General features: G+C 38.8%; 56 protein-coding genes, 1 pseudogene and 1 riboswitch (2 of these 58 cut by a window edge). Of the genes and pseudogenes, 15 read left to right on the top strand and 42 right to left on the bottom strand.

Annotation, left to right across the window (positions count from 1 at the left end; genetic code table 11):
• The 4 genes from NQ185_RS13230 to NQ185_RS13215 all read right to left on the bottom strand — a co-directional run.
• On the bottom strand, window positions 1-385 hold the 5' portion of the coding sequence (locus NQ185_RS13230; RefSeq protein WP_257582373.1) for an ABC transporter permease. Its footprint begins 371 nt before the window's first position; only the first 385 of its 756 coding nucleotides appear in the window; the start codon lies at window positions 383-385; its stop codon lies beyond the left edge, outside the window.
• A complete protein-coding gene (locus NQ185_RS13225; protein ID WP_257582372.1) occupies window positions 385-675 on the bottom strand; it encodes an MTH1187 family thiamine-binding protein in 291 nt (96 codons plus the stop codon). The genes NQ185_RS13230 and NQ185_RS13225 overlap by 1 nt, the downstream gene beginning before the upstream one ends.
• Window positions 676-687: 12 nt before the next feature.
• The gene (locus tag NQ185_RS13220) at window positions 688-1668 is read right to left on the bottom strand and encodes an ABC transporter substrate-binding protein (protein WP_257582370.1); all 981 of its coding nucleotides are present in this window, start codon (window positions 1666-1668) and stop codon (window positions 688-690) included.
• A 92-nt stretch (window positions 1669-1760) separates the two neighbouring features.
• Window positions 1761-1870, bottom strand: a riboswitch (TPP riboswitch).
• Window positions 1871-1903: 33 nt separating this feature from the next.
• Window positions 1904-2806 carry a TIGR01777 family oxidoreductase gene (locus tag NQ185_RS13215; RefSeq protein ID WP_257582369.1) on the bottom strand — a complete coding sequence of 301 codons (903 nt, stop codon included), beginning with the start codon at window positions 2804-2806 and terminating at the stop codon, window positions 1904-1906.
• Between the two features lie 185 nt (window positions 2807-2991).
• Here NQ185_RS13215 and NQ185_RS13210 point away from each other — a divergent pair, with 185 nt between their 5' ends.
• Genes NQ185_RS13210 through NQ185_RS13195 form a run of 4 tightly spaced genes read left to right on the top strand, consistent with a single transcriptional unit; the run spans window position 2992 to window position 7483 of the window.
• Complete coding sequence (locus NQ185_RS13210) at window positions 2992-3579, top strand: TetR/AcrR family transcriptional regulator (protein WP_257582367.1); 588 nt, start codon at window positions 2992-2994, stop codon at window positions 3577-3579.
• The gene (locus NQ185_RS13205) at window positions 3569-4846 is read left to right on the top strand and encodes a cytosine permease (protein ID WP_257582366.1); all 1278 of its coding nucleotides are present in this window, start codon (window positions 3569-3571) and stop codon (window positions 4844-4846) included. The genes NQ185_RS13210 and NQ185_RS13205 overlap by 11 nt, the downstream gene beginning before the upstream one ends.
• A gap of 1 nt (window position 4847) precedes the next feature.
• On the top strand, window positions 4848-5942 hold the full coding sequence (locus NQ185_RS13200) for an S-methyl thiohydantoin desulfurase family protein (RefSeq protein ID WP_257582365.1): 1095 nt from the start codon (window positions 4848-4850) through the stop codon (window positions 5940-5942).
• On the top strand, window positions 5939-7483 hold the full coding sequence (locus tag NQ185_RS13195) for a hydantoinase/oxoprolinase N-terminal domain-containing protein (RefSeq protein WP_257582364.1): 1545 nt from the start codon (window positions 5939-5941) through the stop codon (window positions 7481-7483). The genes NQ185_RS13200 and NQ185_RS13195 overlap by 4 nt, the downstream gene beginning before the upstream one ends.
• Window positions 7484-7524: 41 nt before the next feature.
• Here NQ185_RS13195 and NQ185_RS13190 read toward each other — a convergent pair whose 3' ends face one another.
• Complete coding sequence (locus NQ185_RS13190; RefSeq protein ID WP_257582363.1) at window positions 7525-7728, bottom strand: zinc ribbon domain-containing protein; 204 nt, start codon at window positions 7726-7728, stop codon at window positions 7525-7527.
• A 345-nt stretch (window positions 7729-8073) separates the two neighbouring features.
• On the opposite strand from NQ185_RS13190, the gene NQ185_RS13185 reads away from it, so the two are divergent.
• Window positions 8074-8283: a hypothetical protein gene (locus NQ185_RS13185; protein ID WP_257582362.1), complete on the top strand. Its 210-nt coding sequence runs from the start codon at window positions 8074-8076 to the stop codon at window positions 8281-8283.
• Window positions 8284-8693: 410 nt separating this feature from the next.
• Here NQ185_RS13185 and larC read toward each other — a convergent pair whose 3' ends face one another.
• The 7 genes from larC to NQ185_RS13150 all read right to left on the bottom strand — a co-directional run bounded on the left by larC (window position 8694) and on the right by NQ185_RS13150 (window position 16397).
• Window positions 8694-10088 (bottom strand): nickel pincer cofactor biosynthesis protein LarC, encoded by a 1395-nt coding sequence (larC, locus tag NQ185_RS13180; protein WP_257582361.1) that lies wholly within the window; start codon window positions 10086-10088, stop codon window positions 8694-8696.
• Entirely contained in the window at window positions 10085-10894 is an 810-nt protein-coding gene (larB, locus tag NQ185_RS13175) for a nickel pincer cofactor biosynthesis protein LarB (protein WP_257582360.1), read from the bottom strand. The genes larC and larB overlap by 4 nt, the downstream gene beginning before the upstream one ends.
• Entirely contained in the window at window positions 10891-11715 is an 825-nt protein-coding gene (gene larE, locus NQ185_RS13170) for an ATP-dependent sacrificial sulfur transferase LarE (RefSeq protein WP_257582358.1), read from the bottom strand. The genes larB and larE overlap by 4 nt, the downstream gene beginning before the upstream one ends.
• Window positions 11716-11827: 112 nt before the next feature.
• The gene (locus tag NQ185_RS13165) at window positions 11828-13048 is read right to left on the bottom strand and encodes a translocation protein TolB (protein ID WP_257582357.1); all 1221 of its coding nucleotides are present in this window, start codon (window positions 13046-13048) and stop codon (window positions 11828-11830) included.
• 91 nt (window positions 13049-13139) lie between these two features.
• Complete coding sequence (locus tag NQ185_RS13160; protein ID WP_257582356.1) at window positions 13140-14255, bottom strand: DUF4362 domain-containing protein; 1116 nt, start codon at window positions 14253-14255, stop codon at window positions 13140-13142.
• A gap of 81 nt (window positions 14256-14336) precedes the next feature.
• Window positions 14337-14945 (bottom strand): transglutaminase-like domain-containing protein, encoded by a 609-nt coding sequence (locus NQ185_RS13155; protein WP_257582355.1) that lies wholly within the window; start codon window positions 14943-14945, stop codon window positions 14337-14339.
• Between the two features lie 309 nt (window positions 14946-15254).
• Entirely contained in the window at window positions 15255-16397 is a 1143-nt protein-coding gene (locus tag NQ185_RS13150) for a glycerate kinase (protein WP_257582440.1), read from the bottom strand.
• A 211-nt stretch (window positions 16398-16608) separates the two neighbouring features.
• Between NQ185_RS13150 and NQ185_RS13145 the strand changes: the two genes are divergently transcribed.
• Window positions 16609-17694 carry a CdaR family transcriptional regulator gene (locus NQ185_RS13145; protein WP_257582354.1) on the top strand — a complete coding sequence of 362 codons (1086 nt, stop codon included), beginning with the start codon at window positions 16609-16611 and terminating at the stop codon, window positions 17692-17694.
• 16 nt (window positions 17695-17710) lie between these two features.
• A complete protein-coding gene (locus tag NQ185_RS13140) occupies window positions 17711-18586 on the top strand; it encodes an NAD-dependent epimerase/dehydratase family protein (RefSeq protein WP_257582352.1) in 876 nt (291 codons plus the stop codon).
• A gap of 37 nt (window positions 18587-18623) precedes the next feature.
• Here the strand turns inward: NQ185_RS13140 and NQ185_RS13135 are convergent, their stop codons facing one another.
• The gene (locus NQ185_RS13135; protein WP_257582351.1) at window positions 18624-19535 is read right to left on the bottom strand and encodes an aminoglycoside phosphotransferase family protein; all 912 of its coding nucleotides are present in this window, start codon (window positions 19533-19535) and stop codon (window positions 18624-18626) included.
• A gap of 146 nt (window positions 19536-19681) precedes the next feature.
• Between NQ185_RS13135 and NQ185_RS13130 the strand changes: the two genes are divergently transcribed.
• A complete protein-coding gene (locus tag NQ185_RS13130; RefSeq protein WP_257582350.1) occupies window positions 19682-20083 on the top strand; it encodes a GNAT family N-acetyltransferase in 402 nt (133 codons plus the stop codon).
• A 46-nt stretch (window positions 20084-20129) separates the two neighbouring features.
• Here NQ185_RS13130 and NQ185_RS13125 read toward each other — a convergent pair whose 3' ends face one another.
• Window positions 20130-21353 (bottom strand): hypothetical protein, encoded by a 1224-nt coding sequence (locus NQ185_RS13125; RefSeq protein ID WP_257582349.1) that lies wholly within the window; start codon window positions 21351-21353, stop codon window positions 20130-20132.
• Between the two features lie 236 nt (window positions 21354-21589).
• Between NQ185_RS13125 and yiaA the strand changes: the two genes are divergently transcribed.
• Window positions 21590-22060, top strand: coding sequence for an inner membrane protein YiaA (gene yiaA, locus NQ185_RS13120; RefSeq protein WP_257582348.1), 471 nt, complete (start codon window positions 21590-21592; stop codon window positions 22058-22060).
• A gap of 89 nt (window positions 22061-22149) precedes the next feature.
• Here yiaA and NQ185_RS13115 read toward each other — a convergent pair whose 3' ends face one another.
• The 18 genes from NQ185_RS13115 to NQ185_RS20260 all read right to left on the bottom strand — a co-directional run bounded on the left by NQ185_RS13115 (window position 22150) and on the right by NQ185_RS20260 (window position 42066).
• Entirely contained in the window at window positions 22150-24132 is a 1983-nt protein-coding gene (locus NQ185_RS13115) for a YjhG/YagF family D-xylonate dehydratase (protein WP_257582347.1), read from the bottom strand.
• 6 nt (window positions 24133-24138) lie between these two features.
• Window positions 24139-25011 carry a fumarylacetoacetate hydrolase family protein gene (locus NQ185_RS13110; RefSeq protein WP_257582345.1) on the bottom strand — a complete coding sequence of 291 codons (873 nt, stop codon included), beginning with the start codon at window positions 25009-25011 and terminating at the stop codon, window positions 24139-24141.
• A gap of 200 nt (window positions 25012-25211) precedes the next feature.
• Window positions 25212-26657: an alpha-ketoglutaric semialdehyde dehydrogenase GucD gene (gucD, locus tag NQ185_RS13105; protein WP_257582344.1), complete on the bottom strand. Its 1446-nt coding sequence runs from the start codon at window positions 26655-26657 to the stop codon at window positions 25212-25214.
• A 49-nt stretch (window positions 26658-26706) separates the two neighbouring features.
• Window positions 26707-27876, bottom strand: coding sequence for a UxaA family hydrolase (locus NQ185_RS13100; RefSeq protein WP_257582343.1), 1170 nt, complete (start codon window positions 27874-27876; stop codon window positions 26707-26709).
• A complete protein-coding gene (locus NQ185_RS13095; RefSeq protein ID WP_257582342.1) occupies window positions 27869-28165 on the bottom strand; it encodes a UxaA family hydrolase in 297 nt (98 codons plus the stop codon). Before NQ185_RS13095 ends, NQ185_RS13100 begins: the two co-directional genes overlap by 8 nt.
• A gap of 189 nt (window positions 28166-28354) precedes the next feature.
• Window positions 28355-28828 carry a ribose 5-phosphate isomerase B gene (gene rpiB / locus NQ185_RS13090; RefSeq protein ID WP_257582340.1) on the bottom strand — a complete coding sequence of 158 codons (474 nt, stop codon included), beginning with the start codon at window positions 28826-28828 and terminating at the stop codon, window positions 28355-28357.
• A 48-nt stretch (window positions 28829-28876) separates the two neighbouring features.
• Window positions 28877-29692 (bottom strand): carbohydrate ABC transporter permease, encoded by an 816-nt coding sequence (locus NQ185_RS13085; RefSeq protein WP_257582438.1) that lies wholly within the window; start codon window positions 29690-29692, stop codon window positions 28877-28879.
• A gap of 102 nt (window positions 29693-29794) precedes the next feature.
• A complete protein-coding gene (locus NQ185_RS13080) occupies window positions 29795-30685 on the bottom strand; it encodes a carbohydrate ABC transporter permease (protein ID WP_257582339.1) in 891 nt (296 codons plus the stop codon).
• Between the two features lie 109 nt (window positions 30686-30794).
• A complete protein-coding gene (locus NQ185_RS13075; protein WP_257582337.1) occupies window positions 30795-32132 on the bottom strand; it encodes an ABC transporter substrate-binding protein in 1338 nt (445 codons plus the stop codon).
• A gap of 90 nt (window positions 32133-32222) precedes the next feature.
• Window positions 32223-33707, bottom strand: a complete 1485-nt coding sequence (locus NQ185_RS13070; RefSeq protein ID WP_257582335.1) for an aldehyde dehydrogenase family protein — start codon at window positions 33705-33707, stop codon at window positions 32223-32225.
• Window positions 33708-33715: 8 nt separating this feature from the next.
• Window positions 33716-34882: an iron-containing alcohol dehydrogenase gene (locus NQ185_RS13065; RefSeq protein WP_257582333.1), complete on the bottom strand. Its 1167-nt coding sequence runs from the start codon at window positions 34880-34882 to the stop codon at window positions 33716-33718.
• A gap of 13 nt (window positions 34883-34895) precedes the next feature.
• Window positions 34896-35969 (bottom strand): Ldh family oxidoreductase, encoded by a 1074-nt coding sequence (locus NQ185_RS13060; RefSeq protein WP_257582332.1) that lies wholly within the window; start codon window positions 35967-35969, stop codon window positions 34896-34898.
• Window positions 35966-36643, bottom strand: coding sequence for an RraA family protein (locus NQ185_RS13055; protein ID WP_257582330.1), 678 nt, complete (start codon window positions 36641-36643; stop codon window positions 35966-35968). The genes NQ185_RS13060 and NQ185_RS13055 overlap by 4 nt, the downstream gene beginning before the upstream one ends.
• 16 nt (window positions 36644-36659) lie before the next feature.
• Window positions 36660-37517, bottom strand: coding sequence for an NAD(P)-dependent oxidoreductase (locus NQ185_RS13050; RefSeq protein ID WP_257582329.1), 858 nt, complete (start codon window positions 37515-37517; stop codon window positions 36660-36662).
• A gap of 78 nt (window positions 37518-37595) precedes the next feature.
• Window positions 37596-38303 carry an RraA family protein gene (locus NQ185_RS13045; protein WP_257582328.1) on the bottom strand — a complete coding sequence of 236 codons (708 nt, stop codon included), beginning with the start codon at window positions 38301-38303 and terminating at the stop codon, window positions 37596-37598.
• 85 nt (window positions 38304-38388) lie between these two features.
• Window positions 38389-39420, bottom strand: coding sequence for a LacI family DNA-binding transcriptional regulator (locus NQ185_RS13040; protein WP_257582327.1), 1032 nt, complete (start codon window positions 39418-39420; stop codon window positions 38389-38391).
• Between the two features lie 401 nt (window positions 39421-39821).
• Entirely contained in the window at window positions 39822-40820 is a 999-nt protein-coding gene (pdxA, locus tag NQ185_RS13035) for a 4-hydroxythreonine-4-phosphate dehydrogenase PdxA (protein ID WP_257582326.1), read from the bottom strand.
• A complete protein-coding gene (locus NQ185_RS20260; protein WP_257582325.1) occupies window positions 40813-42066 on the bottom strand; it encodes a four-carbon acid sugar kinase family protein in 1254 nt (417 codons plus the stop codon). The genes pdxA and NQ185_RS20260 overlap by 8 nt, the downstream gene beginning before the upstream one ends.
• 186 nt (window positions 42067-42252) lie before the next feature.
• Between NQ185_RS20260 and NQ185_RS13025 the strand changes: the two genes are divergently transcribed.
• Complete coding sequence (locus tag NQ185_RS13025) at window positions 42253-43872, top strand: SulP family inorganic anion transporter (RefSeq protein WP_257582323.1); 1620 nt, start codon at window positions 42253-42255, stop codon at window positions 43870-43872.
• A 296-nt stretch (window positions 43873-44168) separates the two neighbouring features.
• On the opposite strand, the gene NQ185_RS13020 is transcribed toward NQ185_RS13025, so the two are convergent.
• Window positions 44169-44453 carry a DUF2087 domain-containing protein gene (locus tag NQ185_RS13020; protein WP_257582322.1) on the bottom strand — a complete coding sequence of 95 codons (285 nt, stop codon included), beginning with the start codon at window positions 44451-44453 and terminating at the stop codon, window positions 44169-44171.
• Window positions 44454-44545: 92 nt separating this feature from the next.
• Between NQ185_RS13020 and NQ185_RS20360 the strand changes: the two are divergent.
• Window positions 44546-45570 (top strand): annotated as a pseudogene (locus NQ185_RS20360) (MMPL family transporter); the annotation flags it as partial.
• A complete protein-coding gene (locus NQ185_RS13010; RefSeq protein WP_307000980.1) occupies window positions 45556-46716 on the top strand; it encodes an MMPL family transporter in 1161 nt (386 codons plus the stop codon). The pseudogene NQ185_RS20360 and the gene NQ185_RS13010, both read left to right, overlap by 15 nt.
• 41 nt (window positions 46717-46757) lie before the next feature.
• Here NQ185_RS13010 and NQ185_RS13005 read toward each other — a convergent pair whose 3' ends face one another.
• The 9 genes from NQ185_RS13005 to NQ185_RS12965 form a co-directional block, all read right to left on the bottom strand.
• Window positions 46758-47552 carry a phosphotransferase family protein gene (locus tag NQ185_RS13005; protein ID WP_257582319.1) on the bottom strand — a complete coding sequence of 265 codons (795 nt, stop codon included), beginning with the start codon at window positions 47550-47552 and terminating at the stop codon, window positions 46758-46760.
• A 60-nt stretch (window positions 47553-47612) separates the two neighbouring features.
• On the bottom strand, window positions 47613-47912 hold the full coding sequence (locus tag NQ185_RS13000; RefSeq protein WP_257582318.1) for a metal-sulfur cluster assembly factor: 300 nt from the start codon (window positions 47910-47912) through the stop codon (window positions 47613-47615).
• A gap of 15 nt (window positions 47913-47927) precedes the next feature.
• Window positions 47928-49160, bottom strand: a complete 1233-nt coding sequence (locus NQ185_RS12995; RefSeq protein ID WP_257582317.1) for a hypothetical protein — start codon at window positions 49158-49160, stop codon at window positions 47928-47930.
• A gap of 17 nt (window positions 49161-49177) precedes the next feature.
• Entirely contained in the window at window positions 49178-49717 is a 540-nt protein-coding gene (locus NQ185_RS12990) for a DUF2249 domain-containing protein (RefSeq protein WP_257582316.1), read from the bottom strand.
• A 32-nt stretch (window positions 49718-49749) separates the two neighbouring features.
• Window positions 49750-50079: a hypothetical protein gene (locus NQ185_RS12985; protein ID WP_257582315.1), complete on the bottom strand. Its 330-nt coding sequence runs from the start codon at window positions 50077-50079 to the stop codon at window positions 49750-49752.
• A 21-nt stretch (window positions 50080-50100) separates the two neighbouring features.
• Window positions 50101-50334: a DUF2249 domain-containing protein gene (locus NQ185_RS12980; RefSeq protein ID WP_257582314.1), complete on the bottom strand. Its 234-nt coding sequence runs from the start codon at window positions 50332-50334 to the stop codon at window positions 50101-50103.
• Window positions 50335-50934: 600 nt separating this feature from the next.
• Window positions 50935-52353, bottom strand: a complete 1419-nt coding sequence (gene hemG / locus NQ185_RS12975) for a protoporphyrinogen oxidase (protein ID WP_257582311.1) — start codon at window positions 52351-52353, stop codon at window positions 50935-50937.
• A gap of 1 nt (window position 52354) precedes the next feature.
• Window positions 52355-53464 (bottom strand): TIGR04053 family radical SAM/SPASM domain-containing protein, encoded by a 1110-nt coding sequence (locus NQ185_RS12970; protein ID WP_257582309.1) that lies wholly within the window; start codon window positions 53462-53464, stop codon window positions 52355-52357.
• Between the two features lie 108 nt (window positions 53465-53572).
• A complete protein-coding gene (locus NQ185_RS12965; RefSeq protein ID WP_257582307.1) occupies window positions 53573-54811 on the bottom strand; it encodes a cbb3-type cytochrome c oxidase subunit I in 1239 nt (412 codons plus the stop codon).
• Between the two features lie 146 nt (window positions 54812-54957).
• Here NQ185_RS12965 and NQ185_RS12960 point away from each other — a divergent pair, with 146 nt between their 5' ends.
• The 3 genes from NQ185_RS12960 to ilvB form a co-directional block, all read left to right on the top strand.
• Window positions 54958-55377: a YlbF/YmcA family competence regulator gene (locus NQ185_RS12960; RefSeq protein WP_257582306.1), complete on the top strand. Its 420-nt coding sequence runs from the start codon at window positions 54958-54960 to the stop codon at window positions 55375-55377.
• Window positions 55378-55509: 132 nt separating this feature from the next.
• On the top strand, window positions 55510-56208 hold the full coding sequence (locus NQ185_RS12955) for a Crp/Fnr family transcriptional regulator (protein ID WP_257582305.1): 699 nt from the start codon (window positions 55510-55512) through the stop codon (window positions 56206-56208).
• Window positions 56209-56398: 190 nt separating this feature from the next.
• Window positions 56399-57671, top strand: the 5' portion of a protein-coding gene (gene ilvB / locus NQ185_RS12950; RefSeq protein WP_257582304.1) for a biosynthetic-type acetolactate synthase large subunit. It continues 398 nt past the right edge of the window; the window shows 1273 of its 1671 coding nt (coding positions 1-1273); the start codon lies at window positions 56399-56401; the stop codon falls past the right edge of the window.

Below are 57671 nucleotides of genomic sequence, written 5' to 3'. Positions count from 1 at the left end.
CGAGTGTGATAACGATAATTTTCGGTAAAATTCCAAAGCCAAACCAGATGACAAGTAAGGGAGCTAATACAATAATCGGGACATTTTGCGAAAGTATGAGCAGTGGATAAATAGCTTCTTGAACCTTCGGGATTAAATGCAATACCACAGCAACAAGCAATCCGACTGAACATCCAATAATAAACCCTGTTATTGATAAGCTAATCGTTGATGTTAAGTGTGCAGAAATGCGACCAAAACCAACGAACATTTCTTTAAAAATGGCCGTTGGCGCAGGTAACAGCCAGCCCGGTATTTTCGCAAGTTTCACAACGATTTCCCAAATACAAAGTAAAGATAAGATGACTAACGCTGGCCTCCATCCTCTTATAATCGCTGCTCGCATCAGCTATACTTCTCAGTCAACTGATCCATCGTAATTCCGGATGGCTGGTATAATATTTTCACTTGGTTTAGAACATTGCTGCTGCCGATTTCAATCATTCGTTCATTCATTTTCTCTATAATGCTCATCAACTCAGTCAATTCGCCTTCCATCGTGGTCTCCAGTGGATGAACCTCGTATTTTACACCTGATTCGTCAATGATCTTAATTGCTTCATCCACATACGGAATGACACTTTCACCATTTTTTGTTTTGGGAATGATTTGTATGCTAATCAGCGAGTTTGCCATTTATACTACCTCCTATTTAGGTAAAAATTCATTCGTAAATGCTTTTTCTACATCAATTTCTTTTTCGAGCAGATCCTTTTCTAGCATCCAGTCCATATAATTTTTCCATACTTCTGATCTCTGCTCACCCCAACGCGGTGCATCGTCTTGATACTTATTAGCCAACCAGTCCTGACTTTTCTTCACAAGTTCGGGATCAAGATCGGGTACAGCTTTTATTAAAATATCAGCAGCTTCGTCCGGACTATCTATTGCAAACTCATAACCTTCCGATACAGCAGCCATAAAAGCTTTCACTGTCTCAGGATCATTTTCTATCATATTTTCATTCGTAGAAATAACCGGTGTATAATAATCCAGTTTGTCCGAGTAATCTGTCAAATAAATCATATTGATTTTTTCACCACGGAGTTCGGCCTCAACACCAGTCCATGCATAATAAATCCACGCAAAATCAATATCACGTTTTACAGCTGTAAAAAAGTCCGTTTCCCCCATATTCACAATTTCCATCTTATTAATATCGGCATTTTCTACGTCCATAAGCGATGCGAGCACGGCCTGTTCAAGTGGAGCTCCCCAACCACCGTATGTTTTCCCTTCAAAATCTTTTGGGGAAGTAATATTCTTCTCGATTGGAGAAGCAAATCCAGATGTATTGTGCTGGATTATCGCTCCGATTGATACGATTGGAACATCTTGTACACGTGCTTCTGTAATGCTTTCTTGATAGCTTATTCCAAATTCAGATTTTCCGGAGGCGACAAGATTGTCAGCACCTGCTTCTCCGGGCATGATAATATCGACATCCAAGCCTTCATCTTTAAAATAGCCTTTTTCCTTTGCCACATATAAGCCCGTATGGTTTGTGTTCGGAGTCCAGTCCAACACGACCGATACCTTTTTCAAGCCAGCACTGTCTTCCTTTTTCGCGCCCCCACCACAACCGGTGAGCAAAATTAACACAAGTAAACTAGTCAACCATTTTTTCATTCTACTTTTCCCTCCCATTCGGAAAGTGAACCTTATAAACGAAAAAGATGCCCGAGTTCAGAACCCCGACATCTAAAAGAACATTCATTATGTATGAATGAATTTATGTTCCCTTCGCTGGTATGAGCCAGAGCAGGTTCTAAGGGTCAGCATCTATTGGATGCACTCTCAACCGGCCACACCGGTCCCCCCACATTCCATATGATTTTCGTTACTAGTATATCAAAGTTAAGGATTATCGTAAAATATTTTCCAATGCTTGTTCCAAATTAGGATATTGAAAGTGATAACCATTCTGCTCGGCCTTTTGCGGTATGGCACACTGCCCACGCAACAGCATCTCACTCATTTCACCGAGCATCGCCTTCATTGCAAAACTAGGAACAGGCATCCAATGCGGCCGATGGAGAACCTTGCCAATCGTTTTACCGAATTCATTATTTTTTTCTAGATTAGGTGCCGTAACATTTAAGGGACCTGTAATAGATTCATTTTCAACAGCTAAAAGTAGTAATCCCGCTGCATCTGCTTGATGGATCCAAGGCACCCATTGATTACCCGATCCAACACGACCACCAAATCCCATTTTATAAGGGAGTGCCATGAGTGGAAGTGCTCCTTCCTTGCCAAGGACGACGCCTAACCGAGCAAAAACAGTACGAACCCCATGCTTTTCTGCCTGTACAGCTTCTGCTTCCCACTTTCTTACGACACTTGCTAAAAAGTCGCTAGCGTGAGGCTTCGATTCCTCTGTAAAAGTTTCCACATCTGATATCCCATAATAGCCAACCGCAGATCCGTTTACGAGCACCTTTGGTTTCGGATCCAATTTTTCTATGAGTCTAACGATTTCTCGGGTCGCACGGATACGACTTTCAATTATTTGCTTCTTTTTTGCCACCGTCCATCTAAAGCCATTAATCGATTCACCCGCTAGGTTTATGATCGCATCGACACTACTAAGGTATTTTTCAGGCTCGCTATTTGAATTTAACCATTCTACCGCTCGTAAGCGATTTGAATCAGCAACCTTTCCTCTGTTTCTCGTAAGTATCGTAATCTCATGCCCGTTCTGTAAAAGTCTTTCTTGCAGTGCTTTACCAACAAAGCCACTTCCTCCTGCAATGACAACATGCACGTACTACCATCTCCCACCTAATCTCTTTACCAAAATCATACATCATGTATGCGCTTTATCGCAATCGCATAAAGGAAAAGGCAACTTCGGAATTATAAATATACTTTTTTGTGAATAAAAATGTACTTGATTTAGATAAAAACATGTTTTATTATTTACCTAATGATCATTAGGTGGTGAATATTTTGACTAAAGACAAAATTTTGGAAGCGGCGATTCATCAGTATTCTCTTCATAATTATCATGGTGCAACGATGCAAAAAATCGCGAAAGAGGTTGGAATTAAACCTGCCTCCATTTATTTTTTTTATAAAAATAAAGAAGCTTTATTCGTCGCTGCGTTTCAAAAATTATTGGAAAATCACTTCGAACGCATGCAAACCATACTAGAGGAAGTCCGCGAAAAACCAATCTTAGATATTTTCGCAGCTTTAATGAAAGGGACAGTCAAGTACCATATAAACAATATGGGTGAAACGAATGCCTATATATCCCTTATCACGTCTCCACCAGCAGAAATTAAGAAGTTCCTTCATGATCATATGAGTAAGTTTGACAAGTGGATGATTGATTCCTTACATCACCTAATCAAACGCGACTATCCTGAAAAATCTGATGAAGAGACAGTTAACCTAACTCGACAATTCATCTTATTGTTAGACGGAATCTTTTGGGAAATTAATTTATATGATGACGATGATTTATCAGAACAAATCGAACAAGCTTTACACATCTTAGACATTTTATTAGGGGGAAATAATCATGCAAAATGATTACGCTAGAGAAGCAGTGCCAGAGAGTGAAAGAAAAAAATGGTTATCCATTAGTCTCGTCTGGATTGCAGTTGGTATTGACTTATCTGCCATGCTTTTTGGAGCAGAGCTTGGCAAAGGAATGAACTTTAATGACGCATTGCTTTCTGTCATTATCGGTTCGGCTATTTTAGGGGTGCTTGCTGCATTTTGTGCTTATATAGGGGCAGTAACTGGACTTTCCACGTCAATGATATCAAGGTTTACTTTTGGTATATCTGGAGCCAAATTCGTCTCCTTATTTATTGCCATTTCCCTGCTTGGCTGGTTCGGCGTACAAACTGGGTTTTTCGCTGAGAATGCATTTGCAGCCATTAAAGGAGCAATGGGTCTAGAGCTTCCAATGCCACTACTTGCTGGGATTGGCGGAATCTTAATGATGACGACTGCAATTTTTGGTTACCGTGCTATTGAGAAACTTAGTTCTTGGTCTGTACCTTTATTATTAATTCTTGTCATTTTAGCTGTTATTTTAGCTATAAAGCAATTTGGTCTTAGTGAGCTTAAAGCTCCTGTTGAAAATGTATTTTCATTCGGTATGGCGATTTCTCTCGTTATAAGTATTTTTGTAACAGGAGCCGTCATTTCACCCGACGTATCAAGATGGGCAAAAACGAGAAAAGATGCCGTTTTAGCATCCTTCTTTGGCTTCTTCTTCGGGAATAGCTTCATGATTGTTGTAGCGATGATTTTATCAAGAATAATGGATGAAAGCAGTTTAACAACGATCATGATTACAGTTGGTTTAGGAATTCCAGGAATATTGGTGCTTATACTTGCCCAATGGACCACGAATACAAGCAATGCCTATTCATCCGGATTAAGTCTTTCTGTTATTTTTACTCGTACGAACAAAGCGGTTCTTACCTTAATTGCTGGAATCATTGGAACCTTGCTCGCAGTACTTGGAATTTATGATTATTTTATTAATTTCTTAAGCATCATGACATTGTTCATTGCTCCAATAGGCGGAGTATATACAGCGTATTACTATATCGGCGGAGCAAAGCTTTTTGACACATTAAACGATAAAGCATTTAAATTCCTGCCTTTAACAGCATGGGCTCTTGGAACATTAATCAGCTGGTTTACTACAGAGCGTCCAATTGGATTGGAGCTTTTCACAATTACAACGATCCCATCTTTGGACAGCTTTGTGATCGCATTTATTTTCCAAGCGGCTTTCCTACTTATCTTTAAACAACGAGGTCAAAAAGGAGCGATCTAACATGAAATGGCTAAATGAAGAAGATATCGAGAATATTGCTATTGGCGCCGCGGTTCTTGGAACTGGCGGCGGCGGAGATCCTTATATAGGAAAAATGATGGCTCTTTCAGCTATAAAAAAATATGGCCCTGTTCAAGTTATTTCCATAGATGAATTAAAGGATGACCAATGGGTGCTTCCGGCATCAGGCATGGGTTCACCAAGCGTTTTAGTTGAAAAAATCCCTTCATTTGAACAATTGGCAGCTCCTTTAAAAGCTTTTGAAAAAGTAACAGGAAAGAAAACGGATGTTGTGATGCCGATTGAAATAGGAGGAGTGAATTCCCTTATCCCTGTTGCCGTTGCAGCAATGAATAAAATTCCGATTTTAGACGGGGATGCTATGGGACGAGCTTTTCCAGAAGCACAAATGGTCACATTTCATTTAGATGGATTGAAGCCCGAATTCGTGACAATTGCGGACGAACAAGGAAATACCGTAACAATCGAACCGGCAGATGGCCACTGGAGTGAAAAATTATCACGGAATGTAACAATATCAATGGGTGGATCCTCCATCGTCTGTGACTACGGGATTACCGGAAAACAAGCGAAAAAGAGCGTCATTCCGGGAACATTATCTTTAGCTAGACAAATTGGAACTCTATTGAAAGAGCAACGAAACGCAGCTGTTCACCCTATCGTGCAGATGTTGGATATTCTTGGTGGTTACAAGATTTTCAAGGGAAAGGCCATGCATATACAGCGCGGAATCCAAGGTGGTTTTACTCGTGGTGAAGCTCATTTTGACGGTATTGATGAAAATGCGAATCAATCATGCACTCTCTTCTTCCAAAACGAACATCTGCTTGCAGAAGTGGACGGAAAACCAATTGCGATGGCACCAGATTTAATTGCTGTATTGGATGAAGAGACAGGTATGCCGATTACGACAGAAGGATTAAAATATGGAGCTAGAGCGGTCATTGTTGCTTTCCCTGCTCATAAAAAATGGCGTACTCCTATTGGGATTGAAACTGCAGGGCCGCGTTATTTCAAATACCCATACGATTATATTCCTCTAGAAACGTTAGTAAAGGAGCATTCGTCCAAATGATTAGACTCGGAATCGATGTAGGTGGAACAAATACAGATGGTGTAATTTTAAATAGCGAAAATAAAGTACTTGGAAGTTCCAAAACAGCGACAACAAAAGATATTTTTACTGGAATCCAGAAAACGATCAAAACACTTATGGAATCAACAAAAATCAATGCTGCTGAAATAAAAGTAGCCACTCTTGGAACAACTCACTGTACGAATGCAATTGTGGAAAGAAAAGCCTTAAATAAAGTTGGAATTGTTCGGATTTGTTTACCTTCCGGATCAACAGTGCCCCCGTTATTAGGCTGGCCGGACGATTTAGTTGTGAAGCTTGAAGCCATAACAGCGCTTGTCCATGGAGGTTATGAATTTAACGGTTCACCAATCTCTCAGCTGGACTTTGATGAATTGAAGCAAGTTGCAGAACAATTTCGTGGAAAAGTTGATTCCATTGCAGTTTCCGGTGTATTTTCTCCCGTTTTAGGAGATCAAGAGAAAGAAGTTGCCGCCTTTTTGGGAAAAGAATTACCTGGTACACCCATTTCATTATCAAGTGAAATTGGTACGATTGGCTTAATTGAAAGAGAAAATGCAACGATTTTAAATGCCGCTTTAATGTCTACCATTAGCCATGTAACAAAAGGTTTTGAGCGTGCATTAAACGACGAAGGAGTTAATGCGAGCATCTATCTCGGACAAAACGACGGTACATTAATGACAAATAATTTTGCCCAGAAATACCCTATTTTCACAATTGCCTGTGGACCTACGAATTCGATAAGAGGTGCAGCACACTTATCTCAAGAGCCGAATGCGATTGTTGTGGATATCGGTGGGACAACGACGGATATCGGTGTTTTATCCAATAGCTTTCCACGTCAAACATCATTAGCTGTGGAAGTGGGCGGCGTTAGAACGAACTATCGCATGCCGGATATTTATTCCATCGGTTTCGGTGGTGGAACTCGTGTATATCTTGAAGGAGATTCGTGGAAAATTGGACCTGAGAGCGTTGGATATCAGTTAACTGAAAAAGCGCTTGTGTTTGGCGGAGATGAATTGACGACAACCGATGTCGCGATTGGGGCAGGTTACATGGAAATTGAAAACACAGATGTTTCACACGTTGCTGACATTCCATGTGATAAGATCTATCCTGATTTCGTAACAATGGTTGAACATGCAATTGACCGTATGAAAACGAGTGCCGAAGATCTTCCTGTTGTGTTAGTTGGCGGCGGAGCAGCACTCATGCCTGAGTCCTTAAAAGGGGCTAGTCGAGTCATTCGTCCTAGCCATGCAAGTGTCGCAAATGCGATTGGCGCTGCGCTCGGTGATATTAGTGGAACAGTTGAAAGGATTTATACACTTGAAAACCGCAGCCATCATGAAATTTTAGAAGAAGCAAAAACTGAAGCCATTCAAACTGCGATTGAAGCAGGGGCTAACCCAGCCAAAATTGACATTATCCAATTAGAGGACTTTCCGCTCGCTTACTTACCAGGAAATGCAATCCTTGTAAGAGTGAAAGCTGCGGGACCACTACTTGTATAGAATTACGGGGCGTAGTTGTTACGCCCCGTAATTTTTGTTAATTAACCGAAGAATAAATCCAGGATGTTTGATCCGGTAGATGATTGCTTATTATAGAACTCGGAATAGCCACATTTTTTACAGAATACAACTGTGAACTGGTTGTGTTGAATATCAAACATTTTAGATAATCCCGTTCCAGTCATTGCAACATCCTTTGTTCCTGCATCCTTGCTTCCACATTTTATACAACCTTTTCCAGACATACCTGTTCTCCTCTCCATCAAACCGTTTTTTTGTATATTAATACGATGAAATTTTAAAAAGGTTTCAGTGGATAGGTATTTAAACATTTCACGATAAAACAAAGGGGATAAAGTGTAATTGCCGAATATAGAATTAAACTGGTAATTTAATTGGGGGCACTTATATGAAAAAAAATATATTCATTTTGTCAGTATTTATCGTTTTCTTAATAACTCTTACGGGATGTTCAAATTTTCTCTGGTGAAAATAGTGACAACGAAATAATAATTGCAGAGAAAGATAAGATTAAAACGTTAAGAGAAGTATTTAAAAAAATAGATTGGGAGCAGAACGTAAAGGTGGAAATGACTCGAAAAGAAGATGTAAAAGCGACGTTATTCTTCGCGTTTGATAAAAATATGCCTGAAAGATTATTTGAATATTTCATATGGTTTAACGTGGGCGATGCATCAGCAACGATTATTGATAGAGAAAAAAATGCTTTAGGAACATTAGACAAAGAAGGTTCCCAAACATTAAAGGAATTACTGCTGGTAACTAAAGATCAGGTATGACCTACTCTTCAGCGTGTGATTTGATACATATTTAAATCAACTATTCCCATTCTTTAGACAAAGAAAAGGCGATTACCTTTCTAAATCAAGCACATACTTCATAGGATATTAATTTTCTTCTGCTAATCCTTTAATAATCGCCCAACTGCGATGGTCGTGAAAAAGAGTTTGTTGAAATTGTCAATATCAATCCAATCTAAAAAGGTGTCGTCTTCGTGAATGTTTGACAGTTAAAACCTCATCACTCGTAGAATTGATTGATAATCAAGTCCATTAATTTTCGCTCCAACAACTTGAACCATTCTCACCTTCTTAGGAGCCTATTATATCTGTATAGCACTTGCTATACCAACTTAAATAGCCCCACATCGTGTGGGGCTTAACCGCAATAGCTTGACTCATACACTTTTCTAATTATATGTTGTTTTTAATGCAGCATTATACACTTCTTGAAAAGTTACACCATGTTCTAAAGCAGCTTTCTTCACATCTTCATATTCTGGAACTTCTCTAATAACGTTTCCTTTTTTTATGGCCTGTTTTATTTTGATTGGACCGAATGGCGTTTCCGCATTAATGATTTTTCGATCTAAAATACTGCGTGACCATGTGTTTTTTCGAACACCTAGAGTTGTTGTTTCTTTGAATAAAATCTCGGTTAATTTAGCATCCAGATGTTCTGGTGAAAGGACAGTGACCAACGTACCTGGGCGACTTTTTTTCATAAAAATAGGTGTGTAATAAACATCTAGTGCACCTTCATTTAGTAACTTTTCCATTACATAACCGAAGGCTTCTCCCGTCATATCATCCATATGGCACTCGAGCACGGTGATTGTTTCTTGCTTTCCAACGATACGTTCACTACCTTCCAATAATTCACCAACCATGACCCTTAATACATTCGGACGCCCTGGAATATTTCGTGTACCAGCTCCATAGCCGATGGAGGATATTTTCATTGCGGGCATTGTCCCATAGGAATCCGATTGGCTGACGACAATTGCCGCTCCCGTTGGTGTTGTTAGTTCATATGGTAAATCACTTGGTGCTATCGGTACATTTTTCATCATGTCGAGTGTAGCTGGTGCTGGCACGGGATAAATACCGTGTGATATACGAATTTTTCCAGAACCTAATGGGACATGTGACGTAATGACTTTTTCAATTTCCAATTCTTCTAAGGCAATGGCAGTTGCAACGATATCGACGATGGAGTCAACTGCCCCTACTTCATGAAAATGAACATCATCTATTGACATATTATGTATTTTTGACTCTGATTTCGCAATCGGTGCGAAAATTTGTTTACTCCGTTCTTTCACCTTTGGGCTTAACTCGGAATCATTAATAAGCTTAACAATATCCGCATATCGGCTATGATGGTGATGATGGTGCCCATCCTGTGAATGGTCGTGATCATCGTGGTGGTGCTCGTGAACATGATTATGTTCGTGGTTATGCCCATGATTCGTATGGTCGTGTCCATGATCGTGATGATGATGTGTATGCTCGTCATGAGTATGATGATGAGCATCATGTGAGTGGTGATCATGTTCTCCATGTGAATGTCCATGGCGATGAATGTCATGCTCATGAATATGTTCTTCATCAAGGATTACATCAAATTTTATTGAACTAATTCCCTCTTTTACGACTCTTGTACATTTTATTTCATAACCGGATACATGTAATTTCTTTAATTCGTGTTCAATTTTTTCAGGAGAGGCGCCGGCATCAATTAAAGCACCCACCATCATATCGCCGCTGATTCCTGAAAAACAATCTATATATAAAGCCTTCATGTATGTTCTCCCTTTCCTGTAAGCACCTTTTCTATAGCCTGATCTATCGTATTTGTTAATGTCGCAGCAAAATAACCTGCCCCAAATCCATTATCAATATTAACGACTGACACTCCGCTCGCACAGCTGCTAAGCATCGCTAGAAGTGCCGCAATCCCATTCATACTTGCTCCATATCCAACACTTGTTGGAACGGCGATGACTGGCTTGGAAACAAGTCCGCCGACCACACTCGCCAATGCCCCTTCCATTCCGGCAACAACAATAACAACGTTGGCATCTTCTATTAAGCTAGCCTTATTTAACAAACGATGAATGCCTGCTACCCCAATATCATAAATTCGCTCCACTTTATTGCCCATTAATTCAGCAGTTATAGCTGCCTCTTCAGCAATAGGAAGATCGGAAGTACCCGCGCACACTACAGCAATATAGCCTTTTTTCCATTTTTCTTGAAAGGAGGAATGAATCCAATGGAAGGTACGGGCTGATTCGTGATAAAAGAAGGTTTGATCTGGATATTTCAAGAGAAGTTGTTCCAATATAAAACTAGCTTTTTCTGAACTTACTCTTGTCGCCAACACTTTATCATGGTGTTCCATTAACTTTGAAAAAATCCCGAGAATTTGTTCACTCGTCTTGCCTTCGCCATAAATTACTTCCGGGAACCCCGTTCGTGCTTCTCTTTGCAAGTCTATTGTGGCATAGCCCAATTCCTCTTGCGGCTTTAGTTTTTCCATCGCATCATGAACGGAAAGCTCCCCTTTTTGTACCGATTCTAAAATATGTTCCATTGAATGTTTCATATAGACGCCTTCTCTTTTAAAACTTCATTCATGCTTCCCGAGCGGTATCCTTGTAAATCAAGGGTCACGTATGAAAAGCCAAATGATTTTAAGGCGCGAACTATTTTATCGTGTTGGTCGACAACCTTTTTCATATCTTGTTGATCGACTTCAATTCTAGCAATCTTGTCGTGATGGCGAACACGAACTTGATACAATCCAAGGCCAAGTAAAAAATCCTCTGCTAAATCTAACTGATTGATTTTTTCTTTCGTGATGGCCGTTCCATATGGAATTCTCGAAGAAAGACACGCAAAGGATGGTTTATTCCATGTTCTTAACCCCATTTCCTTTGAAAGCGTTCTTATTTCTTCTTTATAAAAATTCGCCTCTTGAAGTGGACTGCGGACACCTAATGCTCTTGCTGCTTGCATGCCCGGACGATGTTCACCAAGATCATCCATGATGGATCCATCAACAATCGTGTAACGATCTCTGAACTCCGTTACTAATTCAAGGAGATGATTATATAACCCATTTTTACAATGGAAACAACGGTTTGAATCATTATTAACAAATTCAGCATCCGCAAGTTCATTGACACGTGTTTCAATATGTTGAACTTGAAGCTCAGCAGCAAGACTTTTCGCCAATTGAAACTCCCGATCTGGAAATGTTTCCGAAGCAGCTGTCACAGATAACACTTTATCTCCAAGAGCTTCCTTGGCCACCGCTAAAAGAAAAGTACTGTCTACACCTCCTGAAAAAGCAACTAACACATCATCCATATCTCTTAAAATCTTGATTAGATTTTGTTTTTTTTTGTATAAAATAGGATTCACAAACATCCTCCTTTCCATGTATCTTTGAATATGATTTTATATTAAATTATCAAAAGAAACCATGCTTAAATACAAAACCAAAAAAACCGTTCCGTAAATAGAACGGGGAAATTTATTTCTGTTTAAAGAACGAAGGAGCATTATCAACATTTTTAATCCATAAATACTCACGACCGTTTAAACCATTTTTCACCCAACTATCTGCTGTATTGTTGTTTGGATTTTTGCGAAACCAAGTAAGATGAGATCCAACAACTTGGGGATCTGCATCGAATTCATTCTTCTTTGGAAACGAGATTTGTTGTTGTTCCTCTGACTTTATATTAATAGCATAAAGTGACGTAAACATCGTTGGAACGGGGCCTTCCTTCCATTTCTTATTCTCTTTTGCACGGGCGACAATTACCTCGTCTGGAGTAAACCACTCCAAATCAAGATCTACATAACCTTCAGGTGTGTACTCCTTTTGATGCTTATAAATGGGTATATCGGCGATTGTGGTTTTCTTATTGTCAACGAAAAATCTTCCTTCTCCCGATATGTAAGCAATTTGATTAGATGAAGGAGCCCATTTAAACCAGTCTTTATACCAAAGCATTTTTCCTAATCCCTTGAATTTTTCTCCTTGTGAAGACAGGACACATAATGTATTACTATCGTTTGCCCAAGATGCAGTGGGAATCGCTAAAAAACTAATCCATTTCCCATCGGAACTCCACTTAAAATAATTGACATCAATGGCAAACAAATCTGATGTATTTGTTTGAATCGTGTAAAACAGCTTCATTTTATCGGCATTAAGATTGGCATTGACTGGGACCTTAAAAAGTGGGATCGGCCCCCATCCCGTAGGCCGTAATGCGGATTGTGAGGAAACGATGAATTCCTTTCCGTTCGGAAACCATTCAAAACCACTTACTCCTAATGCTACATTTTCAAAACCAGAGGGGCGTCCACTCTCCATTTTTGTCACATTTAGCAATCCACGATCATTGTAAGCCAATTGATTTTTTATTGGCGACCATTTAAAGTCGGAAGTTTCCACTCTTACATAAGGTTGATAGCTTTCACCTTTGTGTGTGTCATAAATGAATAAACTTGATTTGTCGCCTTGCTCATCACCGTCAATATAAGCAATGAATCGACCATCATATGACCATTTTGGAGTATGCACAACATACCGATTCTTTGTGATTTGTATTTCTTCATCGCCCATTTTGATCCATAGTTGGTGATCACGGATAAATGCAGCGGTGAGTGGAACTTCTGCACTAGCCAAAGTTGTTAAAAGAAGACAGATAAAGAAAAGCAATAAGAAAATGCGAATTCCCATGATTAATCCCTCCTACCTTTTAGGTTGTCCTGATTAATTATGGGAATTCGCAATTTCCACTAGTGCATTATTTTAATGTTTTCACTTCTGTTCAATAGACGTCTATTCTGTGAATTTCTTTCACTTTGACACTCCCCAGTTTATAGCTTCTTTTATTTCCTTCTATTATTGCCTTGATTTTATCGCCTATTTTAAACTCCCCTGTATTCAAACCTTCCAGGGAGACAAAATCAAAGATATAAGCATCTAGGTTATCAATTTCATCTTTAAGCCATTCATAATCTAGTCTATTAAGGTCTTCACCGATTAATAATGTGTTATCCTTTATTTGAAGCACATAACCTTGAACTGTTATTTCATGATTTTCACTATGGTGCTTTTCAGATTGCTTGATTATATATTCAGCTATTTTAGTCAGTTTTACACCATCTGGGGTTCGATCACAAGCTGCCCAAGCTAATTCTTGCTCTCCTCCATTAATAAAAACCTTTAAATAATAATTCTTCAATTCATTAGACTCACAAGCGATTTTCAAATCTTTTTCGGTCAAATAATTCGCAAAAACTAATCTTTTATAAACTTCCTGTTTTATGCTTGCGGGTATGACAAAGTCACTAACGTTTGACCCTTTTTTCACTATGTTTGTTTTCGTATTAATTTCGTTTTCCTTGTTCATCCCATATTGCAGGTGGAATTCAAATAGATCCTGTTGGCTCACGTTGTAACTAATTTCCAAGATCTCGTCCATTCCATTAAGTCCTTTTTTACAGTCGACCGCGATGTAGGAGGTGTTAGTAGGATTTACTTCCTCAACCATATTACCGCAGCGAGCAGTTGTGATTTCCCCGCTTCCAAATGCATCTCGGGTGCTATCATATTTCACTTCAAGCGATTCACCGTTATATGTTAGTTCGGTAACAATCGGGGCTCCCTCAATGGTATAGTGAACAATTCGCAAATTAGACTGAACGGCATTTTGCATATTGTCATAGAAGCTTTTCATCCTTTCCAATCCTTCAATGCTTCCATGAATATTCAATACATCTACTTCTCCTACCCCTTTTACGAATGATTTTGTTCCTTCCTTTGTTGGTTGATGTGTCGTTCCGTAAGCACCAGTACTCCTTATTTCTCTTTCGCTTGTATTACATGCAGCGAGAGTGAAAATTAATATAATTAGTAAATTTATAAATATAACTTTCTTCATCAGTTTCACACGACCATTCTGTGAAATATGTACGTATCTACTATAATCTAAAATTAATTTAGCCTTCATATTACAAGAGAGCTATAGAAAATCGGGTAGATTGTATTTATACATTTCTATAGCATCTATGTTTCCCTCTAAAGCAGCAATAGTTTTAGGATTTGGCTCTGTATATATTATAGGGTAATCACGTTCGTCAAACTTTTCTTGTATTGAAAATGCTAAGATCTCTTCTTTTATTGAAAATTCGGCTTGAACTCCTGGCTTATTTCCGCGAACATCTACACGAATCCAGCGATTTAATGAACTAAGAAATACCCCATTAAGTGCATGGATAGAATATCCCTTATCTGGTGTATCAAATATCATGAGTCTTTGATAACAAAAACCTGTTGGAATACCTTGTGACCTCAGCAATGCAGCCAGTAAATTTGATTTTGCGTAACATATACCTTCCTTATATTTAATTACATCTGATGCTTTACAGGTAATTTTTGGACTTTGAATATCCCAAGAATGCGATATTTGGTCTCTTACAAACATATAACCAATCTTAGCCTTTTCAATTTCTGACTGTCCCTCGCTAAACAATTCAGCAACACTTTCTTGAATTAATGGATGAGAAAAATTGACAACATCTAACTCTTTTAAATAGTCATATATATCTGTTGATTCGGCTATCATTTCCAATAGTCATCCCTACATTCTCGTTTTTAAAACTACGCATAATCTATTACATTATTAATCATTGTCTGGATAAGAAAGGCTCATGTTAGTGGGCTTTACTAGTTTCTTCAGCTTTTTTTTTCCTATAATCCCGTTTTTACCTAATGAATTCGGTAAAAATAAAAGAAATTGATCCGCTAATCAGAAGTACAGACGAACCTTTAACAAGGCATTGAAAGCCAAAAATAATTAAAAACTCCAACACCTGTTTCCTTTTATTTTTACTTTTTATTATTGCTTTTATTTTTCACTAAAATTTGTCCTTAGTTTGTGTTACTGATCAACATGATTCCAAAAATATGTCCTACATACTTGTTCTACAGACGTCTCCAGTAAACCTTCCGCTTCCTTCATTGCCTTATCGAGTGACATCGGCCCATTAATAATGCTAAAAATACCAACGACACCGTATTGATAAAGGTTTTGAATGTTCTCCCCAACTGAACCCGCTAGAATGATGACCGGAACATTTTTCTTTTGAGCAGCCTGCGCCACTCCCATTGGCGTTTTTCCATATGCTGTTTGAAAATCCACTTTTCCTTCTCCAGTGATTACTAAATCGACCCCGTTAAGGACATCGGCAAAATTAGCATACTCCAAGACAACCTCAATTCCTCTTTGCATGTCAGAAGGGAAAAATGCCGAAAAAGCACCCCCAATACCACCCGCTGCACCTGCACCTGGCATGTCATGCAGTCTTATCCCAGTTGCTATTTCTACAAGATTTGCATAGTGTAAGAGATTCTTGTCTAAGATTTTCACCATCTCGGCAGTGGCTCCTTTTTGTGGACCAAAAACATAAGAAGCCCCTTTTTCGCCAATTAAAGGGTTTTCAACATCAGAAGCAATTGAAAATGTACTTTCCTTTATTCTTTTATCGAAATGATCGATGAAAATACCGTGAATTTTATCCAATTCACCACCACCATATCCAATTTCATTTCCATCCTTATCTTTAAATTGCATGCCAAGCGCTTGGAGCATGCCTACCCCGCCATCATTTGTGGCCGACCCGCCAATCGCTAATACAAAATTTCGGTAACCTTGATCTAACGCTGATTTAATTAATTCCCCTGTTCCGTATGTAGTAGTCAACATCGGGTTTCTTTCACTTTCATCAATTAAATTAAGGCCCGACGCCAATGCCATTTCAATGATACATGTCGTTTGATCTCCAAGTACTCCGAAATGGGCATCCACCTCTTTTCCAAGGGGCCCGGTTACTTTTGTATATACTTTTTGACCTCTTGTAGCTGTTATTAGCGTTTCTAACGTCCCTTCCCCACCATCTGCCACAGGAATTAATACCGTGTCAGCATTTGGAAAAGCTTTTTTAACTCCTTTTTCAATCGCCAAGGCAGCATCCTTCGCAGATACGCTGCCTTTAAACGAATCTGGTGCAATAACGATTTTTATGATGATCATCTCCTACTTTTCTTGGAAGGATTTCTTCCTTTAAATAATTTCATTCAATTATAAACATATTGATAATAAATTGCTTTATCAGTACAATACAATTTAACAGGGAATAAATAACAAAAATTTGTACATATTGAACAAAAATCTACCTATTTACTCTGTTAAACAAGTCGAAAAATGTCATTTTTGCACAAAAGGAGAATCAATCATGATTACCCGTGAAATTGCCGAAATGCTAGTAAATGAGACTTCAAAGGTATTAGATTTAAACATTAATGTTATGAATGAAAAAGGAACCATTATCGCTTCTGGCGATTCGTCACGATTATATAGTATTCATGAGGGTGCTTTAGAAGTCATCAAAAGTGGACAGACATTTGAAATAACACTTAAAAATAAAAAGCAATTAAGAGGAACAAAGCCCGGAATTAATTTACCCATTATTTTTCAAAATGAAATCGTCGGCGTTATTGGCATAACGGGAAATCCCGAAACAATCGGGAACCGCGGTGGCCTTGTTAAAATGATGGCTGAACTTATGGTAAAGCAATCATATATTGCCTCCCAAACTGAATGGCGACAAAGAATGAAAGAGATGGCTATTGAAGAGTTATTAAAAGAAAATCCAAATTATGAGTATGTAAAGCGTTGGACGGGTCTTCTTAATATGCATCTAGAAGGTCCATTCATGATATCTTTGATTGATATTTCCGATCATTCCTTTTCCAGCCAAACACTTATTAATAATGCGGAAGATATTATCAAAAAAGGAATGACAGGCTTCATCAATACTAATAAAATGATATTAATCCTTTCCGGTGGAACCTTTTCTCAAGGAGAAGAAAAGCTATCCAGGTTATATAAGGATTTGCTAAAGAAGAATATAGGAATTAGGCTTGCTTATAGCTCGCAAATTCCTAGTCTAGAAAATATTGCTATAGGTTATAAAGAATGTGAGATGGCACTTTCTATAAGTGATAAATCAACTAAAATTATTTCTTATTCGGACATTGAACCAAAGGCACTCATCCATCAAATTGATCCAAAACTTGGTGAACCCTTTTCTAATAGAATTGTTCAAGGCAGTATTAAAAATCATATCGAAACATTACAAGCTTTTTTTGACTGCAATTTTAACATTAAAGAAGCGGCGGAAAAACTATTCATCCATCGAAACACATTGATTTATAGACTCAATAAAATAAAAGAAGAAAGTGGCTATGACCCCCAAAACTTTAAAGATGCTTTTGCATTACAAATGGGAATCTGGTTAAGTAATACGATAAAAAAATAAAAGGAGGCAGCATAAAATGAAATCAGCATTAGTACTAGGAGGAACTCGTTTTTTCGGTAAAGAGCTTGTCAACAGCCTGATTGCTAACGGAGTTGATGTGACGATAGCTACTAGGGGTAAAAGTGGAAATCCATTCGGAGATAAGGTGAAACAGCTTATTGCTGACCGGTATGACATGGACTCTTTGCAGTTAGCCTGTGAAGGATTACACTTCGATGTCGTCTATGACCAAATTGGATACTCATCAGAAGATATCAATATAGCGTATGAAGCATTGAAAGATAAAGTAGAAAAATATGTTTTCACCTCGACTTTGTCTGTTTATGAGTATGGGAATAATTTAGCTGAAGGGGAATTCGATCCATATACATATCCTCTAACTGTGGTTAATAGCCAAGATGTATCCTACGGAGAAGGAAAAAGACTAGCTGAAACAGCGTTATTTTCTAAAAAGGAGCTTCCGGCTGTGGCAGTACGCATCCCAATTGTTCTTGGTGAAGAGGACTATACCGAGCGGCTGCTTTTTCATGTAAGAAAAATAAAAAACGGAGAAGAAATCGGAATGCCAAATCCAGAAGCACATCTCAACTTTATTTCTGCCCGTGAAGCTGGTGAGTTCCTTGCATGGATAGGGATGCAAGAGTTTACAGGACCAGTCAACGCATGTGCAAATGGAAAAATTCAATTAGCCGAATTAGTAAAGCTTATCGAATCAAAAACCGGTAAAAATGCTATATTAACGACAAATGTAACGGAGGAAAACCGTTCACCTTATGGAATTGGCGAGAACTGGACGATGGATCATTCGAAAGCTGCTGAAATAGGCTACGAGTTTACTAATTTATTGGACTGGCTTCCGGGATTGATTGACTATTACAACAGAATTGTTTAAATGAAAAATACCGCTTACGTTAGCGGTATTTTCTGTATCACTGTTTCAAAATTGCATCTGCAAAAGCAACAGTTTTCACAAAACCTTCGTATTCCTCAGGAGTTGAGCCATCTTCCACACACCAGCATATCCCCATTGCTGTTTCAACAAACAAGCACTTTCTCATTACATCATTTGGAATATCTAGACTTTTTTCTAAAAAGTTGATGATGTCATTTATTTTCACATGCAGTTCCGGAGTTATGTCATCACCAAATTCATTTAAGATAAAACGTGGTACATCAAAAATTGGATCCCCTACAACGCCTTTTGGATCAATTATTTTATACTCTCCATCTGAACCAAGCAATATATTATCATGATGAAAATCGCCGTGAAGCAGCATCTTTTGTGAGTATGTACTAGACAAAGACTGGCATATGTCTTGTGCTTTTTTCATATACAAATACAGTTCTTTACAATCTTGCCGCTTGCTCATGTAGGCTGTTATTTTATCAACCCATTCCATATATGTAGGATACAATTCAGATTTGGCAGGCGTGACATGCAGTGCTCTATAAAGAGACGCAAAGACAGAAAGCCTTTTTTCAAGGTTATTCTCATCTCTTAATGGAATCCCTGGCTTTATCCATTCTTCTAAAATAACGCCATTTTCAATATCAGCTTTATGAACCCTACAAAATCTTCTTCCATCGTACTCGTTTAAAGTATTGAACTCTGTAAAAATTTCTCTTGCATTAGGATTTCCTATTTTCAATACAACATCTCCAAAGTACTTTGAATGGCATGTGAAAACAATGTTCGCAGAGTAGGAAGGAATAAATTGAAAAGAGGCTAGTCCCCACTTTTCAGCATAAACATCTATAATTCTCAATACTTTTTCATAAAAATCTTTTCCAAAATGATTGATGATATTCTCGATTTCTTCTTGCTTGAAACAATAGCTCAAATTTAGGCCCCTCCCAAAAGATTAAATCAACACTATTATAGATTTTCTTCACATATTTCTTTTTTCCTCTATTATTGCAAAGTATTAATATAATTTTCACGAAAGTGGCGTTATGATAAATTAATATAATTTAAGGAGGAAAGTTTATGGGAATTATTACTTATAAAGAAGGTACAAATATTAATGCGGAGGAACTCTCTCAATTATTTATTTCATCTGGTATTAAAAGACCATCTAATGATCTAAACCGGCTAAAGAGAATGATAGAAAACTCGGATATTATTTTGACTGCTTGGGATGATGCTAAACTTGTTGGCATTGCGAGAGCAATAACAGACTTTTGTTATTGTTGTTACCTTTCGGATTTAGCTGTAAATAAGGAATATCAGAAATGCGGCATTGGCGGAGAACTTATAAGATTATTACAAGAACGTATAGGTGAAGAAGTGTCTTTATTACTTTTAGCCTCGCCGTCTGCAATGGAATACTATCCTAAAATTGGCTTTGAAACAGTAGAAAATGGATTCAAAATTTCTAGAATAAGATAAAACATCTAATCTTTGGTTCGCTTTTTATCACAATTGTGCTGCTCATTTAGATCTTGCGCAGAATAACATCGCTTTTTATCACAGTTCCTATGCGTATCGAGCTCTTGCGCAGAATAACTTCACTTTTTATCACAGTTCCTATGCGCATCAGGCGCTTGCGCAGAATAACTTCACAATCTTTCACAGTTCCTATGCGTATCAGGCTCTTGCGCAGAATAACTTCACTTTTTATCACAGTTCCTATGCGCATCAGGCGCTTGCGCAGAATAACTTCACAATCTTTCACAGTTCCTATGCGTATCGAGATCTTGCGCAGAATAACTTCACTTTTTATCACAGTTCCTATGCGTATCGAGCTCTTGCGCAGAATAACTTCACAATCTATCACAGTTCCTATGCGCATCGAGCTCTTACGCAGAATAACTTCACTTTTTATCACAGTTCCTATGCGCATCGAGCTCTTGCGCAGAATAACATCGCTTTTTATCACAGTTCCTATGCGCATCGAGCTCTTGCGCAGAATAACTTCACTTTTTATCACAGTTCCTATGCGTATCAGGCTCTTGCGCAGAATAACTTCACTTTTTATCACAGTTCCTATGCGCATCAGGCGCTTGCGCAGAATAACTTCACAATCTTTCACAGTTCCTATGCGTATCGAGATCTTGCGCAGAATAACTTCACTTTTTATCACAGTTCCTATGCGTATCGAGCTCTTGCGCAGAATAACATCGCTTTTTATCACAGTTCCTATGCGTATCAGGCTCTTGCGCAGAATAACTTCACTTTTTATCACAGTTCCTATGCGCATCAGGCGCTTGCGCAGAATAACTTCACAATCTTTCACAGTTCCTATGCGTATCGAGATCTTGCGCAGAATAACTTCACTTTTTATCACAGTTCCTATGCGTATCGAGCTCTTGCGCAGAATAACTTCACAATCTATCACAGTTCCTATGCGCATCGAGCTCTTACGCAGAACAACTTCACTTTTTATCACAGTTCCTATGCGTATCAGGCTCTTGCGCAGAATAACTTCACAATCTTTCACAGTTCCTATGCGTATCGAGATCTTGCGCAGAATAACTTCACTTTTTATCACAGTTCCTATGCGTATCGAGCTCTTGCGCAGAATAACTTCACAATCTATCACAGTTCCTATGCGTATCAGGCTCTTACGCAGAACAACTTCACTTTTTATCACAGTTCCTATGCGTATCAGGCTCTTGCGCAGAATAACTTCACAATCTTTCACAATTCCTATGTGCATCGAAACGCTTCGCAGCACAACTAAGTGAATTTCACAAATGTTTACTTAATGTCAAAGAACTTATTTTATAAGTATGTACAGCGATTACCTCCTAGTGGAAAGAATATTTTCGTTCTCTATTAATAAAATTATCTACTATTTGTAAGGAATTTCTATATAATGGATGTAAATAAGCACTAAAGTGTACCTAAGGTGCTCAATGTTTATTAGATAAAAGGATGGAGGGGAAACATTTAATGTCTAATGATCCTGAAACTTTATTAGATAAGGGGAAAGAAGATCTTCCAAAGGTAAAAGTAGAAAGAAAAGAAGGAGAACCGACTTCAGCTTTTAAGGGTGCTTCCTGGGCTGCGCTGGCAGTAGGGGTTACGGCTTATCTTATCGGATTGTTTAACGCGTCCATGCAGTTGAATGAAAAAGGATATTACTTTGCGGTCTTAATATTTGGACTTTATTCAGCAGTATCTTTACAAAAAGCAGTAAGGGATAAAGAAGAGGGCATACCGGTTACCAGTATTTATTATGGGATTAGTTGGGTTGCACTTATTGTCTCTATTTCCTTAATGGCGATCGGTTTATACAATGCGGGAAGTATCGTTTTAAGCGAAAAGGGATTTTACGCTATGTCCTTTGTTCTTAGTTTATTCGCTGCGATAACCGTACAGAAGAATATTAGAGATACACAGAGAGCAAGAGAAAGAGATTAAGAATAAATCACTTTATTTCAAACTCTTTGGTCTGCCCCTTTAAAGAATAATTACCCCCGTCCTTATAAGACGGGGGTAATTATGTTTGCTCACAAGATATCTACTTCACCCTTACTTAACACCTTTTCCCCAGCCTCAAGCACCTCTATAATTCGATCGACATCATAAACACTTCCACGCCACGTACCGCCGCTTACTTTTTGCAATGCAGCCCATAACCGAGTATCATCTGGCAAACTGTCTGCAGGTTTTATATCATTTGGTTTTCGCTCGCTTAAAATCCGCGCTCCTTCCTCAGGAGAAACCGGTTGATCTTTAGTGCCTAAAAAGTTGACTCTTCCTTCTAAATTAACCGTGTCAATTTTCACTTCAACAATATCGCCATCTCGAAGTTTTCCAATTGGGCCATCAGCTAAACCTTCAGGACCGACATGCCCGATACATGCACCCGTCGAAACTCCCGAGAACCGAGCATCTGTAATCAATGTCACATGTTTTCCAAACGAAAGATGCTTTAAAGCAGATGTTAATTGATACGTTTCCTCCATTCCAGTTCCAAGCGGTCCACATCCAGAAACAATCATGATATCACCCGCCGCGATTTTCCCTTGCCTGATTGTCCTAATTCCATCTCTTTCACTCGTAAAGACTTTCGCTTCACCTTTATGATAAAAAATTCCGTTCTCATCAATTTTTTCTTTGTCGATCGAGGTAGATTTGATGACCGATCCTTCAGGAGCAATATTTCCAGTTGGGAACGTGATGGTGGAGGTCATGCCTTTCCTTTCGGCTTGATCCTTCGACATGATGACTTCAAACGCATCAATACCGTCAGCGATTTTTAAACGCTCTTTCATTTGAGTTCTTCGCTCTGATTGCTCCCACCAATCCAAATTCTCGCGCAGAGTTTTTCCTGTTACCGTCATGACATTTTCATTTAACAAGCCCAAATTTCTTAGATGCAGCATCACTTCCGGCACCCCACCCGCAAGATACGCACGAATAGTCGGATGATATTCAGGACCATTCGGAAGGACGCTTACTAATCTTGGCGTTTGTCGATTTACTTTGATCCAATCTTGTACAGTCGGGATTGTACATCCTGCCGCATGGGCGATCGCCGGGATATGTAAAAGTAAATTGGTCGAGCCTCCGAACGCGGCGTGGACTACCATTGCATTGTGAATAGCTCCATCTGTTAGAATATCCTTCGTCGTGATACGTTGTTGTTCCATTTCAATGACAGCTCGGGCTGAATTTCTCGCCATTTCCCTCCATATTTCTTGTCCGGATGGCGCCAGCGCCGAATGTGGCAATGATAATCCGAGAGCTTCACTCACTACTTGAGCTGTAGCTGCTGTTCCTAAAAATTGGCATCCTCCACCAGGTGTTGCACATGCTCTGCACCCTAGTTCCGCTGCTTCTTCGAGTGTGATTTCATTAGCGGAATATCGCGCACCAATCGTTTGAATTTTTCCAGCATCCTCACCATACTCCGGCGGCAGCGTCACTCCCCCCGGAATGACAACGGTTGGGAGATCATGCATGGCAGCGAGTGCCAGCATCATGGCAGGCAAACCTTTATCACATGTAGCAATACCAATAACTGCCTTACGTGTCGGAAGTGAACGAATTAACCTGCGATATACAATCGCTGCATCATTTCGGTATGGAAAGGAATCAAACATGCCTGTCGTTCCTTGCGACCTTCCATCGCATGGATCACTCACATATGCAGCAAAAGGAATCCCACCGGCACGATTGATTTCCATCGCCGCTTCCTTCATCAATTGGTCAACTTCCCAATGTCCCGTATGATATCCCAAAGCTATCGGAAAGCCATTACTATCCTTCATGCCGCCTTGTGTACTAAGGAGCAATATTTCTTTTCCCCGCAAATTATTCGGCGACCAGCCCATGCCAACATTTTGGGACAACCCGAACAGGTCACCACTAGGAGCATTCCGCAGCATATAATCCGTTAGCGGAAGCTTTCCTTCCGGGCCTTTTGCTTTTGTTTGGATATTTTCAATCGCTTCAGAGGTCGTCGATAATAAATGATTCATTCCCATACCTCCTTATTGCGTCGCTACTGGATTTCGCAACAATCCAATGCCGGGAATCTCAATTTCTACTTCATCACCAGCTCTTAACGTAAAATCGTTGGGAGGAACAATACATGTGCCTGTCAGTAAAACAGTGCCCGGAAAGAGTTCATTATCTCTCTTTAAAAATTCAACTAATTCTTCATACCTTCTTTTTAATTGAGAAGTACTGGCTGTATCCTCAAAAACCTTTTTACCTTCCCGAAAAATAGTGCACGTAATATCAAAGGCATACGGATCCTCAACCGTCTCGGCAAGTAAAATCGATGGTCCAATGGAACATGAGTGCTTCCACATTTTTGCTTGCGGTAGATATAAAGGATTTTCTCCTTCAATATCCCGGCAGCTCATATCATTCCCGATAGTGTACCCAACAATATTTCCAGATTCGTCTAAAACAAGGCCTAACTCGGGTTCAGGGATTTGCCATGTTGAATCAGATCGTAAATAGAGCGGATCATTCGGACCAATCGTCCGTTTATCTGTAGATTTTAGAAAAAGTTCTGGCCGCTCCGCCACATATACCTTGTCATAAAAAGATACTGTAGGCTCACTTCCTTGTGATTCATAGTTTCGCGCATCTTTACTTCTTAAATACGTAACCCCGCTTGCCCAAACTTCCCCCGCATTAATAGGCAGTATAAGATCCAATTCATCAATCGATTTCCCAATAGGTTCCGTTCCGTCTAACTCTTCATTAACCAAAGTAAGACAGCTCTTTTGCTGTTCATCACATGTTTTCAGTAGTTCCTGAAAATTTTCATAAGGCAATGGATAAACCTTTAAATCTTCTGTTACGGCAGCCAATTGTGTCCTTTCTGATTCAGCATAAAGAATGATTCTCATGTTTTAAGTCTCCTCTTTTTTTAAAATGGCTATTTTCTTAAACTTTGTTTTGTAAAAGCCCAAGAGACGGCTTTTACACCTAATAAGGAAGTTTAGTGGATCTTATTAAGCTGGTAGCTCTTTTCCCATTTAAAAATCTTTTTCTCATTATTTAGATTTACATCAAATAGCATTATTGTTTGGGAAAAGAGCCTATAAAATTAACCTTTCACAAACACAGTTTTAATAGATGTGTAGAACTCAATAGCTGCTTCACCTTGTTCGCGTGAATGGGAACTGGAACTCTTCATCCCTCCAAAAGGAGCTTGGAGTTCGACGCCTGCTGTTTCTGCATTAATTCGAACTAATCCAGCATCAACCCGATCAATAAACTTTAACATTGCCCCAACATTTTCCGTATATATAGAGGCGCTTAGACCAAATTGTGTATCGTTTGCCAATGTAAATGCTTCTTCCAAATCTTCAAACGGAATGATGGCAATTACAGGTCCAAAAATTTCTTCTTGAGCAATCTGCATCTTGCTATCGACTTCATCAAAAATCGTTGGCTCAACGTAAAACCCTTCATCATATCCTGAACCTGTCAAGCGATTGCCGCCAAATAGAAGTTTCGCGCCTTCTTTCTTCCCTTTTTCAATATAGGAAAGAACGGTTTCCATTTGAGACTCGGACGAACATGGTCCCATCCAAACTCCCTCTTCCAATCCATTTCCGATTTTGATTGATTCCGAGACTGATAGAAGCTTGTCTACAAAGGCTTGTTTTATATTTCTATGTACAAGTACTCGACTAGTTGCTGTACATTTTTGACCAGTTGAGCGAAATGCGCCACTAATCGTACCTTCTACCGCTTTATCGAGGTCGGCATCTTCAGCGATAATGACCGGATTTTTCCCGCCCATTTCCAGCTGAAACTTCGCTCCTCTTTCAACAGCGCCCCTTGCAATTTGTTTTCCAACTACGTCCGATCCAGTAAATGAAATTCCCGCAATTCCAGGGTGATTCACGATTCCATTTCCTATGACACTTCCGGGACCAGTGACCATGTTGACGACTCCTTTTGGAAGTCCTGCTTCATGGAAGCAATCTATTACTTTCGCTGCTGTGATAGCAGTTTCAGAGGCCGGCTTAATAACAACCGTATTTCCATAAATGAGTGCAGGGGCCATTTTCCAAATTGGGATCGCCACTGGAAAGTTCCACGGGGTAATGATTCCTACGACTCCTAATGGGACACGCTTCGTAAACATGAATGCTTCACTGTCAGTAGAAGGAATGACGTCTCCTACCTTACGCATACCCTCTCCGGCATAATATCGTAAAATAGCCACTCCCCTAGCCGTTTCTCCCTTTGCTTCGGGGAACGTTTTCCCCATTTCTCTTGTCATTGTTTCTGCGATATCATCCAAGCGAGACTCAAGTAAGTTTGCCACTTTATATAAATAATCGCCCCTTGCTGCACCCGAAAGGCTTGCCCAACTAGCTTTTGCCTCGGATGCGGCTTGAACAGCAGCATCTAAATCCTCTACTGTTGAAACAGGTGAATGTCCTACAACTTCTTGCGTTGCCGGATTGATAACCTCATTTGCATTTCCAGAAACTGAAGGAATCCAATCCCCGCTTATGTAATTAGAATACGTTTTCATTTTTATGTCCTCCTCAGTGTGATTTAGTATATATAGATTTGAAACAAGATTAAAAGGTAGGTCCTATTCTCCAAATTCCAAAGTCATGTTGTTTCAATATCTCGGCCTTCGTTTTTTTCCCCATAGAAACTGAGGCTATTTCATCTAAAATCCGATTTCCAACTTCTTGTACTGTTTCTTTTCCCTCTATAATTGTTCCTGCGTTCATATCAATGTTTTCTTCCATTCTTTCAAATATACCTGTATTTGTCGCAATTTTGATAGTTGGCACAATTGGTGAGCCTGTTGGGGTTCCCCTTCCAGTAGTAAATAAAACAATTTGAGCTCCACCAGCAGCCATTCCTGTTAATTGCTCGATATCATGACCAGGAGTGTCCATCCAAACTAACCCTTTTTTAGTTGGTGTTTCCGCATAATTAATCAGTTCTTGTAAAGGTCTCGTTCCCGCTTTTGTTGCAGCTCCTAACGATTTTTCTTCTAAAGAACTTAGGCCACCTTTAATATTTCCTGGGCTTGGATTTCCAGTTCTAATATCAACACCCATCTGGATAGCTCGATTTTCCATAAGGGAAATCACTTGATACACTTTTTTGGCAACACTGTCATCTACAGCTCGATCGGCAAGTAAATGCTCGGCACCAATTAATTCTGTTGTTTCAGCCAAAATAGAGGTTCCACCTAAGTCAACAATCATATCACTCACTGCCCCAACAGCTGGATTCGCAGAAATACCTGAACAAGCGTCAGATCCTCCACATTCGGTACCAATAATCAATTCATCGAATGAAAAAGGCACTCTTTGCTGTGCGGAAGCATCCTGGACCATTTTTGCGGCAATTTTTGCACCTTCGGCGATTGCCGTTAATGTCCCACCATAATCTTGGATTGATACTGTTTCCACTGGTTTACCAGATTTCTTGATTTCCTCCGCCACACTCCTGGCTTGATGAGTTTCACATCCAAGTCCCAATACAACGACGCCGTATACGTTAGGATTGCACCCCATACCTACGTATGTCCTAAATGTCTGATCATAATCGATGCCAACTTGAGCGCAGCCATGTTGATGTACGAAGGAAACAGTTCCGTCCACCAACTGAGTGATTTGCTTCGCAACCTGGACTGCACAAGTAATTGTAGGCAAAATAAGCACATGATTTCTAATTCCTATCTTTCCGTCCGGTCGTCTATATCCCAACAAATTATATTGTTTATCCAACTTGATCACCTCTCCCACGGGTTCCTTCTAGATTGTGCACATGAACATGTTCTCCTACCTCGATATCTCTTGTTGCAGCGCCAATGACCTCTCCATATTTTAAAATTTTCTCTCCCTTTTTTATCGGAACGATTGAAAACTTATGGCCAAAATCAATATCATCCAGCAGTACAACCTTGATCATTTCATTCTTATGCATTAATTCTACAGTAGAGTTCTTTTCTACATTTTTTAAAGCAACTGCAACTTTATCATTTTCATTCATAGTTACGGCTTGGTAAATATTCATCTATAAAAACACCACCTTTCAAGTTTTTTGTATTTTTTCTTTGTAAGCGCCAAAAAAATATGAAACTATACTCTACCATGTTAGATTGTTTCTATATTGAAGATTGAATATCCTTTATTAATCGGTATAAAAAAGAAAAATAGAACAAGGCACAAAAAACTTCGTGCGCATGTCCTTTACCAAATAGTTCTATTTAATATAATTTTGTAGTTCACGTGCTGTTTTTAACTCTATTTCTCGAAGCTTATTCACCCTTCTTCTAAAATGTTCCTCAGTACTAAATTCTGATTTCAAAAAAGTTGCCATTATTTCTTTTGCGAGGCGCTCACCTATTATTTGTGCTCCTATGCATAAAACATTCACATCATCATGTTCAACACATTGGTGGGCAGAATATGTATCATGTGCAACGGCTGCCCGAATTCCTGAAAATTTATTAGCGGCTATACTTGCACCAACACCAGTCCCGCAAATCATTAATCCTCGTTCAGCCTCTTTATTGCGTACCGCGTTGCATACTTTCTCGGCTATATCTGGAAAATCAACAGGTGATTTGCTATTACTGCCAAAATAGATAACCTCTATATTTAATTCTTTTAAAAGATTAATAATATAATCTTTTAAAGGGTAGCCAGCATGATCATTTCCAACAGCTATCCTCAAATATATTCACCTTCCTAATTTCACAATTAATTTTTGGTTGCAATATGATTAACCTTTTACTCCACCAGTAGTAATTCCCTCTATTAAATAACGTTGGAAAAAGATAAAGACTGCAAACAAAGGAACTAAGGATAACGTAGACATGGCAAACATTGAACCCCAGGCACTTTTTCCGGAAGAATCGAGAAACATTCTTAATCCAAGCGCAACTGTATATAAATCGATATTACTTATATAGAGCAGCTGACCAAAAAAGTCATTCCATGTCCAAATAAATGTAAAGATCATTGTTGTGACTATCGCAGGTAATGAGAGTGGCATCATTAAATACCAGTAAATTCTGATTGGCCCGCAACCATCAATTTTCGCAGCTTGTTCTAACTCACTTGGAATACCTCTCATAAATTGAACAAGAAGGAAAATGAAGAAACCTTCTACCGCAAAAAACCTCGGTAAAGTTAAAGGGAGGTATGTGTTAACCCATTCTAGATGGTTAAAAATAATATATTGAGGAATGATCGTAACATGAAATGGCAGCATTAAAGTCACGAGCATTATCGCAAACCATATTTTTTTCATTGAAAAGTTTAGTCTAGCAAAAGCGTAAGCAGTCATTGAGCAAGATAATACATTTCCAACGATTCCTATAAATATGATAAAAAAGGTATTTATAAAGAACCTGCCAAATGTAATACCGGACAAACCAGCCCAACCATTTACGTAATTTTCAAAGGTTACTTTTGTTGGAAAAAAAGATATACCTGTAAAGATTTCTGTTTGTATCTTAAAAGAACTACTGACCATCCAAAGCAATGGATACAGCATGGCCACCCCGAGCAAAATAATAAAAATGTGAATAAACATATTCCTAAAGTTCTTCTTGCTTTTATAATGGTTTCTTCTCACTAGAGGTTCATCCCTCACTAGCGATTCTGTAGTCTTTACAGTATTCAAGAATGTTCACCTCTATTCCTGGTAATAGACCCATCTTTTGGATGAAACAAAGACGAGGGCAGTTACGAAAGCAATAACAACTAATAAAAACCACGCCATTGCTGAAGCAAATCCCATTTGGAAATGAGTAAATCCTTTTTGATAAAGATATAAAGTATAGAATAGTGTTGAATCTAAAGGTCCTCCACTACCGCCACTTACGATGTATGCGGAAGTAAAAGCTTGGAATGCTCCAATGATCCCCATTACTAGATTGAAAAACACTACTGGAGTAATCAATGGGAGGGTGATAGCAAAAAATTGTTTTACTGGTCCGGCCCCATCTATCGTTGAGGATTCATATAGTTCAATTGGAACTTGCTTTAATCCCGCTAAAAAAATAACCATGGAAGAACCAAATTGCCATATCATTAAAATGATAAGTGTATATAGAGCCGAGTCCGGATTTGAAATCCAATTCATTCCCTTAATACCGATTGATCCTAATAAATTATTAACAAGTCCGTCTCCACCGAATATTTGACGCCATAAGATTGCGACAGCCACACTTCCTCCAAATAATGAAGGTACATAATACATTGCTCGGTATATACCAACACCCCGAATTCCTCGTTTTAAAAGAAGCGCAACAGAGAGGGCAAATGTTAATTGGAGGGGAACACCAAGAAAAACATATTTAAGTGTTACTAATACACTGCTTTGCCATTTTGGATCATTAAACATTGACAGATAGTTTTTTAAACCTATCCATTCTGGAGCGGTAAACATATCGTACTTAGTGAATGAAAGGTATAGAGAAGCCCCCATTGGTATGGCAGTGAATGCTAATATGCCGAGCAGCCATGGAGTAAGGAATAAGTATCCCACCCAATTTTTATGCCACCAGGCCTTCATATAAGTCATAAAAGCCAACTCCTTATAATAGATTTAACCTATCGAAAAAATGATGCAATGATGTTTACTTAACCTAAAATCATTGCATCATTGAGTTCCATCTATTTCTTTTGATTGGTTATTGTAAAATAGATTCTGCCTGTTTCATAAAATCCTCAGCTGCTTGTTCTACGGTTTTTTGCCCGTAAGCTATTGCCTCAGCATTATCTTCAAAAGCCTGAACTACTTCATTATTTCCAGCCGGTGCATAAGGAGCTGGCCTTCCTAGCGGAACTGTTTTTTGTATGAATTCTACTGCTCTTGCTTCTGCAGGATCAATTAAATCCATAACTAAAGTAGACATTTTAGTACCTGCTGGAGGACCTTGCTGAACTTTAAATAGTTCAACAGCCCTTTCAGAGTTTATAAAGAAGTCAATAAACATGGCTGCTTCTTCAGGATGCTTTGATTTTTCGGCAATACTTAAATAGGCACCTTCAATATATTCCCCGTTCGGAGCCCCAGCCATTGTTGGAATCCTAACCATCTGAATTTCACCATTATCAAATTGTTCCTGATACAAATTAATTTGATTAGCCGGGAATTGCCCAATCGCAGTTACCCCTGTTACAAACATATTAGCTTCAAGAGGCGCGTTGGCAAATTCATTTCCAGTTGCCGCGTCGGGAATTAAATCCTTCTTCCGAAGATCATCCCACATACTCCACCATGCGACTACATCTTCTTTATCGTAACCAACCTTTCCGTCTTCGGTAAAAAGATCCTTACCTCTTTGACGGGTAAAATATCGAAATATATTATTATAGGCTCCACTGGAATCAACTAATCCCCATTTTTTTTCGTCACCTATTGCTTGTTTTAATTCAGCTGCTTTTTCAGCCATGTCTTCCCATGTCCAATCAAATTCCGGATAATCTATACCAAGTTCATCAAATACCGCAGTATTGAATGCATATCCAGGCATCGTCAATCCTTGCGCCACCATGAAGATATTTCCATCAACTTTTCCGCTGTCTACTGCCGATTCTGGAAAATCGGATAGATTGATATTCTGAGAGTCTACTAGCTGATTTAAATTATACAAAGCATTTCTCCGTGCATAGTCGGAAACATAAAATTGATGCATGCTAACCACGTCGGGAGCATTTCCACCCGCTATTTGTGTTGCAAGCTTATCCCAATATTCATCCCAACCTCCAAATTCCCTTTTCACTGTAATGTTAGGATGCTCCTCTTCGAACCTATCAACGATTCCGTTATATACTTCGTTCCTACTTGTATCTCCCCACCAAGCAAAGCGGATTTCTACCTTTTCATCCTTTGAAGATCCACTTTTTGAGCCATCACTTGAACTACCGCTTGATCCTCCTGAACTATCCTTTGAACACGCTGCCATTATTACTAACATAAATACAGCAATGAGTAACAAAAACGGCTTTTTCAACAGTTTGCTCACCCTTTTTCCTCCTTCTTTTGTTTCGTATATTTTTAACAGAGATACATCTTTCTTTCGAAAGACCCCCTTTGTAAAGGGCAGTAAACACCATTAAGCCTTAACATAAATAGCTTTCGAAGATGTATAAAAGTCCTGATTCGAATGACCGATCGAGAATGCACCAAACCCGGAATTTTTCACTCCACCAAAAGGAATATGTGATTGACTTGCTGTTCCGTGATTGACATGAACCATCCCTGCCTCAATTTGTTCACTGAATTGGTTTGAAATTGATAAATTATCCGTGAAAACAGATACAGCCAGTCCATATTCGGTACTATTAGCCATCTCAATTGCCTCTTCCATATTTTTGGCTTTTAAAACAACTAATACAGGGCCAAAAATTTCTTCACGGGCAATTCTCATATCTTTATGAACATTTACAAAAAGTGTTGGTGATATATAATTACCCTCTTTGTTGCCTTCAATTTTGGCGACGGTTCCACCTAGAATAATTTCGGCACCTTCACTTTTTCCTAACTCTATATATTCAAGAATATTTTCATACTGATGTTGATTTATCACTGGCCCCATGTTTGCATTTTCTTCCCATGCCGGCCCGACCCGAATAGCCTCCATATATATCCTCAGATGTTCGATGAGCTCATTTGCCTGTTCTTCTAACACAATTACTCTACTTATTGCCGTACAACGTTGACCCGAGCATGTGAAAGCAGCACTTACAATTTGCTTTGCAGCAAATTCTAGATCATGATAATTCGCTACAACTGCGGCATTTTTCCCTCCCATTTCCAACTGGGTTTTTATTAATCTAGTTGCAGCTGTTCTATTAATCTGGATACCAAGTTTAGTTGAACCTGTAAAACTAATTCCTTTTACTAATGGATGAGTTACTAACGAATCGCCAACTTTACTTCCCGATCCGTTAATCAAGTTGACTACACCTTCTGGTAGACCAGCTTCATGCAATAATTCTATTAATCTTACTGCCGACCAAGGTGTGTCAGATGATGGTTTTAAAACTACAGTACAGCCATAGGCAATGGCTGGTGCAATTTTTCTAACTGGTGTGACAATGGGAAAATTCCAAGGAGATATCGCTGCAATTACACCTATTGGTTGAGATATTACTTGACATGTTATTCCGGGAATTTCAGAGGGAACGGTCATGCCATTTACCCGATATGCCTCACCAGCATTAAAACGCGTCTCAGCTGCTGCCCTCTTAACTTCCCCCCGTGACTCACTAAGCACTTTTCCTTGTTCAGAAGATAGAATATAGGCTAATTCTTCTTCGTTTCGCTCCAATAAATCAGCAAATTCATTTAAAACTTTGGCTTTTTCAGAGGCAGTTGTTTTTTTCCATAGTTGAAAAGCAGCATGTGCAGTTTGAACAGCATATTCTACATCATCTTTATTTGATGATGGAAAAAGCCCGAGAACCTTATTAGGAATGGCAGATTCATATAATGGGAATGTTTGACCACTTCTGCTTTCAAGCCATTCTCCATTAATATAATTTTTAAAAATCCCTCCAGAATGCGCTTCAATCCAGTCCCGCATCTTATTTGCCATCTAACTTATCACCCTTTCATTCCCATAGCTGCTCTGCAAATATTTTTTAAATCCTCAGTCGAAGTAAGTCTAGGATTAACAGGAACATTTCCCGATTCCATTGCTTCTTCTGCGATTAAATTTAAATCTTTCTCTGTAACTCCAAAATCTGATAATGTTTCATGAATACCTATATCTTGTTTTAATTGACGAACGGCAACAACGGATTGATATGCAGCATCCCTAGGTGACAATCCTTCAATTGGCATATCAAATAGTTTCGCTATTTCACGGAACTTGCTGATATTTCCAACCAAGTTAAATTCCATTACTTCAGGTAATAATATTGCATTAACGGTGCCATGAGGTATATGAAAATAGGCTCCTAAAGGCATAGCTAATGCATGGGAAAGACCTAGTCTAGTAGAATTAAATGCCATAGCCGCTATTAAACTTGCAAGGAGCATATTGTATCTTGCTTCTTTGTTGTCTCCTTGTGCAACAGCTGTACGCAGGTTTTCATTTATTAACTTCATGGCCTGTAAAGACTTCCCCTCGGAGATTGGCTGGGTCGCTTTATTTACATAGGATTCCAATGCATGTGTCAAGGCATCCATACCTGTTGCAGCTGTCACCTTCGCAGGTAATGATAGTGTCAATTCCGGATCGCAAAGTGCAAGATCGGGGCAATTGAACGAACTCCCAACACTCAATTTAACCTTTTGAAGCTTGTCAGATAATACTGACCATATCGTTAGTTCGCTTCCCGTCCCTGCAGTAGTTGGAATTGCGATTACAGGTTTTCCTTTATTCGGTACTTTATTAATTCCGACATAATCCCTAATATGGCCTTTATTCCCAAGCATTAAACCAATGGCTTTTGCCGTATCTAATGAACTTCCTCCGCCAAGTCCCAAGATAACGTCACAATTCATTTCCAACGCGAGTTCTTTACCTTTCATTACTCCTTCGATATCCGGGTCTGGCTCAACTTCATTAAATATTTCATATGGGATTCCTGCTTTTTCTAACACTTCACTAACAACACGAGCCACACCAGCCTTTTCAACTCCTGGATCTGTAACAATTAACGCTTTCGTACCGTTTAAAGCCGCTATATGATTTTGCAAAAAATTAACTGCTCCATTTCCAAACTCAATTGTCGTTGGGATTTCATATCTAAAAATCCTATCCATATATGCCACCTTCTTATTCGAATACTTCCTCTGGATTCAATAAATAATCATTTATATTTAGATGGTAAATTTCTCCCCATTTTCTTAACTCTTCTTTTACCTTTATAGGAAGTTCGATACCATATTGCTTTCGTTCTTCAACATGCTTTTGTTCAATCTCACCGGGAATATAGATTTCCTTAACCCCCGAAGCTTTAGGTTCAGCCTTAATTTCGTCAAAGTACTGGTCTATTCTTTTTTTAAACTCTTCAATTGGCATGAATTTTTTTATATCAATTCCGATAAAAAAGTGTCCTACATTTTGTGTTTCTTCCCAGTTTTCATACATATTATTTACATATTTCCCAAAACCTGCTCCTGTAAGAACCCCACTAATAATGTCAATGAACATCGAAAGACCATATCCCTTTGCACCACCCATAGGCAGTACTGATCCTTCCAATGCTTCTGTCGCATCTGTTGTCGGGTTCCCATATTTATCAACTGCCCAAGTGTCAGGTATTTCTTCTCCTTTTTGTGCAGCTACGATAATTTTCCCTCTAGAGACAACACTTGTTGCCATATCTAAAATAAACGGCGGATGCTTCCCAGTTGGCACTCCCACGGAAAAAGGATTCGTACCAATGAAAGGGCGAACCCCTCCAATTGGAGGCATCGTTTGGGAGGCGTTTGACGTTATAATCATAATCAAATCCTGCTGTATTGCTTTTTGTAAAAAATAAGCGCATGTCCCAAAATGGTTGGAATGTTTGACTCCCACTGCTGAAATACCGGAACTTTTGGTCCTTTCAATTGCTAAATCCAATGCTTTTGTTCCAACTATAGCTCCTAAGCGGTTGTTCCCATCTAATAGAGCAACAGGGCCGTTTTCCTTTATTTCCATCTCAGAGTCTAGGTTGATCATTCCTGCTTTTAAACGCCTTAAATATATATCCGTTCTTACCACGCCATGTGAGTCCACACCTCGGAGATCTGCCAATATGAGTGATTCCGCCACTATTTGTGCATCATTCTTTTGTAATCCTGCTTTTTCGAATAATTGTGTACAATAATTTTGTAATTGTTTCCAATAGTATTTTCGGTTCAAACAAACACACATCCCTTTTTCCGGAGCGTTTCATCTACCCAGCTACGATCTATCGTTTCAAGTTCGATTTGTTCAAACATAAGCTGTTCCCGCTTTTCTTGTTCTATAGCAAGATTTAAAATGTGTTCAGCGTGTTGCAGTGGAACGGCTATAACTCCATCCATATCACCAATAATGATGTCTCCAGGGTTAACGATCATATTCCCAATCGTTATAGGCTCATTGATCTCCCCAGGTCCATCTTTATATGGCCCCCTATGTGTAGATCCTTTAGCGAAACAGGGGAAATTAGATTCTATAAAAGCATCCGTGTCGCGAATCGCCCCATCAATAACAAATCCATTAATTCCTTTTTTTTGCGCAAGCCTCATCATAATTTCGCCAACAATCGCTTGGGTCGTTTCTCCCCCGGCATCAACCACAATTACGTCCCCCGGCTGGGCAAGATCTATCGCTTTATGGACCATTAAGTTATCTCCTGCTCGAGTTCGAACGGTTAAGGCTGGACCAACAAGTCGACCATTTTTATGCAATGGTTTTAGATTTGCATAAGCGCCTTGTAGACGGTTCATATTATCACTTAGTAAGGGTGTAGCGATATTTTTAAAGCGTTCGAGTAAATCTTTGTTTGGTCTCTGATCAAGTGATGATATGCGAAAACCTATAGTGTCCATAGACCCCTTTCCCCTCTCAAAGTATTTTTTTACTTATTGCTGAGAAATCCAACTCACCAAATTCTGATTCAGCCTCTTGGTAAAAACGTAATGCATTTTGGGTAAATGGAAGGTTTAGATTTTTCCCTTCATTAGCAGCTATTCCGACATCTTTTCTCATTAATTTCAACTTGAATCCAGGCTTGAAATCACGAATTGTTAGACTATCAATCTTATTCATGAACATCCACGAAGCGCCTGAGCTATTGCCAATCACTTGCTTCATCATTTCCTTATCAATTTCTAATTCTTCACCTAGGGCAACTGCTTCGGAAGCTGCAATCATATGAACGCTCGCTAACATTTGGTTGATTGCTTTTATCGCCTTCCCAGCACCTATCTCTCCTACCAAATAAATTTGTTTTGCCATCCCTTCAAGGACGGGGCGGACTTCTGATAGTGTTTTCTCATTTCCTCCCGCCATAACGGTCAATGTTCCTTGTTCAGCTCCGATTGTCCCCCCACTTACGGGAGCATCTAGCACTTTTAAACCTCTCTCAATATAGGCCTTACTAACCTCTTTCATCATTGCAGGTGATCCTGAAGTCATCTCAATCAATATGCTATGTTGAGGTAAATTACTAATAACCTCATCTGAAAGAAGGACACTTTCCATTTCTTTATCTGCCGGTAAAATTGCAATTAAAATATCGCTATTACTCGCTACTTCTCGTAAAGATGGATGCTCTATTGCCCCTTCATTTATCATTTCATCAACAGGTTTACGGTTTTTATGAGCACATATATGTAATTCATATCCGCTGTTCAAAAGATTTTTTGCCATTGGCAGTCCCATTGCACCAAGTCCAATAAATCCTACTTTCTTTACGGTCATTGCTAATATCCTCCATGATTATTAATCTATTCGAGAGAGAATGACTCTCTCTCGAACGACTGATTTCATTCAATACTTTTATAGAACAGTTTCGTCTGGATCCCATCCAAGTGCTTCATAAAGCCTCTTTCTACCAGCCTTATCTCCCTTTAGTTCTTGATGAGCATATTTAGCAACATCAACTGCTAGTTTTTGCGGAACAACAACAACCCCATCACCATCGGCAACAACAACATCACCCGGATAGATCGCCACACCACCAATGGCAATTGGGATATCTTTTTCATAATAGCGGATACGTCCTTGGTCCATACCTTGAGATACAAATTCTGACCAAACAGGAATACCTTGGTGAATAACTTCATCCGTATCTCGAATTCCTCCACCGTTTGTTAAATAACCTCTTGCCCCTCTTTTCTTATGGTCAAGAGAGTTGTTTGAGCCGATCAAACCAACATCTATTCCACAAACATCAAGACAAATAAAATCTCCTTCTTCAACTTCCTTGCCCCATGGATCCGTACATACATTACCGTAGTACCACTTCACCCATTCTGTATATTCATCGCCTGTTTTATTGGTCATCGGACCTTCAAAAGGCAAGTAACGTGCAGTTCTAGCAATACCTACAGCCTTAGTTCTAAATAGTGGGCGAACTTTTTTATCGACTGTTCCATACCCATGCATTCCAACCCAATCCATACCGTCGCGAACATCACAAACTCTTAAATCCTTATATAGTTCTAACAATTCCGCCCTAGTTACTTCTTGTGTTACATTACTCATTTCATCTTCTCCTTTTTTATAAATGTGATTTCATTTGCTTAATTCTGCGTTCCAAATCACCTTTCAGAAAAGCACGTCACCTCCTTTAAATACTAGTAAACTCAGAGGCTGTTAATTTTTCACTAGATGTCCTTACAATCAGTTCCGGTTGAAGAATAATAGACTTTGAATTGGGATTCTGCTTACCATTGATTGTCTGAATCAAATTCACAGTCGCAATTCTCCCCATCTCATATCCCGGTTGTTTAATTGTTGTTAATGGTGGATCCAAATATTTGGCCCAAATCGTTTCATCGTAACTAACGACGGCAAGATCTTTGGGAATCGATAAACCTAGTTCTCTTATAGCATCAAGAAGTACAAGAGTTATCATATTATTCGTTGAAAAAATAGAATCGACATCAGGATGTTCACGTATGTATTTTTTGATGATTTCATTTAATTCTCGACTTTTTTGATCTAACTTAAGGATCCTAAAATCTTTCGATGTATACCCGTGTAACAACATGGCTGATTGATATCCTTTAAGTCGATCCATCCATGGACTAACATATTCATTATTAAACATAAATACCGCTATTCGTTTACTGCCCGATTCTATTAGATGCCTAATTGCAAGATCTGCACCTTTAACATTATCCACGACAACATTAATAGCATTTTGATTTGATATTCTTCGGTTGATCACAACGACCGGCATTTCGTTAATCATCTGGTTATATAATTCATCATTTAAAACAGTAGGATTAATAATGATTCCGTCTACCTGTCTTCTTTGAAACTCTTTAATGTATTCTGCTTCTTTCTCCTGATCTTCATTTGTGTTACAAATCATTAAATGATAGCCCATTCTGTGGCTGGCATCCTCCACCCCCTCTAACACATTCGTCCAGAAAGGATTTTTTAAGTTGGATAAAATAACACCTATCACATTAGTACGCATTAGCTTTAGTCCTTTTGCCAATGCATTTGGGCGGTAATCCAAGTCTCTGATCGCTTGTAAAACTCGATTTTTCGTTTCAAGTGTTGCATGTGCAAAATTGCCATTCAATATACGGGAAACTGTTGTTTTAGAAACTTGGGCTTTTTTAGCGACATCACTTATCGTCACTTTCACACTTTTCAGCCCCTTATCTTTTGGAAACCGATACACCATAGAAAAAAATATATCCAACATTGGAAATCGATTAACAATTGTTTAAAACTTTATACTTGAGTTTTTAAGGAATGAGTATTGAGATTGTGTATGCACCTCCCTAAAAGTTTAAGCATTTTGATGGTTTGAGAGCCTTAGAAAGCGATTACATTTATCTTGTAACTAATTATAATCCTTCTACTTATGAGTTTCTTTAGTATAAAAGTACAAAGTTAATCAATTATTTTGAATATTTTTTGTATATCATAACTAAAGATTTTGAGATGTATGATTTTCAATTAAAAAATCCAGCCTATAATACAAGCTGGATTCTATCTATCATTTTTTATAAATAAATTAGCTTTGCCAATATCGCATTTTCTTTATTTCTTTACCCTCGGTACCAATTCCACCGCCCGCCGAATTGCTTCCATCAAACTTCTCTCATCTGCAATCCCTTTACCCGCTATATCAAAAGCGGTTCCATGATCCACACTTGTTCTAATAATTGGAAGTCCGACTGTAATATTGACACCTGCGTCGAGTCCAAGTACCTTTACAGGGCCATGTCCTTGATCGTGATACATCGCTACCACTACATCAAAATCGCCGCGCACAGCACGGAAAAACAAAGTATCTGCCGGTAATGGACCGATGGCGTCAATCCCTTCTGCTTTTGCTTTTTTTACAGCTGGGATAATTTTATCTTCTTCTTCGCCATAACCAAAAAGACCATTTTCTCCTGCATGGGGATTGATTCCACAAACCGCAATCTTTGGCTGATCAATTCCCGCACGGGTTAAGGTTTCATATGCTAATCGAATAACCTCGTAAACTCTTTGTGGATTAATCATTTTGATTGCATCAATAATTCCGACATGAGTTGTTACATGGATGACTCGCAAATTAGGTGCCGATAGCATCATAGAGAAATCCTCTGTATTCGTTAGAGCAGCCAATATTTCGGTATGCCCTGGATATGTATGCCCCCCTTTATGGAGTGCTTCCTTATTTAACGGTGCAGTACAAATAGCATCAATTTCCTTATTTAATGCCAGCTCCACCGCCTTTTCCACAAATTTATAAGCGGCGTGTCCTGATTCAGCGGAAATTTGTCCAATCGATATTTTTTTCGGTAAAAGGTCTAGATCATAACAATTGATAACATTTGGTGAAAATTCCGCCTGATTCAATCCAGATATTGAACGAATATCCAAATCAGAATGAATAAACGCCTTTGCACGTTCAAGAATTTTTGCATCTCCAATTACAATCGGGCGGCAAACCTCATGTATTTCCGCATGTCCCAAACTTTTTAAAATAATTTCAGGCCCAACACCTGCGGAGTCGCCCATTGTAATGCCAATCAAAGGTTTAAACATCTGTATCACTGTCCTTTAAAAAATGTAATGCATGTTTCAAAGAGTTTTTCGTACCAAATCCTCCTGCTTTCGTCACTGCCCATAACTCCCTTTTGTATCCTAGTAATCTCCCAAATGGCAACCCTGTCTCAACTTCGGCAATTAATTCTATTTCAACAATTCCAAGTTTCGAACAAACTGCCTTTGCCGTATCACCACCTGTTAAAAACAGCCCGTTGACGGATTCAATATTTTCACAAATGACTAGTGCCATCTCACCGAGTCCCTCAACAATTTGCTCACTAATCTCTAGAGGATATCTTTCATTGGAATCTACGTATAACAAGATATGGTCAACCTCAGGCCGTTTTTGGATATTATTTAATATCGTTTCCATTTTTATTGATTGCTTTAATAGTTGATACACATCTACTTTAATAGTAAATGTATTTGGCATTCTCTCAACTTCGCGAAGTTGTTTCCGGGTAACGCTTGATAAGCTCCCGGAAATCGTCAATGTTTTTTCAATAGCGTATTTAGGTATTTCAAGCAGTTGTGAAGTTCCCAATTTTAGACTTGACGGCAAATATTCTAATAAACCCGCTGATCCTGCCCATACTATCTTTAGTCCTGTTTTCAAAAACTTATCGATAATTTCGGTAAAATCCGTTTCCTTTTCTACGTCACATACAATCCAATTTTCACCCAATTGGATCGTTTGTATAAAATCTTCATCCGTTTTTCGAATGGTGTCCAAATTATATACAACCGCTCTTTTCTTCGCTTGTATATAGAGGAGATCTGGAATATAACTTACATTCACCGGGGTTTTTGGATCTTTTGCAAATTCCGATTCTGTTATAATTTCTCCATTGATATAATGATGACCTTCTTTTGTTATCCTTCCTAGTTTAGGAAAAGCGGGTACGATCACAACAATATCGGGCTCATATACTTTTTCAATAGCTAATAATTCGCTTCCTATATTTCCCCTTAGTGTAGAGTCAATTTTTTTATAAATATGAGTAACCCCTATGCGAAACATGTATTGGGCAGCCTTTAAAACTCTGGAATAAGCTTTAGAAGGCTCTATAGATCGACTGTTTGTATCGACTACTAATACATCATTGTTCGTAATATCTGTGTCCACTTCTAAGTGGATTCCTACTGATGTTCGTAAACCCTTCTTCGCTAACTGAACTCCTGAATCATTTGCTCCTGTAAAATCATCCGCAATGATACCGATTTTGTTATTTACTATAAACACACCCTTTAACGAATGGACTGTAACTAAAGTATAATACTATTTTCAATGAATAGCCTGTGAATTTTCACTACTTTAAAGCGCTGAACCATTGAAAATTTATCAGTTCCATGATACAATCAATTTTGTTCACTAATATTATAATGCTGTCCTTTTTTTATAAAAAATGAAATCAGGGGTGAAGTACATTTGTTAGGTGATTATCGTTTTCGCGATTTTCAGCCCGCAAACCTCCGCAAAGACTTCATTTCTGGGATAACTGTCGGTATTGTGGCCATTCCTCTTGGGATGGCTTTTGCCATCGCTTCAGGTGTTAAGCCGGAATATGGAATTTATACGACGATTATCGCAGGATTGCTTGTATCTTTGTTAGGTGGTTCTCGCTTTCAGATTGCCGGTCCTACAGGAGCATTTATTCCAATTTTACTCGCAGTCGTGCTTCAATACGGATATGAGAATTTGTTGGTTGCTGGTTTAATGGCAGGAGTCATGCTCGTCATCATGAGTTTTTTCCGGCTTGGAAATTTAATTCATTTTATTCCGAGATCTGTAACGATCGGTTTTACGACGGGGATTGCTGTCATTATTTTCAGCGGACAGATTGGAAACTTTTTCGGCCTTACTGGGCTGGAAAAGAAAGAGTATTTTCATGAAAATATGCTGGAGATTTTTAGACATTTTGGCACTTTGAATGGATTTAGCATTCTAACAGCCGTCATTGGACTGGTTGCAATCATTACTGTGCCTCGGATATCACCGCGAATTCCTGTTTTACTCGTTGGTCTAATTATACCGACAGTAGTTTCAGTCCTTTTTTATCCAACCCACGTCGAAACGGTTGGTACTGCCTTCGGTGGCATTCCACAATCATTGCCGGCTTTTAAGTTTCCTGAGATTACTTTTGGTAAAATAAGTGAACTATTCGTACCTGCACTTGTGATCGCAGCTTTAGGGGCGATCGAATCCTTACTTTCGGCCGTAGTCGCAGATGGAATGACGAATGAAAAACATCATTCTAATCGTGAGCTTTTTGGTCAAGGGATTGCCAATATTGTTGCGCCGCTTTTTGGCGGAATTCCTGCAACTGGAGCGATTGCAAGAACGGCCACTAATATTAAATCAGGTGCCGTAGGAAGATTTTCCGGAATCATGCATAGCTTGTTCGTGTTAATCACATTGCTGCTTTTTGCACCATACGCTTCTCACATTCCGCTTGCAGCAATGGCGCCGCTGTTAATGTTTGTCGCTTGGAATATGGCTGAGTTGAAATCTTTCAAACAACTATTAAAGCTAAGGACGAGTGATTCGGTCGTTCTCGTAACAACCTTTTTACTCACTGTTTTTGTAAATCTGACTGTTGCAGTTCAAGTAGGAATACTGCTTGCCATTCTTTCTTTTATAAAAAAGAAAAGCGAATTGTTGCAAGTCAACCAAAGACAAGATGCTTTGGACCTGACATCCCATTTTCGCTATAAAACATTTACGATTAAAGGCCCGTTGTTTTTTGGAACTGCCCAGGCGTTTGAACACCTCCTTCATTCAACGCTTGAAAGTACTCCACGAGTCATTATTTTAAATATGTCTGAGGTAACGACTATTGATGCGACAGGAGAAGAAAAACTGGCCTCTTTCATTAAAAACTTTAAAAAGTTGGGCGGTACCGTATTAATTTCTGGCTTACCCGATTGGGGATTTAAGCTCTTTCAAAAAAGCGGCTTAGTTGATGATATTGGTCATGAGTCATTTTATATTGATGAAGGGAGCGCAACGGAATCAATGCCTGACCATCTCAAAGCGGCGGGGGATTGATCCATTCTTTATGAATCCCTTCTTTTTTTCTTCCTATATTCCTATCACATCATTTCACGCTTGCAAGAAGGGTGGGGCATAGTAGTTTTTCCCACTATGTTTGCAGGAGACTCAGTAAATGCAATACTACCAGTAGCATTAGCAACAATTTCTGCTGGGCTTGTTGCACTAGCATTAAGGAGAAAGCTTCATTAAAACGTTATATAGATGAAGAAAGTGCAAGGATCAGTTCCCTAAGGGAATTAATCCTTTTTTCATTTTCTTTAAAGATCTTCAATGTCCCCCAACAAAAGTATTCAAATGTCGCTCCCTTTCTCTGATTTCCAATACTCTCTACCATCTAACGTCCTGTTCAACCATTTATTTTCGAATAACTCCCGTCTTAAAAGAGCGGAATCGCTAAATGTATGCCATTCCTCTAATATGGCATTTACCTCTTTTTCCGAATAGGTACGTCCTTCATCAAATTTTCTGGCCAAAAATTCAACGGCTAATGATTTTTTACTTCGCTTCGCTGGCCATGACTTTAACTGACCCTTTTCATTGAAAAAACCTTTTAGTTCATTTGGCGGATTCATCATTCAAATCCCTCCCCCTTCACGATTTCTATAAAACTATCATAATTTACAAAATAGTGACTGGCAATTATTGGCGTACTTGTTGCACTTTCGATATGATAAAAACAGTGAAATTGTTTTTAAGGGGACCTAATATGAATACTCTCGGCAAAATAACATTCAAGCATAGAAAACTTGTTTTAATCATCTGGTCTTTACTATTCATTCTATCAGGAATTTTCGCCTTGAAGCTACCATCTGTTTTAGGTGGAAGCGGTTTCGAATACGATGGTTCCTATAAAGAAGTTGAAAAAATCATGGATGAAGATTTCGATATTCCAGCCTCCTCTTTGATTTTGCTATTTGAAAAAAGCAATGATGCGGCAGAACATGATTTTATGGCGTACATAGAAAATACGATTACGCACGTTAAAGAAGTTAAAGATGTAGAGATTCAGTATTCTTCACCTCAAATAAAAGATAACCGAGCATTTGCCATTCTATCTTTTACCAATAAAGACCATATGCCGGAGAATATTTCAAATGTACGGGACAGGCTGGAGGACGAAGGTTCTTTTTCTGTTGGTCTGACAGGACGGGCCGTCATTGAAGAGGATATGAATAAAGCGGCACAAGAGGATTTAGTACGGGCCGAGCTAATCGGGATTCCCATTGCTTTGATTGTACTTCTGCAGCTTTTCGAGGTGTGATCGCCGCACTTATTCCTTTAGTTACTGGTTTTGTCAGTGTTGTCGTTGCGATGGGACTGCTTTACTTTACTGGGCAAAAATTGGATCTTTCTATTTTTGTTTTGAATACGGCCCCAATGATCGGCCTTGCACTCGGAATCGACTTTGCCCTACTTTTCGTCAATCGCTTCCGTGAAGAATTAGAAATAAAAAAGACGGACGTTGCCATTGCAAAAACTGTAGCGACTTCTGGAAGAGCCATTCTTTTTTCGGGTTTTTGCGTATTGCTCGGCTTAATTGGAATGTTATTTATTCAAGCCGGGATCTTTCAATCTGTCGCTTTAGGCGGAATCGCGGTTGTTTTTACTTCTGTTTTGGCTGCTAATACATTCTTACCTGCATTATTATCCGTCCTTGGGCCACATATTAATAAGTGGATGATTTTAAAAGAAAGCAAAGGGAAGGAAAGCAACTGGCATTCATTTGCTCGGTTTGTGATGAAAAGACCTGTCGTTATGGCACTTGCCGCAACCATCTTACTCATTATAGGCATGATTCCGGTAGGGGATATGCGACTAGCCATTCCTGAATCGGATTCATTGCCAACATCATATGAATCGCGAACGGCTTTTGAAAAATATAAGGAAACCTTTGCAGAAAAAGATAAGACAATTGTATATATTATTGCTAGTAGTGACAAGGATATGGTTGATTCTTTGGAAAAATTGGAGAATGTTATCAATGACATTCAATCCGATTCTCTCGTAAGTGAAGTTGACTCCATTTTTTCAGCTACACAAATGTCTGCTGACGAACTAATTGCAGTGAGTAATATCCCTGAATTAGAATCTCAATTGGCGCCTGCTTTCGAGCGATTAACGAATAAGAATGAGGCACTTCTCCAAGTAAAATTAAACGCGAAGAACTCCTCTGCAGAAGCAAAAGATTGGGTAAGAGAATGGGAGAAAAAGAAGACAGATCTCATTTTAAAAATCGGTGGGGAGTCGAAGTTCCATCAGGAAATTTTTGATGAAATATTCAATAAGCTTCCTTACAGCTTGGCTTTCATCTTAATTTCAACGTATATCGTCCTTTTTATCGCGTTCCGATCAGTATTGATTCCGCTAAAAGCCATTTTGATGAACGTAGTAAGCTTAGGTTGTACGTTTGGTATTATTGTTTGGCTTTTCCAAGAGGGGCATCTCAGGTTTCATGCATCCGATATTGCTTTAATGATTCCTGTATTCGCCTTTAGTATCGTTTTTGGACTAAGCATGGACTATGAAGTCTTCCTTATTTCACGAATATACGAGATTTATCTTGAAACTGGAAATAACAACAAAGCCACTTTAGAAGGTTTGATATCTACGAGTAAAATTATTACTTCAGCTGCTGCGATCATGATTGTCATTACTGGTGCATTCGGTTTTACTGGCATCATTCCCGTTCAACAAATGGGCGTTACAATTGCATTGGCCATTTTTATCGATGCTACTATTGTGCGTATGGTACTTGTTCCATCTTTAATGAAGCTGCTTGGTGATATAAACTGGTGGTCGCCATTTCATAAAAAGCGACGCATCAAACAATATGGGTAAAGGAAAATGGAGCGTGGGGTCTAGACCCAGCTCCATTTTTCTTATAAAAATTCATATACGCCATTCGCAAAATACTCATATTCGCTTTCGGTGATAATCTTTTCCCCATATCCCTCAAAAAAGGCCTTTTTATCTCCTTCACTTGTAAAAAAAGTTTCATCAGGCTGAATGGCAAGTGCCACGTCAAACCTTGGATCTCCGTATGCTCCCCCGCTCCAGTCGATGACGGCAGAAACTTTCCCATCATGAACAAGGACGTTATCAACTGTAAAATCCCCTTGGATAAGAGTTTGCTCGATTGTTTTCGGTTTTTCTCTTTTCAACTGTTCCAAAAGCTCTGGTGTACCGTCTAAGTCATAAAGCTTTAATTCTATTTCAGCCTTATCAAAGATTTTATCCAGCCATATTGTATCTGGTTGATAGATTTCTTCCGGACATTTTGTAGAGTGAATCTCCTTCAGTACTTTTCCAAATTGATAAATGAGGCCTCGTTTCTTTTCTGGATCTGTTTCTTTCTGCAACGCTTCACCCATCGTTTCACCCTGAATATAATTCATTAACATCCAAGACTCATTGAGTTCCGAGTTCTTTTCAAATGCATGAATGACAGGAATGGGCAGATGCGTTTCGCTTAAACTTTTTAAGATAAATGCTTCTCGTTCAAGCCATCCAGCAAATCGATCTCCCTTTGATCGTTTTAAAACAAAAACCCCATTTTCCCCCTTAACAATCCCTACATTCGACGTACATCCCTGATCTGGAAACGTCATCTGCTCTATTTTCCCTATTATGTTTAATAGTTTTATAGGTATTTCCTGTTCAGCGATTGGAACCACATCGTTACCCCCGATTTATGTTCTTTTCTTTATATTCGCTGAACGTGATTAAAAGTGCAACTATCGAATCCCTAGTATATCTTTTCCTTCTCTACTAATCATTTCTGGTGACCACTTTGGTTCCCACACAAGATCTATTTCTACATCTTCCGTTTCAAGTTTTTCTTTTAAAACGTATTTTACTCCGCCTACGATCGTATCGTGCATTGGACATCCCGGGGTTGTCAATGTCATTTTTATATAGACGTGACCATCATGATGCTGTATATCGTAAACAAGACCTAGATCAACAATGTTTATGCCAAGTTCAGGATCATATACATATCGTAATAATTCCTCAATATGTTCTTCCATTTCCATATACGCTCCCTTTCTTTAATGTGCAAAGACCCGGCCAATCAAGATCATATAAAGGATTGAAAAAAGCGAGAAGGCAGATCCACCAATTGCAATGAATAATGCAGCATTAAAAGCAATCCCAACAAAGATAAACATAATGAAAAGGGCTACTAGGATTAAGCCATATTCCACTTTCTTTTCATTAAGCAAATCAGCCATTAATGGTGTTCCCGGCTTTCCGGCATGCTGTCCATATTTATGCGTCCACCATAAAAACGGTACAATTTTTGAAGCATAGCAAAGAATCGTAAACGACACCCAGCCGCCAATATAAATCCATCCTGCCAAAGTAACTGACTTCGAATGAAGCAATTGATCAGGAATTAATAAAGCGTATATTGTCATACCAATCGCAAAAACCATAAGTGCTTGACTAGCATAAACGGACCATTTGATTCCGAGACCTGGATTTTGCTTGACGCGATGTTTTTTGATTTGCAGTAAATGGATATTGTAGGTGACAATCGCTATTGTAACGAACAGTAGAGAGATCCATTTAGTCCAAATATTCCCTCCCAAAAGAAAGGACGCCACACCTGATATAACCCCAATATTCCATACGATTAATGTTGCTTTTTGTAATTTGATTGGAAAATGGTGAGAAAGATAAAACATTGGCAGCATTTTATAACTAAATCCAGTTATAAGCATTCCAAACCAACCAATCGTTCCTAACCAAATATGAGCTCCGAACAATCTTTCGTGAAAGGAAGCCAAATTTCCTGTTAAAAAATTCAACCCCATCGCCATTCCGAACATCCCAGTAAGCACTAAATATAAAACTGCGCATGCAGCACTAATTGTAATGGCATCCCAGTGCTTTGCCCGAAATAACGTAACCGCCATATTCCAAGCGAATAACAAAATTCCAATAAAGGTAACCGTGGCAAACCCAGCAATCATCGGTACTTTTCCACTCCAAAAGCCATACAAAAGACCACATAACCCAATTGTAAAGAATGCATAATGAACATATCCTAGTTTTTCACTATATATTTTTGATTGAAGAATGACATGGATAAGTTGATAGACCGCTCCCATCGCAAGCATCGTCGCCCAACCAAGAATAAATAAGTGGGTATGAAACCAGCCGCTTGGTCCTCTGAGCCCCATATTGATCCACTCAGATAGTGAAACTAGCGAGATGATATGAAAAAATACAAAACCGATCATTCCTGTAATAATGAATAAAAATGGGAGTCGGAACATTTTTTTCTCGCCCCCTTTTATACTTTTTTGATCCTAACTTTTGCCGATCCGTCTTCTTGTTCTTCTACTTCAAAAGGGTAACCGAAGCTATTTAATTCTTCGATTAGAAAAACTGGAACCCGATCATTGTGAATATGAACTTCATCGCCTGGAAGACTGCGATCTAATGCGGCAAGAGTGCGCATCATCGGTTGAGGCGGTTCTAATCCTCGATTATCCAACGTAAATGTTTTTGATGATCCATCCGCTAACCTTCTTGCCGTTGGACGAGGTTTTTCATGTATATCTGACTCATCCAAATCCAATAAATGCTTATTCTTTTTGTTAACAAAAGTGACAATCCAGTGGTCTTTTTCTATTTTTTCCACTTTGTTTACAAAGCCCCTTACCTTTAAAATGCCTAATAACGGAGTAGGTTTAAAAGTGGCGTGAAGAACAAAGATATCGTCTTTTTTTAATTCTTTGACTGTGTCCATGATTAGTTGAAACGGTTCAAGTTTTTTTCGTAAATGAGGTCGAACGTCCAGTTCAACGATATTCCGATTTTCTTGTTCCAATGTGGAATCACCTCTAAACAGGCAGTAGCTAGTTAAGCTGCTGCCTCATATTTTTTCGCCTCTGAATAAAGGCCCGCCATCCCACCGTAAAGTGAGTAAAAAAAGCTGTCAGGTGCATCCATTGAAAAAGAAAAATATTGCTTTGGATCCATTCCGAGCATTTTTTCAAATAATTTTGCACTGTCGTACGCATAAAAACAAAAATACGTATACTGGAATACAGGCATTTTTTCAAAAATTGTTACGATATCATGAGCATATTCCTCAATGTTCGTTGCTGCTTCTTGAACCATTGAAATCGCATCATCAATCGATACAAAAATTTTTATTGTTTTTTCATCTATGATTTCTACGTTTGCCATGGTAACCGGCCTCCCCGGCAATTATAGTCTTTCTATCTTAATTTGATATGTCTCAGGTCCCCGCTCAATGTATTCCCAGTCAAATTCACCAGGGAACATGGATTCAAATTGAAATTGTAAAGGAACTGGATCATGGTCATTAACAATAAGCATCGCTTCTGAAGGACTTAGCTTTTTAAACGTTTCAAAAATCACCTTATGCTTTAAATGTGGCGGGTATTCTGTAACCTTGACTGTTTCCGTTATAGTTGACATTTTTTATTCCTCCTATGGATTATTGTTTACATTCATTAGTTTAAGCGGGATTGGAATGAGTTACTGTGATTTCCATCACATAATTGAAAACAATTCTCAATAGGGAATATGTTGATTCCGCAAAACATAGTGCTTCCTCATTATTATCGTAAATAAGACTATTATTCTCGATGAAACCATGCCTTTTCCCCTTTTAGTCGAGAATTACCATGTTATTCTCGACTAAAACTTGCGGCTTCGCTTTTTAATCGAGAATTATCCTTTTATTCTCGACTAAAACCTGCAGCTTCACTTTTTAATCGAGAATTATCTTGTTATTCTCAACTAAAACCTGTTGCTTCCCTTTTTAATCGAGAATTATCTTATTATTCTCGACTAAAACTTGCGGCTTCCCTTATTAATCGAGAATTATCTTGTTATTCTCGACTAAAACCTGCGGCTTCCCTTTTTAATCGAGAATTATCCTGTTTTTCTCGACTAAAACTTGCGGCTTCCCTTTTTAATCGAGAATTATCCTGTTATTGTCGACTAAAACCAGGATCTTCCGTTTTTAATCGGGAATCCCCTAAAAGTAATTACGTAAACATCTCTTTTAAGCCTTCACAGAGCAGTTAAATAATCGAAAGTTTCCATTGCTGCTTTTTTCCCTTGTTGAATGCAATCAGGGATTCCGACGCCATCGTACCCTGCACCGCACAAAAAGATGCCTGGCATATTGATTCCTAATTGCTCTCTGATCATTTTCAGCTGTTCTTTATGACCAACTGGATATTGTGGCATGGAGTCAAGGCAGCGTGTAATTTCAGAAAAGAAAGGCTTCGCCGTGATTCCCATCATATCGTGTAAATCCTTGCTTACGGCGGACAGAAGCTCTTGATCAGATAATTTCAGCCACCCCTCCGAACCAGCCCGTCCAACAAATACTCTAAAAAGAACATTTCCTGAAGGTGTAGTATGAAGCCATTTTGACGATAACCATGTACATGCAGTCATCGTCCTTCCTTCTTTACGGGGAACGAGGAATCCGGAACCACTTAATGGAAAACGGACATCTTCCTTCTTGAAGGCTAAGGCAATATTTGCCACTGATACGTACGGAATTTCCTCTAGCCATTTAAAACCTGGCAATAATGTTGCTGCCTTTGAAGTTGGCATTGCCAAAATCAACCCATCAGCTTGGAGTTCTGTACCATTTTCAAGAATTAGCTTATATCCCTTTTCACATTTCGTTAATTTTTCTACTCCTTGACCATTAATGATCTCAATCGGCCGTAAAACATCCTCAAGGCGATCGACTAATGTAGATAGCCCATTTTTATAACTGAGAAACATGCTTTTCTTTGCTATTTCTGGCAATCCTTTTATAGGCTGTGGCGAATGATGACTAGTCATGATTCCTTTTATTAAACTGCGATGTTTTTCCTCCATTAACTTAAATTGAGGAAATGTCGAATTTATACTAAGGAATCTTGCGTCACCAGAATAAATTCCAGAGAGAAGAGGTTCTGTTATATTTTCCAATACTTCTTTCCCAAGTCTCCGTTCAATAAAATGACCTAAAGATTCGTCGCCACCAGTTCTTTTTGGTAAAACTAAATCCATCGCTGCGCGAATTTTTCCAAGAGGTGATATTAAGCCTGTCTTGATAAAGGGAACCACTTTTGTCGGGATTCCAAGAACAAGACCCGGCGGCATTGGATGAAGTTTACCTTTATTTAAAATAAAGGTAGACTTTGCATTTGGATTCGTTCCAACTAGTTCATCTTCAAGTCCTAATTCTTTTGTAAGCTCCATTATTGGTTGCTTCCTTGCTAGAAAGGAATCGGGACCTTTTTCGATAATGAATCCTTCGTGATGAAGTGTTTGGATTTTGCCTCCTAAGCGATCACTTTTTTCTACGATACTGATTTCTACGGGCACTTGCTGCTCTTCAAATATTTTTTTCGTGTAAAAGGCAGCACTCAAACCAGCGATGCCTCCACCTACAATGACAACCTTTTTCCCGCGTGGGGTCTCCATATTAGACACATCCTTCGTGACCGATTTTGGATTCCCACGCTTTTGGGATATATGAGCAATACGGTTCACTTTCTAAATAATCACCCGTAACGGCATAGGCTCTTGCTCTGGACCCGCCGCAAATTTCTTTAAATTCACAAACACCACATTTTCCTTTTAATAATGATTTGTCGCGTAATTGCTTCATGATAGGTGAGTTGCGATAAATATCGATTAATGATTGTTCCCTAACATTCCCACAAACAACTGGTAGAAAGCCACTCGGATACACATCACCAATATGACTGATAAATACGAAACCATCTCCGTCATTCACACTTTTATGAGCGCGGCCTAAGAAATCAGGTCGTTTCAATTCTGTATTAGACAAACCTAAACGTTCTTTCTCTTGCATAAACACTCTTCGATAATGTGGTGCTTCTGTTGTTTTTACTCCATACGGCATTTTTTGCTGCACTTGATACAACCACTTCATTACTTCCTCATGCTGTTCCGGTGTAATGATATCTTTTTGCATCCCTCTTCCTGTTGGCACGAGGAAAAATAAGCTCCACAACACAGCTCCCATTTCCTTAACCTTTTCGGAAATCGCTTCTAGATCATGAAGATTATAATTGGAGACAGTTGTATTTACTTGAATAGGGATTTGAAGTTCCTTTAAATATTCAATCCCTCTCATCGTCATATCGTAGGAACCCCTCGTTCCTCTAAAATGATCGTGAATTTCTGCACAAGAGCCATCAAGACTGAAAGCCCATCTCGACAATCCGACCTCTTTTGCTTTCTCAATCGCTTTCTTCGTTACTCTTGGCGTAGCACTAGGTGTCATGGAAACGGGTAATTTTTTCTCCTCAATTGCATATTTAGCCAACTCATATAAATCTGGACGCATTAAAGGATCGCCCCCTGTAAAAACAAATAAAGGATTATCCATTTTAGCAATATCATCAATTAGCCTTTTTCCTTCTTCAAAGGAAAGCTGCCGAGGGTCTGCTTTATATTGTGCTTCCGCACGGCAATGCAAACATTTCAAAGCACAAGCCCTTGTCACTTCCCAAATTACGATAAAAGGATTCTCGTTATAGTCTCTTTCTTTCAATAAAGGTATCACGTATTGATCTCCTTTCTTGCGGATAGGTCCGTTAAACATAGGCTACTAAAAAAAATAAATTCATTCTGTGATGAAAGTCACACAATCCTATATTTTTTAAAAGGAGAATTAATAACGAAATACCTTAAGCAGCTCCACTATATAAATAATGACACAGCTTACTGCCAATATTTGTCCAAGAACGGCGACTAAAGTGAACTTAAAAACAAATCCAATGACTAGTACGGTTATGCCTAATAAATACACACAAAGTTCTAAAGTCATCCGATTCCCAGGCAACATTTCATATAAAAGGACAGCTGTTTTTCGATCTTCCTTCGTCCGATAACGATATGGCCACCATAAAAAAGGGATGATTTTATACAGATAACTTAAGATTGAAGAGGAAAACCACCCTAAAATGAGTATAATGATAAATTCTTCCTGAAATGCGTCTGTTATATTCGATAATAAAAACAGAAAATACATTATGGGAATAAGATAAAAAGCGACCCTGACTGTTCCAATCGGAAGTTTCCCTCTTCTGTATTTTCGGACTTGAAAGATATAAAAAACGAACCAGCCTATTGCACCCATTATGAAAAACGTACCAAGGTTGGCGAGCCAGTTCAATGAATTCCAAAAAGAGACGACATGCAACCATACGGCTATATGATAAAACCCGATGATCCAATAAGACGATGTAGTTACTTTTTTTGTTGACACATAAAACATAGGAAGCAATTTGAAGCTATAGACGATAATTAATCCCGATAACCAACCGGCAATCCCCATCCACATGTGACTTTTAAAAACTGCCTCATACTTCTCAACATCCACCCCATATCCATACCCAAGGCCCATCGCAATTCCGAGGAAAATCGTCATTAAGAAAGCTGTCAGCGAAAGGGTCACTCCAAAAACAAATACATTCCAGATTCTTTTTCGAATAAAAGTCATACAAAGGTTGAAAACGTAAAGGAATCCACCAATAACAATGAAACTTCCTCCCAAAACAATGAGTTTCATATTTATAAAAAAGCCGCTTACTAATCCAATGAATCCAACTAAATAACAGAAAAAATGGATATACCCAATTGTTCTGCTATATAGAGATGTCACTAAGACAATTTGCGTAATCTGATAGCTCGCTCCCATTGCGACCATTGTCGCCCACCCTAACAAGAAAACATGGGCTAAAAACCATCCCATTGAGTTTCGAAATGATTCGAACTGAATAAGGTCAGGTATAAACCAAATGGCCGCAACCATACCAATTAAAAAAAGCAGCATCCCGCTCGCAAAAAAAGAAAAGGATAGTTTTAAAATATGTAAATGTGGCGGAACTTTTCGCTTTGTTGTATTCATTTCCTCACCTCAAAATACGTCCTATTCAATATCAGTTTTTCTGATTACGCTTCTTCTGTCAAATAAAAGGGAAATGTGAGTTCAATCACAGTATTTCTAAAGAAAGAGATGTAAAGTTAAATAAAATTGAGAAAGAGGCGATACATATGATTATCAAAATAGACAAACAACCTGTTTTTGAATATATGGAAAAACTTTGTGCCGCATTATTGGAACAAGATGCATATACAGATTTGAAGTACATGATGAGTCAATTTTACGAAAATGAGAATGCAATTGAGCAATACGAGCATTTTAAGGAGAAGCAGAAATATCTGTACGATAAAGAGCAACACGGGATCGAACTAACAGAAGAAGAAATTAGCGATTATAATGAGGAAGAACTTGAACTCTTTAATAACGAAAGTATTCGCCAATTTTTATATGCTCAGAGGGAATTTAATGATCTCCAAAGTATCATAAACCAATATTTTCAAAAAACAGTTGAACTCGGCGCTGTTCCGAAACGAAGGGAAATTAAAAAAGGCGGCTGTGGATGTGGTGGAAGCTGCGGCGGTGGCCATTAATTTATATAATACAAAAACGGTATGCTATAGCTGCCGTTTTTTTGTTGTTTATAAATACGTACTTGAGAAAAGGAGAAAAAATATGTAAGCTGCGTTATAATTAAAAAGAGAATAAGAGGAAGTTGGGATTTAATGAAAAAAAATAATACGACTGTATCTCTGAAAAATGTTCCCCTGTTTCATGATTTAAACCAACAGGAAATTGAGAAAGTGGAAGAAATTACAATATCTCGATCATTATCAAAGAAATCCATTGTTTTTTCTGAAGGCAGTGAGAAAGAAGCTGTATATTTTATTAAACAAGGATTAGTTAAAACATACAAAACTGATGAAAATGGGCATGAACAAATTGTTTCTTTTTTAAAGGCTGGCGATATGTTCCCCCACACCGGATTTTTCAATCAAAACCCTTATCCCGCAACAGCTGAAACAATTGTAGATACAGTGCTTTTAGCGATTCCACTGCAAATGTTTGAACACTTAATGATGAATACTCCTTCCATTGGTATTAAAATGATGCGTGTTATGGGTGACATCATTATGGAGCTTCAGCAAAGATTGCAGGTGTTATCTGGAAAAGATGTTAAACAACGGGCACTCTCTTTTCTTTTAAGACTGGCGGAGCAGCACGGAGTGGAGAAGGAAGAAAACACCATTATTATTAACGTGCCAATGACCCACCAAGAATTCGCCAACTCTGTCGGCACGACAAGAGAAACGATCAATAGACTTTTGAACCAGCTTGGAAAAGACAATATTTTGAAAGTGGATCGAAATCGTATCGTTATAACAGATGTTGAAGCATTGAAGGAACAAATGGAATACAAATAATTCAATAAAGAGGAATGGATTTTTCATTCCTCTATTCTGGACGATAGCTATAGGGCTATCGTTTTTTATTTTAAATTTTATTGTGATGTGAGTCACAATGCCAACTATCGTTATCTGTTAAAGTATCTCTTATAACAAAAACTGAATTTTCTACATATTCCACGGATTTTCATAGGAGTGATGACAGATAATGTATGGGGCGCAAATACTAATACAATCTTTAATTGAACAAGATGTCGATACTATTTTTGGATATCCTGGTGGCGCCGTGCTGCCAATTTATGATGCTTTATTTGACTGCAATAGAATTAATCATGTTCTAGTAAGACATGAACAAGCTGCCGTCCATGCGGCTGATGGGTATGCAAGAGTAACAGGAAAACCAGGGGTAGCTCTTGTGACAAGTGGACCCGGCGCGACCAATGCTGTAACCGGTATTGCCACTGCCTATATGGATTCGGTTCCGCTGCTTATTATGACTGGTCAAGTCCCTACGAACTTACTCGGTCTAGATAGCTTTCAAGAAGTCGATATTTATGGGATGACGATGAATATAACAAAACATAATTATATGGTCATGGATATCGCTGATCTTCCACGGATTATAAAGGATGCTTTCCATATCGCAAATACGGGACGTCCGGGTCCGGTTCTTATTGATTTCCCGAAAAATATTATGACAAACAAACTGGAATCTTATGATGGACCGCAGAAAGACCAAGTTCACATACAAGGATATGAACCGTGCCTATCCATTTCTGAAAAAGAATTTGATGAAATGGTGGAACAGATAAAAAGGGCATATAGTCCAGTACTCGTTGCGGGGGGCGGCTGCATAGCGGGAAATGGTCCATCCTTATTATTTGAACTCGCAACTCGGTGCGATATTCCCGTAACTTCCACTTTAATGGGCATTGGATCCTTTCCAGTCGATCACACATTGTTTCTGGGAATCGTTGGAATGCATGGTACCGTTGCCGCCAATCGTGCTGTCCAAGGTGCTGATGTGTTAATATGCTTAGGAATGCGTTTTAGTGATCGAGTTACAGGCAGTAAAAAAACATTCTCACCAAAGTCATTTAAAATTCAAGTAGATATCGATCCCGCTGAATTAAATAAAAATGTCCAAGTTGACCTAGCGGTTTCAGGTTCGGTGGAATATGCACTGTATGGAATCCTGAAACGTGTATCTGAAAATAAACATACTGCTTGGCTCGAAAAAATTAGTGGTTGGTCCAAACAAGCGCCCGCGTTTAAGCATAAAGAAGACGAAGTTTTGACACCCCAAGAAGTAATCCACTATATTGATGCAGCAACCGATGAAAATGCAATTATTTCTACTGACGTTGGACAACATCAAATTTGGACTGCACATCATTACACTTTTACAAAACCTCGCTCCTTTTTGACTTCAGGTGGTCTTGGAACAATGGGATATGGATTCCCGGCCGCCATAGGGGCAG

Source organism: Lederbergia panacisoli, from assembly GCF_024626525.1.
Classification (GTDB): Bacteria; Bacillota; Bacilli; order Bacillales; family Bacillaceae_C; genus Lederbergia; species Lederbergia panacisoli.
The sequence above is the reverse complement of the archived record's forward strand: the minus strand, read 5'-3'. Positions and strand labels throughout refer to the sequence as shown.

What these genes read in the sequence shown, in the direction of transcription:
- NQ185_RS13225 (WP_257582372.1), bottom strand. Translation starts at nt 675, where the DNA reads ATGGCAAACTCGCTGATTAGCATACAAATCATTCCCAAAACAAAAAAT.
- NQ185_RS13220 (WP_257582370.1), bottom strand. Translation starts at nt 1,668, where the DNA reads ATGAAAAAATGGTTGACTAGTTTACTTGTGTTAATTTTGCTCACCGGT.
- NQ185_RS13205 (WP_257582366.1), top strand. Translation starts at nt 3,569, where the DNA reads ATGCAAAATGATTACGCTAGAGAAGCAGTGCCAGAGAGTGAAAGAAAA.
- NQ185_RS13200 (WP_257582365.1), top strand. Translation starts at nt 4,848, where the DNA reads ATGAAATGGCTAAATGAAGAAGATATCGAGAATATTGCTATTGGCGCC.
- NQ185_RS13195 (WP_257582364.1), top strand. Translation starts at nt 5,939, where the DNA reads ATGATTAGACTCGGAATCGATGTAGGTGGAACAAATACAGATGGTGTA.
- NQ185_RS13190 (WP_257582363.1), bottom strand. Translation starts at nt 7,728, where the DNA reads ATGTCTGGAAAAGGTTGTATAAAATGTGGAAGCAAGGATGCAGGAACA.
- NQ185_RS13185 (WP_257582362.1), top strand. Translation starts at nt 8,074, where the DNA reads ATGACTCGAAAAGAAGATGTAAAAGCGACGTTATTCTTCGCGTTTGAT.
- larC (WP_257582361.1), bottom strand. Translation starts at nt 10,088, where the DNA reads ATGAAGGCTTTATATATAGATTGTTTTTCAGGAATCAGCGGCGATATG.
- larB (WP_257582360.1), bottom strand. Translation starts at nt 10,894, where the DNA reads ATGAAACATTCAATGGAACATATTTTAGAATCGGTACAAAAAGGGGAG.
- NQ185_RS13165 (WP_257582357.1), bottom strand. Translation starts at nt 13,048, where the DNA reads ATGGGAATTCGCATTTTCTTATTGCTTTTCTTTATCTGTCTTCTTTTA.
- NQ185_RS13160 (WP_257582356.1), bottom strand. Translation starts at nt 14,255, where the DNA reads ATGAAGAAAGTTATATTTATAAATTTACTAATTATATTAATTTTCACT.
- NQ185_RS13145 (WP_257582354.1), top strand. Translation starts at nt 16,609, where the DNA reads ATGATTACCCGTGAAATTGCCGAAATGCTAGTAAATGAGACTTCAAAG.
- NQ185_RS13140 (WP_257582352.1), top strand. Translation starts at nt 17,711, where the DNA reads ATGAAATCAGCATTAGTACTAGGAGGAACTCGTTTTTTCGGTAAAGAG.
- NQ185_RS13130 (WP_257582350.1), top strand. Translation starts at nt 19,682, where the DNA reads ATGGGAATTATTACTTATAAAGAAGGTACAAATATTAATGCGGAGGAA.
- NQ185_RS13125 (WP_257582349.1), bottom strand. Translation starts at nt 21,353, where the DNA reads ATGCACATAGGAATTGTGAAAGATTGTGAAGTTATTCTGCGCAAGAGC.
- yiaA (WP_257582348.1), top strand. Translation starts at nt 21,590, where the DNA reads ATGTCTAATGATCCTGAAACTTTATTAGATAAGGGGAAAGAAGATCTT.
- NQ185_RS13115 (WP_257582347.1), bottom strand. Translation starts at nt 24,132, where the DNA reads ATGGGAATGAATCATTTATTATCGACGACCTCTGAAGCGATTGAAAAT.
- NQ185_RS13110 (WP_257582345.1), bottom strand. Translation starts at nt 25,011, where the DNA reads ATGAGAATCATTCTTTATGCTGAATCAGAAAGGACACAATTGGCTGCC.
- gucD (WP_257582344.1), bottom strand. Translation starts at nt 26,657, where the DNA reads ATGAAAACGTATTCTAATTACATAAGCGGGGATTGGATTCCTTCAGTT.
- NQ185_RS13095 (WP_257582342.1), bottom strand. Translation starts at nt 28,165, where the DNA reads ATGAATATTTACCAAGCCGTAACTATGAATGAAAATGATAAAGTTGCA.
- NQ185_RS13085 (WP_257582438.1), bottom strand. Translation starts at nt 29,692, where the DNA reads ATGTTTATTCACATTTTTATTATTTTGCTCGGGGTGGCCATGCTGTAT.
- NQ185_RS13080 (WP_257582339.1), bottom strand. Translation starts at nt 30,685, where the DNA reads ATGACTTATATGAAGGCCTGGTGGCATAAAAATTGGGTGGGATACTTA.
- NQ185_RS13070 (WP_257582335.1), bottom strand. Translation starts at nt 33,707, where the DNA reads ATGGCAAATAAGATGCGGGACTGGATTGAAGCGCATTCTGGAGGGATT.
- NQ185_RS13065 (WP_257582333.1), bottom strand. Translation starts at nt 34,882, where the DNA reads ATGGATAGGATTTTTAGATATGAAATCCCAACGACAATTGAGTTTGGA.
- NQ185_RS13055 (WP_257582330.1), bottom strand. Translation starts at nt 36,643, where the DNA reads ATGGACACTATAGGTTTTCGCATATCATCACTTGATCAGAGACCAAAC.
- NQ185_RS13050 (WP_257582329.1), bottom strand. Translation starts at nt 37,517, where the DNA reads ATGACCGTAAAGAAAGTAGGATTTATTGGACTTGGTGCAATGGGACTG.
- NQ185_RS13045 (WP_257582328.1), bottom strand. Translation starts at nt 38,303, where the DNA reads ATGAGTAATGTAACACAAGAAGTAACTAGGGCGGAATTGTTAGAACTA.
- pdxA (WP_257582326.1), bottom strand. Translation starts at nt 40,820, where the DNA reads ATGTTTAAACCTTTGATTGGCATTACAATGGGCGACTCCGCAGGTGTT.
- NQ185_RS13020 (WP_257582322.1), bottom strand. Translation starts at nt 44,453, where the DNA reads ATGATGAATCCGCCAAATGAACTAAAAGGTTTTTTCAATGAAAAGGGT.
- NQ185_RS13010 (WP_307000980.1), top strand. Translation starts at nt 45,556, where the DNA reads ATGATTTTAAAAGAAAGCAAAGGGAAGGAAAGCAACTGGCATTCATTT.
- NQ185_RS13000 (WP_257582318.1), bottom strand. Translation starts at nt 47,912, where the DNA reads ATGGAAATGGAAGAACATATTGAGGAATTATTACGATATGTATATGAT.
- NQ185_RS12995 (WP_257582317.1), bottom strand. Translation starts at nt 49,160, where the DNA reads ATGTTCCGACTCCCATTTTTATTCATTATTACAGGAATGATCGGTTTT.
- NQ185_RS12985 (WP_257582315.1), bottom strand. Translation starts at nt 50,079, where the DNA reads ATGGCAAACGTAGAAATCATAGATGAAAAAACAATAAAAATTTTTGTA.
- NQ185_RS12980 (WP_257582314.1), bottom strand. Translation starts at nt 50,334, where the DNA reads ATGTCAACTATAACGGAAACAGTCAAGGTTACAGAATACCCGCCACAT.
- hemG (WP_257582311.1), bottom strand. Translation starts at nt 52,353, where the DNA reads ATGGAGACCCCACGCGGGAAAAAGGTTGTCATTGTAGGTGGAGGCATC.
- NQ185_RS12965 (WP_257582307.1), bottom strand. Translation starts at nt 54,811, where the DNA reads ATGAATACAACAAAGCGAAAAGTTCCGCCACATTTACATATTTTAAAA.
- NQ185_RS12960 (WP_257582306.1), top strand. Translation starts at nt 54,958, where the DNA reads ATGATTATCAAAATAGACAAACAACCTGTTTTTGAATATATGGAAAAA.
- NQ185_RS12955 (WP_257582305.1), top strand. Translation starts at nt 55,510, where the DNA reads ATGAAAAAAAATAATACGACTGTATCTCTGAAAAATGTTCCCCTGTTT.